General features: G+C 62.9%; 42 protein-coding genes and 1 tRNA gene. 18 read left to right on the top strand and 25 right to left on the bottom strand.

What is annotated here, in order from left to right; translation table 11 throughout:
- Positions 1–1,420 (bottom strand): ABC transporter permease (locus AC4HIX_RS19490; RefSeq protein WP_490400211.1); only part of this gene is annotated, 1,420 nt, incomplete at its 3' end.
- Positions 1,417–2,121 (bottom strand): ABC transporter ATP-binding protein, encoded by a 705-nt coding sequence (locus AC4HIX_RS19485; RefSeq protein WP_490400210.1) that lies wholly within the window; start codon positions 2,119–2,121, stop codon positions 1,417–1,419. The genes AC4HIX_RS19485 and AC4HIX_RS19490, both read right to left, overlap by 4 nt.
- A gap of 48 nt (positions 2,122–2,169) precedes the next feature.
- Here AC4HIX_RS19485 and AC4HIX_RS19480 point away from each other — a divergent pair, with 48 nt between their 5' ends.
- Positions 2,170–2,811 carry an arylesterase gene (locus AC4HIX_RS19480; RefSeq protein WP_490400209.1) on the top strand — a complete coding sequence of 214 codons (642 nt, stop codon included), beginning with the start codon at positions 2,170–2,172 and terminating at the stop codon, positions 2,809–2,811.
- Positions 2,812–2,863: 52 nt separating this feature from the next.
- Here the strand turns inward: AC4HIX_RS19480 and AC4HIX_RS19475 are convergent, their stop codons facing one another.
- Together AC4HIX_RS19475 and AC4HIX_RS19470 are read right to left on the bottom strand one after the other, a co-directional pair.
- The gene (locus AC4HIX_RS19475; RefSeq protein WP_008557431.1) at positions 2,864–3,073 is read right to left on the bottom strand and encodes a cold-shock protein; all 210 of its coding nucleotides are present in this window, start codon (positions 3,071–3,073) and stop codon (positions 2,864–2,866) included.
- A 208-nt stretch (positions 3,074–3,281) separates the two neighbouring features.
- Positions 3,282–3,854 (bottom strand): L,D-transpeptidase, encoded by a 573-nt coding sequence (locus AC4HIX_RS19470; RefSeq protein ID WP_490400208.1) that lies wholly within the window; start codon positions 3,852–3,854, stop codon positions 3,282–3,284.
- Positions 3,855–4,021: 167 nt separating this feature from the next.
- Here AC4HIX_RS19470 and trxC point away from each other — a divergent pair, with 167 nt between their 5' ends.
- A complete protein-coding gene (gene trxC, locus AC4HIX_RS19465) occupies positions 4,022–4,447 on the top strand; it encodes a thioredoxin TrxC (protein WP_490400207.1) in 426 nt (141 codons plus the stop codon).
- Between the two features lie 68 nt (positions 4,448–4,515).
- Here trxC and AC4HIX_RS19460 read toward each other — a convergent pair whose 3' ends face one another.
- The 3 genes from AC4HIX_RS19460 to ettA form a co-directional block, all read right to left on the bottom strand.
- Positions 4,516–4,737, bottom strand: coding sequence for a hypothetical protein (locus tag AC4HIX_RS19460; RefSeq protein ID WP_490400206.1), 222 nt, complete (start codon positions 4,735–4,737; stop codon positions 4,516–4,518).
- Between the two features lie 165 nt (positions 4,738–4,902).
- Positions 4,903–5,124 (bottom strand): hypothetical protein, encoded by a 222-nt coding sequence (locus AC4HIX_RS19455; RefSeq protein WP_475047356.1) that lies wholly within the window; start codon positions 5,122–5,124, stop codon positions 4,903–4,905.
- 390 nt (positions 5,125–5,514) lie between these two features.
- Positions 5,515–7,170: an energy-dependent translational throttle protein EttA gene (gene ettA / locus AC4HIX_RS19450; protein WP_475047354.1), complete on the bottom strand. Its 1,656-nt coding sequence runs from the start codon at positions 7,168–7,170 to the stop codon at positions 5,515–5,517.
- A gap of 338 nt (positions 7,171–7,508) precedes the next feature.
- Here ettA and AC4HIX_RS19445 point away from each other — a divergent pair, with 338 nt between their 5' ends.
- On the top strand, positions 7,509–7,976 hold the full coding sequence (locus tag AC4HIX_RS19445) for an aminoacyl-tRNA deacylase (RefSeq protein WP_490400205.1): 468 nt from the start codon (positions 7,509–7,511) through the stop codon (positions 7,974–7,976).
- Between the two features lie 73 nt (positions 7,977–8,049).
- On the opposite strand, the gene AC4HIX_RS19440 is transcribed toward AC4HIX_RS19445, so the two are convergent.
- Positions 8,050–8,310 carry a TFIIB-type zinc ribbon-containing protein gene (locus AC4HIX_RS19440; RefSeq protein ID WP_475047350.1) on the bottom strand — a complete coding sequence of 87 codons (261 nt, stop codon included), beginning with the start codon at positions 8,308–8,310 and terminating at the stop codon, positions 8,050–8,052.
- Positions 8,311–8,463: 153 nt separating this feature from the next.
- Here AC4HIX_RS19440 and AC4HIX_RS19435 point away from each other — a divergent pair, with 153 nt between their 5' ends.
- Positions 8,464–9,072 carry a hypothetical protein gene (locus AC4HIX_RS19435; protein ID WP_490400204.1) on the top strand — a complete coding sequence of 203 codons (609 nt, stop codon included), beginning with the start codon at positions 8,464–8,466 and terminating at the stop codon, positions 9,070–9,072.
- A gap of 15 nt (positions 9,073–9,087) precedes the next feature.
- Here AC4HIX_RS19435 and AC4HIX_RS19430 read toward each other — a convergent pair whose 3' ends face one another.
- Positions 9,088–9,495: a universal stress protein gene (locus AC4HIX_RS19430; RefSeq protein ID WP_475047348.1), complete on the bottom strand. Its 408-nt coding sequence runs from the start codon at positions 9,493–9,495 to the stop codon at positions 9,088–9,090.
- A 99-nt stretch (positions 9,496–9,594) separates the two neighbouring features.
- Positions 9,595–9,918, bottom strand: coding sequence for an antibiotic biosynthesis monooxygenase family protein (locus tag AC4HIX_RS19425; protein ID WP_174147275.1), 324 nt, complete (start codon positions 9,916–9,918; stop codon positions 9,595–9,597).
- Positions 9,919–10,072: 154 nt separating this feature from the next.
- Here AC4HIX_RS19425 and AC4HIX_RS19420 point away from each other — a divergent pair, with 154 nt between their 5' ends.
- Positions 10,073–10,732, top strand: coding sequence for a hypothetical protein (locus AC4HIX_RS19420; RefSeq protein ID WP_490400203.1), 660 nt, complete (start codon positions 10,073–10,075; stop codon positions 10,730–10,732).
- 27 nt (positions 10,733–10,759) lie between these two features.
- The gene (locus AC4HIX_RS19415) at positions 10,760–11,251 is read left to right on the top strand and encodes a HugZ family pyridoxamine 5'-phosphate oxidase (RefSeq protein ID WP_490400202.1); all 492 of its coding nucleotides are present in this window, start codon (positions 10,760–10,762) and stop codon (positions 11,249–11,251) included.
- On the opposite strand, the gene AC4HIX_RS19410 is transcribed toward AC4HIX_RS19415, so the two are convergent.
- The 3 genes from AC4HIX_RS19410 to AC4HIX_RS19400 form a co-directional block, all read right to left on the bottom strand.
- Positions 11,248–13,533: a glycosyl hydrolase family 28-related protein gene (locus tag AC4HIX_RS19410; RefSeq protein ID WP_490400201.1), complete on the bottom strand. Its 2,286-nt coding sequence runs from the start codon at positions 13,531–13,533 to the stop codon at positions 11,248–11,250. The two genes, AC4HIX_RS19415 and AC4HIX_RS19410, sit on opposite strands and share 4 nt — an antisense overlap.
- A gap of 97 nt (positions 13,534–13,630) precedes the next feature.
- Positions 13,631–14,032 (bottom strand): DUF4864 domain-containing protein, encoded by a 402-nt coding sequence (locus AC4HIX_RS19405; RefSeq protein ID WP_490400200.1) that lies wholly within the window; start codon positions 14,030–14,032, stop codon positions 13,631–13,633.
- Between the two features lie 176 nt (positions 14,033–14,208).
- Positions 14,209–15,852: a lysine--tRNA ligase gene (locus tag AC4HIX_RS19400; protein ID WP_490400199.1), complete on the bottom strand. Its 1,644-nt coding sequence runs from the start codon at positions 15,850–15,852 to the stop codon at positions 14,209–14,211.
- 251 nt (positions 15,853–16,103) lie between these two features.
- On the opposite strand from AC4HIX_RS19400, the gene AC4HIX_RS19395 reads away from it, so the two are divergent.
- Positions 16,104–16,526 carry a tellurite resistance TerB family protein gene (locus AC4HIX_RS19395; protein WP_475047339.1) on the top strand — a complete coding sequence of 141 codons (423 nt, stop codon included), beginning with the start codon at positions 16,104–16,106 and terminating at the stop codon, positions 16,524–16,526.
- 64 nt (positions 16,527–16,590) lie between these two features.
- On the opposite strand, the gene AC4HIX_RS19390 is transcribed toward AC4HIX_RS19395, so the two are convergent.
- Positions 16,591–17,088, bottom strand: coding sequence for a lactoylglutathione lyase family protein (locus tag AC4HIX_RS19390; RefSeq protein WP_490400198.1), 498 nt, complete (start codon positions 17,086–17,088; stop codon positions 16,591–16,593).
- A 101-nt stretch (positions 17,089–17,189) separates the two neighbouring features.
- Between AC4HIX_RS19390 and AC4HIX_RS19385 the strand changes: the two genes are divergently transcribed.
- Positions 17,190–18,080: a LysR family transcriptional regulator gene (locus tag AC4HIX_RS19385; RefSeq protein ID WP_490400197.1), complete on the top strand. Its 891-nt coding sequence runs from the start codon at positions 17,190–17,192 to the stop codon at positions 18,078–18,080.
- Between the two features lie 15 nt (positions 18,081–18,095).
- Here the strand turns inward: AC4HIX_RS19385 and AC4HIX_RS19380 are convergent, their stop codons facing one another.
- Together AC4HIX_RS19380 and dacB are read right to left on the bottom strand one after the other, a co-directional pair.
- Positions 18,096–18,818, bottom strand: a complete 723-nt coding sequence (locus AC4HIX_RS19380; protein ID WP_490400196.1) for a GNAT family N-acetyltransferase — start codon at positions 18,816–18,818, stop codon at positions 18,096–18,098.
- Positions 18,819–18,942: 124 nt separating this feature from the next.
- Positions 18,943–20,427 carry a D-alanyl-D-alanine carboxypeptidase/D-alanyl-D-alanine endopeptidase gene (dacB, locus tag AC4HIX_RS19375; protein ID WP_490400195.1) on the bottom strand — a complete coding sequence of 495 codons (1,485 nt, stop codon included), beginning with the start codon at positions 20,425–20,427 and terminating at the stop codon, positions 18,943–18,945.
- A 132-nt stretch (positions 20,428–20,559) separates the two neighbouring features.
- Between dacB and AC4HIX_RS19370 the strand changes: the two genes are divergently transcribed.
- Positions 20,560–21,366, top strand: coding sequence for a DMT family transporter (locus AC4HIX_RS19370; protein WP_490400194.1), 807 nt, complete (start codon positions 20,560–20,562; stop codon positions 21,364–21,366).
- On the opposite strand, the gene AC4HIX_RS19365 is transcribed toward AC4HIX_RS19370, so the two are convergent.
- Positions 21,346–21,960, bottom strand: coding sequence for a nicotinate-nucleotide adenylyltransferase (locus AC4HIX_RS19365; RefSeq protein WP_490400193.1), 615 nt, complete (start codon positions 21,958–21,960; stop codon positions 21,346–21,348). The two genes, AC4HIX_RS19370 and AC4HIX_RS19365, sit on opposite strands and share 21 nt — an antisense overlap.
- Positions 21,961–22,118: 158 nt before the next feature.
- On the opposite strand from AC4HIX_RS19365, the gene AC4HIX_RS19360 reads away from it, so the two are divergent.
- Complete coding sequence (locus AC4HIX_RS19360) at positions 22,119–23,180, top strand: peptidoglycan-binding domain-containing protein (RefSeq protein ID WP_490400192.1); 1,062 nt, start codon at positions 22,119–22,121, stop codon at positions 23,178–23,180.
- A 195-nt stretch (positions 23,181–23,375) separates the two neighbouring features.
- Here the strand turns inward: AC4HIX_RS19360 and AC4HIX_RS19355 are convergent, their stop codons facing one another.
- Both AC4HIX_RS19355 and uvrB read right to left on the bottom strand, forming a co-directional pair.
- Positions 23,376–24,095: a hypothetical protein gene (locus tag AC4HIX_RS19355; protein ID WP_490400191.1), complete on the bottom strand. Its 720-nt coding sequence runs from the start codon at positions 24,093–24,095 to the stop codon at positions 23,376–23,378.
- A 69-nt stretch (positions 24,096–24,164) separates the two neighbouring features.
- Complete coding sequence (gene uvrB, locus AC4HIX_RS19350) at positions 24,165–26,363, bottom strand: excinuclease ABC subunit UvrB (protein WP_490400190.1); 2,199 nt, start codon at positions 26,361–26,363, stop codon at positions 24,165–24,167.
- A 206-nt stretch (positions 26,364–26,569) separates the two neighbouring features.
- On the opposite strand from uvrB, the gene AC4HIX_RS19345 reads away from it, so the two are divergent.
- Positions 26,570–26,881 carry an ETC complex I subunit gene (locus tag AC4HIX_RS19345; RefSeq protein ID WP_475047325.1) on the top strand — a complete coding sequence of 104 codons (312 nt, stop codon included), beginning with the start codon at positions 26,570–26,572 and terminating at the stop codon, positions 26,879–26,881.
- 255 nt (positions 26,882–27,136) lie between these two features.
- Here AC4HIX_RS19345 and AC4HIX_RS19340 read toward each other — a convergent pair whose 3' ends face one another.
- The gene (locus AC4HIX_RS19340) at positions 27,137–28,531 is read right to left on the bottom strand and encodes an aminotransferase (protein WP_490400189.1); all 1,395 of its coding nucleotides are present in this window, start codon (positions 28,529–28,531) and stop codon (positions 27,137–27,139) included.
- 144 nt (positions 28,532–28,675) lie between these two features.
- On the opposite strand from AC4HIX_RS19340, the gene AC4HIX_RS19335 reads away from it, so the two are divergent.
- Entirely contained in the window at positions 28,676–29,311 is a 636-nt protein-coding gene (locus AC4HIX_RS19335) for a TetR/AcrR family transcriptional regulator (RefSeq protein WP_490400188.1), read from the top strand.
- Between the two features lie 218 nt (positions 29,312–29,529).
- Here the strand turns inward: AC4HIX_RS19335 and AC4HIX_RS19330 are convergent, their stop codons facing one another.
- The 3 genes from AC4HIX_RS19330 to AC4HIX_RS19320 are packed head-to-tail and all read right to left on the bottom strand — an operon-like array spanning position 29,530 to position 32,979.
- Positions 29,530–30,333 carry a 3-hydroxybutyrate dehydrogenase gene (locus AC4HIX_RS19330; protein ID WP_490400187.1) on the bottom strand — a complete coding sequence of 268 codons (804 nt, stop codon included), beginning with the start codon at positions 30,331–30,333 and terminating at the stop codon, positions 29,530–29,532.
- Positions 30,326–31,828 (bottom strand): class I adenylate-forming enzyme family protein, encoded by a 1,503-nt coding sequence (locus tag AC4HIX_RS19325; RefSeq protein ID WP_490400186.1) that lies wholly within the window; start codon positions 31,826–31,828, stop codon positions 30,326–30,328. The genes AC4HIX_RS19330 and AC4HIX_RS19325 overlap by 8 nt, the downstream gene beginning before the upstream one ends.
- Positions 31,825–32,979, bottom strand: a complete 1,155-nt coding sequence (locus AC4HIX_RS19320) for an acetyl-CoA acetyltransferase (protein ID WP_490400185.1) — start codon at positions 32,977–32,979, stop codon at positions 31,825–31,827. The genes AC4HIX_RS19325 and AC4HIX_RS19320 overlap by 4 nt, the downstream gene beginning before the upstream one ends.
- A gap of 76 nt (positions 32,980–33,055) precedes the next feature.
- Between AC4HIX_RS19320 and AC4HIX_RS19315 the strand changes: the two genes are divergently transcribed.
- Together AC4HIX_RS19315 and AC4HIX_RS19310 are read left to right on the top strand one after the other, a co-directional pair.
- Positions 33,056–33,604 (top strand): LuxR C-terminal-related transcriptional regulator, encoded by a 549-nt coding sequence (locus tag AC4HIX_RS19315; RefSeq protein ID WP_490400184.1) that lies wholly within the window; start codon positions 33,056–33,058, stop codon positions 33,602–33,604.
- Between the two features lie 298 nt (positions 33,605–33,902).
- A complete protein-coding gene (locus tag AC4HIX_RS19310) occupies positions 33,903–34,544 on the top strand; it encodes an alpha/beta family hydrolase (RefSeq protein ID WP_490400183.1) in 642 nt (213 codons plus the stop codon).
- A 25-nt stretch (positions 34,545–34,569) separates the two neighbouring features.
- Here AC4HIX_RS19310 and AC4HIX_RS19305 read toward each other — a convergent pair whose 3' ends face one another.
- Positions 34,570–35,505 carry a LysR family transcriptional regulator gene (locus AC4HIX_RS19305; RefSeq protein ID WP_490400182.1) on the bottom strand — a complete coding sequence of 312 codons (936 nt, stop codon included), beginning with the start codon at positions 35,503–35,505 and terminating at the stop codon, positions 34,570–34,572.
- A gap of 83 nt (positions 35,506–35,588) precedes the next feature.
- On the opposite strand from AC4HIX_RS19305, the gene AC4HIX_RS19300 reads away from it, so the two are divergent.
- From AC4HIX_RS19300 to AC4HIX_RS19290, 3 genes are all read left to right on the top strand, one after another.
- Positions 35,589–36,611 carry a PhzF family phenazine biosynthesis protein gene (locus AC4HIX_RS19300; RefSeq protein WP_490400181.1) on the top strand — a complete coding sequence of 341 codons (1,023 nt, stop codon included), beginning with the start codon at positions 35,589–35,591 and terminating at the stop codon, positions 36,609–36,611.
- Positions 36,612–36,799: 188 nt separating this feature from the next.
- The gene (locus AC4HIX_RS19295; RefSeq protein WP_490400180.1) at positions 36,800–37,324 is read left to right on the top strand and encodes a GNAT family N-acetyltransferase; all 525 of its coding nucleotides are present in this window, start codon (positions 36,800–36,802) and stop codon (positions 37,322–37,324) included.
- A 35-nt stretch (positions 37,325–37,359) separates the two neighbouring features.
- Positions 37,360–37,436 (top strand) — tRNA-Arg (locus AC4HIX_RS19290).
- Positions 37,437–37,672: 236 nt separating this feature from the next.
- On the opposite strand, the gene AC4HIX_RS19285 is transcribed toward AC4HIX_RS19290, so the two are convergent.
- Positions 37,673–39,292 (bottom strand): sensor histidine kinase, encoded by a 1,620-nt coding sequence (locus AC4HIX_RS19285; RefSeq protein WP_490400179.1) that lies wholly within the window; start codon positions 39,290–39,292, stop codon positions 37,673–37,675.
- 236 nt (positions 39,293–39,528) lie between these two features.
- Between AC4HIX_RS19285 and AC4HIX_RS19280 the strand changes: the two genes are divergently transcribed.
- The gene (locus tag AC4HIX_RS19280) at positions 39,529–40,950 is read left to right on the top strand and encodes a methyl-accepting chemotaxis protein (RefSeq protein ID WP_490400178.1); all 1,422 of its coding nucleotides are present in this window, start codon (positions 39,529–39,531) and stop codon (positions 40,948–40,950) included.
- Positions 40,951–41,625: the final 675 nt, after the last annotated feature.

Here is a 41,625-nt window from a genome sequence, read left to right as displayed (position 1 = left end):
CGATGGACGACAGCGCCCACCGCAGGGCAGGGCGCCCGCGCGACGCCCCGGTGCCGCGGCGCGCCGCAAAGCCGATCCCCAGCGCGGCGACCAGCAGCACCAGCAGCGCCCCCATCAGTCCGCCTGCGGTCCACAGCGTCAGCTGCGCCGAGCCGCTGAACCACGCCGCCAGCCCTACCAGCGCCGCCAGCGCCAGCGCCGTCGCCAGCAAATATCGCGGCGCGGGCAGCCGGGTGCGGCTGGCAAAGGCATCGCGGAACAGCGAAGCAGCGCGGATCCGCTCGGCCCGGGCCAGCGGCCACAAGGCAAAGATGAAGGCGGTCAGCACACCATAGACGGCGGCCTCTGCCAGGGCAGACGGATAAAGCGAAAACACCGCCGGAAACGGCAGCTGCGCCGCAATCAGCGGCCCCAGCAGCATCGGCCCCACGCCGCCCAGCACCAGCCCGAAGCCGACTCCGATCAGCGTCAGCGCACCGATCTGCAGAAAGTAGGTGAGGAAGATCGTCTGCCGCTCCGCCCCCAGCGTGCGCAGGGTGGCGATGGTCGCGGTCTTGGTGGCCAGATAGGCCCGCACGGCGGCAGAAACACCGACGCCGCCCACTGCTAGCCCGGAGAGGCCCACAAGCACCAGGAACCCGCCCAGCCGCTCGACAAAGGTGGTGATCCCCGGCGCGCCGTTCCTGGCATCGCGCCAGCGCATGCCGGTGGTTTCAAACAGCCCCTCGGCCTCCGCCTGCAGGGCGGCCAGATCGCTGCCCGGCGGCAGTTCCATCCGGTATTTGGTGTCAAACAGCGTGCCCGGCTCCAGCAGGCCGGACCCGGCCAGATCCTCAGTCCGGACCATGGTGCGCGGCCCCAGCTCAAAGCCGGAGGCCGCGGCATCCGGCTCCAGCGCAATCATCGCAGTCAGCGTGAAGTCCTGTGTGCCAAGCCGGAATGTATCCCCCGGCTGCAGGCCCAGACGGTCGGCCAGAACCCGGTCCATCACCGCTCCCGGCAAGCCTTCTGCGCCCGCCAGCGCCGTCTCCAGCGGCATGTCAGGGGTCAGCTCCATCTCCCCTTTCAACGGGTAGAGACCGTCCACAGCCTTCACCTGGGTCAGGCCGCGCTCCTCTCCCACCGTGGCCATGGAGCGGAATTCGGCAATCCCGGAATAGCGGACCGCCGCCCGCTCCACCCAGGCAAGCTCATCCTCATTGGCAAACCGGTAGGTGAAATTCAGCTCCGCATCGCCGCCCAGGATCGTCGCGCCCTCGCGCTCCAACCCGGTTTCGATGGAGGCGCGGATCGAGCCGATGGCGGCGATCACCCCAACCCCCAGCGCCAGGCAGGCCAGGAAAATGCGAAACCCTTTCAGGCCGCCGCGCAGCTCCCGCAGGGCAAAGCGCCAGGCCAGGCGGAGGGCGGAACCGCTCATTCCGCCGCCTCGCGCGCCGCGTCTCCGTCAACGCGGCCGTCGCGCAGCCGGACCACCCGGTCGCAGCGTGCCGCCAGTTCCGGCGCGTGGGTGACCATCACCAGCGTCGCGCCATAGCGGTCCCGCAGGCCGAACAGCAGGTCCATCACTGCTTCGCCATTGGCCTCATCCAGGTTGCCGGTCGGCTCATCCGCCAGCAGGATCGCAGGCCGCGGCGCCAGGGCACGCGCCAGCGCCACCCGCTGCTGCTCGCCGCCGGACATCTGCGCCGGGAAGTGACCGGCCCGGTGGCCCAGGCCGACGGCCTCCAGCTCCGCCTGGGCGCGGTCAAAGGCATCCTTCACCCCCGCCAGCTCCAGCGGCGTTGCCACATTCTCCAGCGCGGTCATGGTCGGGATCAGGTGAAAGCTTTGAAACACCACACCCATGTTATTGCGGCGGAACCGCGCCAGCGCGTCCTCATCCATTGCGGTCAGATCCGCACCCAGGGCCGTCACCCGGCCGCCGGTTGCCTGCTCCAGCCCGCCCATCAGCATCAACAGCGACGACTTGCCGGACCCGGACGGCCCCACCAGTCCCAAAGTCTCCCCCTGCCGCACGTCCAGCGAGATAGCGTGCAAAATCTCTACCGGGCCGGTATTGCTATTCAGGGTCAAACTCGCATCTAAAAGATGAAGAACGGGGCTGTTTTGCTGGGTCATCGGGCCTGCCTGTTGGATCCACCTTTCGGATATGGAGTGTTTGCGGCGATGCGCAAGATACTGGCACTGTTGAGTTTGCTGCTTTTTTCGGGCGCCGCATGGGCCGAACCGCTGCGGATCACCGCGCTTGGCGACAGTCTGGTGCAGGGTTACGGGCTGCCGCAGGGCCAGGGGCTGGTGCCGCAGCTGGAGCGCTGGCTGAACGAAAACGGCGCCGAAGTTGTCCTGCAAAATGCCGGGGTCTCCGGTGACACAACCGCGGGCGGGGCCGAGCGGGCAGAGTGGACGCTGTCGGACAATCCCGACGGGCTGATCGTGCTATTGGGCGGCAACGACCTGTTGCGCGGGCTGGCGCCGGAGGAGGCGCGCGCCAACCTGAGCCGCATTCTGCAAACTGCCAGAGACCAGGACATCGAAATCCTGCTGGTCGGCATGAAGGCCCCGCGCAACTACGGGCCGGACTACAAGCAGGCGTTTGACGCGATCTACCCTGAGCTGGCGGCAGAGTTTGGCGCGGTGCTGCATCCGGACGCCTTCGCGGGCATGGCCGCGGAAGCAGGCGGAGATCCGGCGGCGGCGCAGGGGCTGATGCAGGACGACGGCATCCACCCCAACGCCGAAGGCGTTGCGCTGAATGCGGCAGCCATAGGGCCGGCGGCCCTGCAGCTGATCGAGGCGATCGGCGAGTGAAAACAGCCCTTTCAGTCAGGGCTGCTTCGAAATCTCATTTCAGATCAGAGGATCAGGAAACCAGCGCGATATCCACTGCGGATTCACGGCCATCACGGCCCGCGCGCAGCTCATAGGTCACTTTCTGATTATCCGCCAGGCCGGTCAGCCCGGAACGTTCAACAGCGGAAATATGGACAAAAATGTCCTTGCCGCCGTCTTCGGGTGCAATAAAGCCATAGCCTTTGGTGGTGTTGAACCATTTGACGGTGCCAGTGGCCATCGTCGTGTACTCCTAAGTCGTCTTCAGTTCTCTGCCCGCTTATGCGGCAGCCCGGCAAGTTTTGCGGATGATCATGACCGCGCCGGGTGAGGTACAGTGATGGCATTCGCGTAACATCGCCGTGACAGAATTGGGTGCGAATCCCCTCTGGTGCAAGAAAAATGCTGTGTGATCCGGGGTTTTGCGGCAAAATCCCGCAGAGCGGCGGCTAAAGCACCGTCACAACCGTGCCCAGCGGCACCCGTTCGTACAGGTCGACCACATGTTCGTTCATCATCCGGATACAGCCGTTTGACACCGAATGGCCGATGGTCTGGGGCTGGTTGGTACCGTGGATGCGGAAATAGGTGTCGATGCCGTTCTGGAACAAATACAGCGCCCGCGCGCCCAGCGGATTGTCCGGCCCGCCCGGCTGGATGTATTCGTTGTCGATGAATTTGGCATAGGCCCTGGGATCGCGCTCGATCATCTCGTCGGTGGGGCGCCAGGTCGGCCAGACCTTCTTGCGTTCGATGACCGCTTGGCCGGTGAACTCCAGCCCGGCCTTGCCGACGCCCACGCCATAGCGGATCGCCTTCCGCTTATCAGTCACCAGATACAAGTAGTAGGACCGCGGCAGCACCAGGATCTGGCCCGGGGCGAAATCCTTCTTGATCCGCACTTCCTGCGGCACCGGGTCAAACACCACTGCATCTTTCTTGCGTGCTAGCGCAGGCAGCGGCAGCAAAGAGGCCGCGGCAGCCGCAGTGCCCGTGCTCAGAATCTTCCGGCGTGAAATCATGGCCATACCCCTGAACGTCTGTTGCATCTCTCTTTATCTTCCGGCGCGAACCGCGACCGGTCAACGGGTTTCCGCAGCCCGGGCCGCAAGTGTTGCATGCGGCGCCTTGCACAGGGGCGCAGGGCGTCTATATCCGGATCTGTGCGACTGATTGAGGAGGCGATGGAATGGGAGCCAAGACCCTGACCTGCCTGTCCTGTGCCCAGCTGAACCGGGTGCCGGAGGACAAGCTGGGCCGCGGCCCGAAATGCGCCACTTGCGGCGCGGCGCTGCTGCCGGGCAAGCCAATCGACGTTGATCCTGCCATCCTGCAAAAGGCTGTCCGGAACGATGATTTGCCGCTGGTGGCAGATTTTTGGGCACCTTGGTGCGGGCCCTGCCGCTCCATGGCGCCGGAGTTCGCCAAGGCGGCCAAGGCGCTGGACGGCCGGGCCAGGCTGGTCAAGCTCAATACCCAGGATCATGCGTCCACCGGCGCCCGGTACAGGATCCGAGGCATTCCCACCTTGATCGCCTTCGAGCGCGGCAAGGAGAAAAAGCGCCAGTCGGGCGTGATGCGGCAGAGCCAGATCACTGGCTGGCTGCGCAATTAACCAGCGGGCCGCTTGCTTCCGGCACGGCCCTCTTGCGGAGATAGCAGGCGCACCCCCGCGGTTGCGGGTTATTCGGCGTAAAGCAGGTCTCCAGACTGTGCTGATTGCTGCTGGTCTTCCCGGCGGGCGCTGCTCATGAACAAATAGGCGACCAGGATCATACACAAGAGCGCAGCGGTAAAGGGGTAGAGCAAGACCGCGACCCAGGCAGGCCAGCCTGCAAGCAGCACAGCCGAAAGCATCAAGCCCAAACCGCTGATTGCTCCGAAAACTGAACTTACCCAAGCCATGCCATCGCTCCTATGCTCGCTCAACGCCTACTAAAGGTAGAAACCGGCGAGGCGCGAAACAACTGCGCAAAAGACTGAAGCGGCTGTCATATAAGTAGAATTTTAGCGGCCGGCTACGCCTTTGGTGGTAGTGCTGCGCTCCGCCGCCTGGCCGTTCCCGCCGTTTCAGGCGGTGGCTGTATCCGCCATTCCGGCATCCAACCGGCCCTCAGGACCGTCTGTGGGACCGCGCCAGGCCAGCAAGGCCGTCGTCAAAAGCGCCACAGCCGTTCCGGCCCCCGTATACACCAGCAGGCTGAGCCAAAGCGGCAGGCCGAGTGCCGAATACCCAAGAACCGATGCGAACAGCCCCGCGATCATTCCAAGGAAAATGCCTGCCCAAGCCATAATGCCTCCTGTTCTCCTGCGCGAGCCGGGCCTTGATGGTCCGGTTGCAACCGCTTGCTTGCACACCACCCTGCAGGAGAAAGTGTTCAAAAGGGGTTAACAAAATAAGCTTCCACTGCGCCTGCTCAGAATGAACCGGCTGATCCTGGCCGCCTGACGCGATGGTAGAGAAGAGTTCCGAGAACACGAAACAGAGGATCAAAGCAATTTTAGCGATCTGCCCTTATGGAGCGCGGCGCGCATCGGCCTGGCCTGCGCTTTGTGTGGCAGAATAGATTTCAAGGCGGACGCCGTAACTCGAAAATTCAGCGCTGGTGCCGGCTTCTTCAGCATAAACAGGAAGGGCGGCCGACAAGGCCGCCCTCCCAAGAAACCACCGTTATCGCACGGTTACCGCACAAATTTCTTGTGCTTCAGGCGCTTGGGCTCCAGCGCGTCGGGACCCAGGCGGCGCTTCTTGTCCTCTTCGTAGTCCTCGAAGTTGCCCTCGAACCATTCCACATGCGCGTCGCCTTCAAAGGCCAGGATGTGGGTACAGATCCGGTCGAGGAAGAAACGGTCGTGCGAGATCACCACGGCGCAGCCGGCGAAATCGACCAGCGCGTCTTCCAGCGCCCGCAGGGTTTCCACGTCCAGGTCGTTGGTCGGTTCGTCGAGCAGCAGCACGTTGCCGCCCTCTTTCAGCAGCCGCGCCATGTGCACCCGGTTGCGTTCACCGCCCGACAGCAGCGACAGTTTCTTCTGCTGGTCGCCGCCCTTGAAGTTGAAGGAGGAGCAATAGGCGCGGGAGTTCACTTGCGCGTCGCCCAGCTCGATGATCTCGGCACCGCCGGAAATCGCCTCCCACACGGTGTCATTGTCGTTCAGGTCATCGCGCGACTGGTCGACATAGGACAGCTTCACGGTGTCGCCGTACTCAACAGAGCCCTCATCGGGCTGCTCCTGGCCGGTCAGCATCTTGAACAGTGTCGATTTACCGGCGCCGTTGGGACCGATCACGCCGACGATGCCGCCCGGCGGCAGCGAGAAGTCGAGGCCTTCGATCAGCTGCTTATCGCCATAGTGCTTGGCGAGGCCGTTGACCTCGATCACCTTGGAACCAAGGCGCGGGCCGTTCGGGATGACGATCTGGGCGCGGCCGACCTTTTCGCGTTCGGACTGGCTGGCCATCTCGTTGTAGGCCTGGATACGCGCCTTGGACTTCGCCTGGCGGGCTTTCTGGCCCTGGCGCATCCATTCCAGCTCGCGCTCCAGCGTCTTCTGCTTGGCCTTGTCCTCGCGGGCTTCCTGCTCCAGCCGCTTGGCCTTCTGCTCCAGCCAAGCCGAGTAGTTGCCCTCGTAGGGAATGCCGCGGCCGCGGTCGAGCTCCAGGATCCAGCCCGTAATATCATCCAGGAAGTAACGGTCGTGGGTGACGCAGAGGATGGTGCCCTTGTAATCGATCAGGTGCTGCTGCAGCCAGGCGATGGTTTCGGCATCCAGGTGGTTGGTCGGTTCGTCGAGGAGCAGCATGTCGGGCGCTTCCAGCAGCAGCTTGCACAGCGCCACGCGGCGGCGCTCACCGCCCGACAGGTTGGCGGGCATCGCGTCATCCGGCGGGCAGCGCAGCGCTTCCATCGACACGTCGACCTGGCTGTCCAGGTCCCAGAGGTTCTGGGCGTCGATCTCGTCCTGCAGCTTGGCCATCTCCTCGGCGGTCTCGTCCGAGTAGTTCATCGCCAGCTCGTTGTAGCGGTCCAGGATGTCCTTCTTGGCCTGAACGCCCAGCATGACGTTTTCACGCACGGTGAGGTTTTCGTCCAGCTGCGGCTCCTGCGGCAGATAGCCGACCTTGGCGCCCTCGGCCGCCCAGGCCTCGCCGGTGTAATCCTTGTCCAGGCCGGCCATGATCTTCATCAGGGTGGACTTACCGGCGCCGTTGACGCCGACCACACCGATCTTCACGCCAGGCAGGAAGGAGAGGTGGATGTTTTCAAAGCATTTCTTGCCACCCGGGTAGGTCTTGGAGACACCCTGCATGTGGTAGACGTACTGGTAGGAGGCCATCTGATTGCTCCGTTAAGGGGGAAATTTGCTGGCGGGAGTGATAGCCGAAGGGCGCAGGCGGGGCAATGAGGGATGCAGCGCGCCGGGGAATGTGCCCGGACCGCACAAAGGGCGCCCGCAGCCCGCCCTTGCCCGACTCACCCCTTCGGGCGCAGACTGTAGGGCACCAGAAACACGAGGGCGCCCCGGATTGCCGTTTGCCGCGCCCAGACCTGAAGAAGCCGCCGGAATGCGGACCGCACAGTCCCCGGTGAAACACTGGACCGTTCCGGCCCGATGGCGGCACAGACCTGAGCCAGAGCGGCCCGGGGCCCTTCACAGCACAGGAGGACCCCACGATGATCGCCTCACGCCTGAAACATCATCTCGAGGCACAGGGCCTGCCGTTCGGCACCGTCCGTCACCCCTATACCTCAACTTCGGCAGAATGCGCGGAATCGGCGCATGTGCCGGGGGATCACCTGGCCAAGTCCGTGCTCATCCATATGGAGGAAGGCCCGGTTCTGGCCGTCGTGCCGTCCAACCAGACGGTTGACCTGCACGCGCTGCAAACGATGATGGACCGCCGCCTCGGCCTGGCGCCGGAACATGAGCTGAACCAGGTCTTTGACGACTGCGACCCGGGCGCGGCACCTTGCGTCGGCGCGGCCTATCATGTGCCCACCGTGATCGACGACAGCCTGACCGGACTGGACACGGTCTGGTTCGAGGCCGGCGATCACAAGACGCTGATCGAAATGAAGGGTGACGATTTCGACACCCTGATGAAGGACGCCAAGCACGGCTCCTTCTGCACGGTCCACTGACGCGGGTCAGGAGACCGGGATTCTGAACAACCGGCCAGCTGCCCCGACCCCCGGGGCGGCCCCTGCGGGCGCGTCAGAAATCGAACAGATCTTCCAGGAAGTTCTTCTTGCTCTTCTTCTTGTACGGCTTGCTGTAGCGCGGGTCATACCGGTCGCTGCGGTCCTCATGGCGCGGCGGCTGCGGCGCGGCCTGTGCGGGCTGGGCTGAGCGTTCGATGATCTTGTCCAATTCGCCCCGGTCCAGCCAGACGCCCCGGCACTGGGGGCAATAGTCGATCTCCACCCCGGCGCGGTCGGCCATGACCAATGTGGTTCCGTCAATCGGGCACTGCATCTGCTTCTCCTTGCTCAACTCCTGCACTCCACGTGGGCAGTGCACCTGTGCTGCGCAAGACAAAGCCTGCGCAAAAACGCGGGTTTTGCAGGTTTTCGCCCATTTCAGGCCTGCTGACGCATGGTAAGCTGCCCCCAAATCACGGAGGCAACAATGAGCAGCAAGACCATCCAGGCGGGGCTCCTGACCCTGATCCTTGCGTCGGCTCCGGCCTATGCATGGGCCGGTGAAGGCGGTGGCGGAGGCGGCGGCGCTGATAGCGGCGGCGGCCAGAGCAGCGGGCTGAGCTCGCGTTCCACGCGGGCGGTTGTCACCACCCTGACCCGGGGCTTCGACCGCTGCGGCACGCTGCCGCAAGTCTACAAGTTCGACTGCTACCGCCACACCTACAAGCTGGCGGCGCAGAAGCTGGACAGCAACCAGGCCTATGCAGAAGCCGCCAAGGCGCTGGTGCTGGTGGAGGAAACCCTGACGCAGGCCGTGAAACAGAACCTCGACCCGGCGCAGAAACCTGTGCGCAAGGGGCTGAATTTCTACCGTGCGGTAAAGCCTGCCGCGGTGCCGCAGGTCAAGCGGCAGGCGGAACGGGCGATGCGGCAGGCGGAAACCATCCTGCTGCGCTCGCCCGCGGAGAAGAAGGTGCATTACGCCCGCATCGCCGAAGCGGTGAACTCCAACAAGGTGCTGCTGCGGTCCGCGATGCTGCCAGGTGCCGCGATGCGGCTGGCCTGGCAATTGCTGAAAAAGGCGGTTGCGGCCTGATCTTCAGGCCGCGCCTCAGCGGACCACGTGCACCGCGCAGGCCGCGTGGCGCACGACATGGCCCGAGGTCGATCCCCACAGCATATCCTGCATCGACGGGCGGTGCGAGGCGAGGATGATCAGGTCCGGCTTGTTCTGCTCGGCCCAGTCCAGGATGGTGCGGCCGGAATGGCCCTCGATCAGCACGCCCTCGGCGTTGGGCAGGGTCTGCGCCAGCCCGTCCAGCTCTGCCTGCAGCGCCTGGCGGGTGTCTTCCATGAAATCCGCCGGCACATAAGAGATCGCATAGGCCGGGACCTGTTCGATCACATGCAGCAGCGTCACCTTGGCCCCCGGCGCCGAAAGCAGCCGCGCCACTTTCAGCGGTCCGGTGACATCCCGCTCGGGATCAAAGGAAATCGGCACCAGAACGTTATGATACATGGGTCGCCTCCATAGCTTGAAACCTGCTCCAGATTATCCGCGCCCGCAGTGCTCCGCCTTGACCGGCGTCAAGGCAGCGGCCGGCCTGCAGGGCAGGGGTCACGCGCCAAAGACCTCCGCCACGTCGTACATGACCGGCTCAAAGCTGCGGCACAGCTCATTGATCTTTCGGTTGCGCTCGCGCATCTCCGGGCTGCGCAGCATCGCCATGAAATCCTCGCGGCGGCGCCATTGCGAATAATTGGCGATACGGGTCTGCGCGTCATTCACATGCAAGCCGGCCGAAATGAAGCCGGGCTGCTTGGAAATAAACTCGGAATAGGCATCCTCCAGCGCCTCCAGCAGGTCCTGGCAGGTCCCGGGCGTCATCTCGAAGGTGGTGATAACGGTCTGGATATCAGCGGTTTTTGCTATTTTTGGCATTGGCTCCTCCGTTGACTCTCCCCAGCCTACGCCTGTTCGCGCTGAAAGCGCACGGGTTTTTTGGTGCGTGCACCCATAGAGGGCTTTTGAACCTGTTAACACAACCTTAACCATAAGGCGGAACCGTTTGCACACGCCAACCTGAGGCCACGGGATGAAACCTGCCTTTGCCGCTGCTCTTGCCCTGGCGCTGGCCCAGCCGGCGGCCGGCGGGGCTTGGCTGGAGCAGCCGGGCCAGGGCTTTGCAGCGGCCAGCGCAGCCTACCGGCACACAGGCAGCGCCGCCGCGCATGAGCTTGGCTATTACGGCGCCTATGGGATCAGCCCCGGGCTCACCGTCGGTATCGACCTGAACCAGAACGCGGATGTGTCCGGCCACGCGCTGGTTTTTGCCCGGCTGCCGCTGCACACAGGTGCCCGCTACCGGCTCGCGGTGGAGACAGGGGCGGGCGGCAATCATGTCCGGGGCCTCTGGCTTTTGATGCACAAAACCACCCTGTCGTATGGCCGCAGTCTCACGACCCGCCGCGGCGATGGCTGGCTGGCGGTAGATGCCGCCTATGAGCTGCGCAACAGCGGCCAGGAGGCGATCTGGAAGCTGGACGCCACCATCGGCCTGAACCGCCCCGGCAGGTCCGCACCGATGCTCCAGGCGGAGTTTTCCAAGCCGGAAGGCGGATCGTTTTCCTACACACTCACCCCCTCCCTGCGCTACCCGCTGAGGGATAAGCGGGAGCTGGTCGTGGGGCTGGAATACCGCCAGGCGGGCCAGCGCAGCCTTGGCCTGAAACTGGGCCTGTGGCAGAAGTTCTGAACCCCGCGCCAAACCCTGGAGGAGACCATGTCGAGCCCGATCCGCCCCACCGATGACGACGCCCGCCAGCTCGCGCAGGGCCTGATGGCGCAGGCACGTTTTGCCGCGCTGGGCGTGCTGCTGGAGGAGGGCACCCCGCTGGTCACACGTGTCGCCTTTGCCCTGGACCCGCAGGGCGGTCCGGTCAGCCTGATTTCGGAACTGGCCCAGCACACCCGGGCGCTGCACCGGAACCCGGCCTGCTCGCTGCTGGTGGGGGAGCCGGGGGATAAGGGCGATCCGCTCACCCATCCCCGGCTCAGCCTGATCTGCGAGGCGGAGTTTCTCAGCCGCCAAAGCGCGGAGCATGAGCCGCTGGCCGCGCATTATCTGCGCAGCCAGCCCAAGGCCAAGCTGTACCTGCAATTTGCCGACTTTGCCTTTGTCCGGTTCCAGGTGGCGGCTGCGCATCTGAATGGCGGTTTCGGCAAGGCTTTCCACCTTAGCGCCGCCGATCTGCGGCCGCCGGGCCGGGCCTAGCCGTCCATCCTCAGCAGCACCTGCACCTCGCCCTTGAGCGCTTCCTGCCAGCGCAGGCGGATTTCGTCGTCGTTCGCGCCCAGCTGGGTATCGCAATAGGGTGTGCTGTAGCGGGTGCTGTTGCCGCCGGTCCGCAGCGGCCCTTGCGGCACCACGCTATCGACATAGCGCGCGTAGCCTTGAAACGGCAGCTTGCCATTCGCCCTGACCGCCCAGGAAGACGACGCCGAGGACTGGTTGTGACGTATCCGCAAGGGGTTGGCGGAATGGGTCGTCACGTTGTGGTACATGTTGCCCTCATAGACCACGTTGAAGGCCCGGCTGAAATCCAGATCCGAAAAACTGGTATCGACCCGCTCCGCCCGGTCGATGCTGCCATTGAGCGAGCGGAACTTGTTGCCGGTCACGGACAGCCCGTTCAGGTAGTGGCCGCTGCCGTAGGGTTTGATCACGATATAGCTGAACCAGGGCGCCACATCGCCGGACAGGAACACATTGGCGGTTACCGACAGCGCGCTGAAGGAGAAGCCGGTGGTGAAGTCAGGTGCCGGATCACGCTCGTTAGTCCATTCGATAAAGCAATTGTCGACGTAATTGTCCGACACTGTTGTGGTGCAGTTGTTTGCGGCCAGCACCAGCCCGGCGGAGCGCACCCCGTTGGCCACGCTGTCGCCCTGAAAGAAATGATTGCCGGTCACCGTGTTGTTGGCGCCCGCCAGCAAAGCGAAATGGCGGAACTTGGTGGCGCGGTTGCTGCGCAGCTTGGCGTCGTTGGCATTCACGTTGAGGCCGATGCTGGTTCGGTCCTCCACATCCAGCGGGTCCTCGGCGGACAGGAACTGGCAATTGTCGACCAGAAGCCCCTGGCAGCCGGTGCCGATCGAGGTGATGCCGCGATCCTTGGGGCGCGAGATAAAGCAGCCATCCAGCGAAAAAACGGAGCCCGACGGGGCCAGCCGCAGGGCGCTGCAGCGGGAATTGCACTGGAACTCGATACTTTCCATGCCAAACTTGCTGAGGGCGCTGAAACCGCTGAAATCCACCAGATACTTGAAATCCCGGAAGGTGAAAGTCTGGGTGCCCGCCGCATCGTACAGCGGCGCGGTCAGTGTCAGCTCGCCGGCGCCGGTGTTCTTGGATTTAACATAGATCTCGCGGCCGACCCCGGCCCCCTCCACCAATGAGCCTACTTTGATGTTCGCGATATTGACGACATTGGTCAGCTTCCTAGAATCCGAGGTTCTGTACCTGGCCTGCGAGGTCACCACACCGGTGTCCCAGGCCGCGCTGCTGGCGGCTTCCAGCTGGCCGTTGCGGATGATCCGGCGGGTCGAATAGGAGGACCTGTTCGGCACCGCCGCCTGCATGTCGAGGGGGGCGGTCACGGTGATCTTGCGGCCCTTCAGGTCCAGCGATTCATGATCCACGTTATTGAGCAGGGCCTGAAACGCCTTCTTGAAACCCAGCTCCTCATCGCCAAAGGCAGCGGCATATGAGGGGAAATCGAAATTCTTGGTCAGCAGCAGCATCTGATTGGCGGGCATTGACACGGTGCCTTCAAACACCGCCTCGTTGTTCAGCGACACGGTGCTGGCGAGGTGGAAGTCCCCCGCGGGCACCAGAATGCGGCGCCCGGCAGCGGCGGCATCGGCGGCCTCGAACGCAGCGGTGCAGTCGGTGCTGCCATCACCCACCGCGCCATAGTCGGTCACGTCCACCACGCTCAGCATCTTGCGCAGGAAGGCGCTGGTGATATCGGTGATCTCGATGTCGTCGATCCGCACGACGCCGCCATTGGCGCCGGTCAGGTCCAGCCCGAAATGGCCATAGGCCGCGCTGCGGCCCCAAGGCATATCCACCCCGGGGCGGTCGCCGCTGCCAACGATGCCGGTGACTTCGAGCACCTTGCCGTATTCGGTAAGCGCATATTGCATTCCGGTTTCGGACACGCCGCCGATGTGGCTGCCGCTGCTGGTGGCCGCCCAGCCCGCCACGCGGACCGCAGGCAGCGCGCCGCTGACGGCCTTGATTCGAACCTTGATCTGCAGATAGCAGCCCGGTTCCAGCGGCGTCTGGCCCATGAAGCGCAGCTTCTGGGTGTTCCCGGTCTTCTGCAATTCCAGACAACCGCCGAAGTCCGCATCCGCCGCCACAAAGACCGCGTTGGCGGCGCCGTCATAGGTGTCTGATCCGGGGGTGCCGTTGCCGCTGGACCATACATTCAGTCCCTCCGCAAAGGCGGGGGGCATCAGCTGCAGACCGTCGGTGATTGCCTTGTTCATGGGAGTACCCTTTCCTGCTGCGCATGTCGCGTTCGGGGAAAAGGAAGTACTGAATTGGCGTTAAATTCCGCCCAGCGGGGCGTACGCTGCCCTGGGTTCAGACGCTGTCAGCTGACCCTCTCAGCAAGTGTACGGCGTTGATTTTCCAGCCGCTTTCCAGCTTAACCATTTGGTAATCCAACAGGTGCACGCGGCCTTGCGCGTCGGTGATCATCACCCGCTGCCACAGGCCGCCCGCCACTTCGCGCAGGTCCAGATAGCGGACCTCCGCGGGCCGCCAGACCATCGGATAGCCCTGCTGCACCATCTGGCCGAACCGTTCCGGCGTGCCGAACAGGCGGCGGATCGACGGCGAGGCAAAGGAGAACGCGGTCTCTGTATCGTTGTTCAGGAAGGCTTCAAACTGAGAGCCGATCACGGCTGTGACCGGCTCTCTCTGAGCAAAGGCCGGAAAGGTCAGAAGAAAAACACTTACCCCCGCAAACAGAACACTGCGCATCTGTCCCTCCCGGTCCGTTTCTTAAGTTTAGGACAAAGTGACGCTGCGTCAAAACTTTTTTGCGGATTGGTAATTTTGCTACGCGGTGCGAGGCCGCAGCCCGCTGTGCGCAGCAGAGCTGAAAACGAAAAAGGGCGCGGAAGACCGCGCCCTAACTGAATCCGATGCGTGCAGGCTCAGGCCAGCTCGCCCGCCAGCGCCTTTTCGATCAGCGCGATGGTATCCTCGACACCGTAAAGCGCGATGAAGCCGCCGAAACGCGGGCCTTGCGACGCGCCCAGCAATACCTCGTAAATCGCCGAGAACCAGGCACGCAGCGGTTCGAAGCCGTGGATCTTGCCGATGGCGAAGACCACGGATTGCAGGAACTCCTCATCCGCAAAGTCCGCCTCGGGCAGCGGGTCGTCGTTGCCTGCGATCTCGTTCTTTTTGGCAATCGCTGCCAGCGCCGCATCTGCCGACTTCAGCGCGTCCGCCAGATCCTGCAGCGCCGCGCGCTCCTGATCGGTGGGCAGGCGGAATTCCTTGGCCGGCTTCACAAAGTCGTTGAAGTAGCGCACGGCAAAGCCCGCGGCCTGGTCCATGCCCGGGTGGGTGTCGGGGGTGGCGTTGGGGGCGTATTTGTTGATGAAGCCCCACATGGTGTCCTTGTCCTCGGCGCTGGAGGCGGAGGCGAGGTTCAACAGCATCGAGAACGGCACCACCATGTCCGACTGCGGAACGTCGCCGCCGTGGATGTGCCACACCGGGTTGTTAAGCTGTGCCTTCAGGTCCTGCCCGTGATAGGCGCGCAGCTGCTGGTGGTACTCATCCACCGCCTTGGGGATCACGTCGAAATGCATCCGCTTGGCGGTCTTGGGCTTCTGGTACATGAAGTAGGCCAGCGACTCGGTCGAGGCGTAGGTCAGCCACTCATCAATCGACACGCCGTTGCCGGAGGATTTGGAGATCTTCTGGCCGTTTTCGTCCAGGAACAGCTCATAGGTGAAATGCTCCGGCGCGCGCTGGCCCAGCACCCGGCAGATGCCGTCATAGATCGGCGTGTTGGTGGAGTGGTCCTTGCCGTACATTTCGAAATCGACTTCCAGCGCGGCCCAGCGGGCGCCGAAATCCGGCTTCCACTGCAGCTTCACGTTGCCGCCGGTCACCGGCAGGGTCCATTCCTTGCCGTCCTCGTCGTCGAAGGTGATGGTGTAGTTCTCCGCGTCCACCTTCTTCATCGGCACGTACAGCACGCGGCCGGTTTCCGGGTGGATCGGCAGGAAGATCGAATAGGTCTGGCGGCGCTCCTCGCGCAGGGACTTCAGCATGATCGCCATAATGTCGTCGTACTTGTCGACGGCGCGCTTGAGGATCTCGTCGAACTGGCCGGACTGGTAGAATTCGGTGGCAGAGTAGAACTCATACTCGAACCCGAAGGTGTCCAGGAACCGGCGCAGCATGGCGTTGTTGTGGTGGCCGAAGCTCTCATGCGTGCCGAACGGGTCCGGCACCGAGGTGAGCGGCTTTTGCAGGTGTTCCGCCAGCGCCTCCTGGTTGGGCACGTTGCCCGGCACCTTGCGCATGCCGTCCAGGTCGTCGGAGAAGCAGATCAGCCGGGTCGGGATATCCGAGATGGTCTCGAACGCCTTCTTGATCATAGTGGTGCGGGCGACCTCGCCGAAGGTGCCGATGTGCGGCAGGCCGGAGGGGCCATAGCCGGTTTCAAAGAGGACATAGCCCTTTTCCGGCGCGCCCTTGGCATAACGTTTGAGAACCCGGCGGGCTTCTTCAAACGGCCAGGCTTTGCTCTTCAGAGCTTCTTCGCGCACATCAGACATCATGTTCTCCATCGGCGGCGGTTGCGTCAATTATCGGGGTGCCGCGTGATCTGTCCGGATGCCCCATGCATCCGGCCATTCCCTCTATTGTGCCTGTGCAGCATGAGTCAATAATGCCAGCCCCGCCGGGGCCGGGATTTGCGGCCTTGCGCCGCGCAAAAATCGGCGGCCGGGCTCAGCCTGTTATTGAACCTATCCGCGGGCGTACCTATCCTGTGCGGGTGAATATTGCGCAAATAAGGATTTCGTCCATGAGTGAGCAAACCCCGCATCCGATGACCCCGCAGGACTGCCTTGTGGCCCTGATGGTGGCGGTCTCGGCCTCGGACGAAAACATCCGCACCGCAGAACTGGTCAAGATCCAGTCGGCGGTGAACATGCTGCCGGTCTTTGCCGACTATGACATCGACCGGGTGAGCCGGGTGTCGCGCACCGTGCTGGACCTGTTTGAGCAGGAGGACGGGCTGGAGGCGCTGTTCGGCCTGATCCGCGGCGACTTGCCGGAGCGGCTGTTCGAGACCGGCTATGCGCTGGCCTGCGATGTGGCCGCCGCCGATGGCATCCTGGGCGAGACCGAGCTCGAGTTCCTGGCCGAGGTCCGCTACGAGCTGAACATCGACCGGCTGCACGCCGCCGCGATCGAACGCGGCGCACGCGCCCGCCACATGGTCTGACCGCCGTCCAAGGCTTCAAAAGGAAAGGCATTGCCCGGGGCAGGCGTCCGGACAATGCCATCGCTCAGCTGTAGGCGCCGGCTGAATACGTCAGCTCATAGCTGTGGCTGTAAAGCTCGAAGATGATCCCGAACGGATCCTCCACATAGACCATGCGGTAAGGCTTCTCGCCGGGGAAATACTCCCGCACCGGCATCCGCTGCTTGCCGCCGGCGGCGACGATTTTTTCCAGAAGACCTTCGACGTCCGGGTCCTGTACGGCAAAGTGGAACGTGCCGTGCTTGCGGTACTGGAAGTTGTCCTCCGGGGCCTCGTTGCCGTCAAATTCGAACAGCTCGATGCCGATGCCATCCGCGGTGGATAGATGCGCAATGCGCAGGCTGTTCCACCCGGGGCCGAACACGTCGGTGCACATCTGCCCGATGGCGCTGTCGTCCTCGACAACCTCGCTGGGCTGCATCAGCACGTAGAACCCCATGACGTCCGAATAGAACTTCACGGCGGCTTCCAGGTCCGGCACCGACAGGCCGATGTGGGAGAAAGTTCTGGGTGTGGTGGTCATCTTTGGTCTCCTCATGCTTGGGATGACAGAAAGGTAGACACTCCCCCGTGCTCTGTGAAATTATCATTTTACATGTAAATAATAACAATGTGGCATGATTGATGCTGAACGCCACCTGGCTCGAAACCTTCACAACGCTGGCTGAAACCGGCCATTTCACCCGTGCGGCGCAGCGGCTGAACATGACCCAGCCGGGCGTCTCGCAGCACCTGCGCAAGCTGGAGGCGCAGCTGGGGCAGGCGCTGATCGCACAGGACGGCAAAAGCTTTTCGCTGACCCCGGCGGGGGAGGCGGTGCGGGCGCTGGGGCAGGCGCGGCGGGACGAGGAACGGCGCCTGAGAGAGGCCATCGCCACAGACAGCCCCGATTCCGGAGAAGTGCGGATCGCTTGCTCCGGCAGCTTTGCAACGCTGCTCTATCCCCGTATTCTGGACCTGCTTGAAGCCGCGCCGGACCTTGCGGCGCATTTGGAAGCGGCGCCGCAAGCCACCATCGAGCGCGGTCTTTTGGACGGTGTGTTCGATCTGGGCATTCTGGATCACGACCCGGGCCACCCCCGGCTGGAGGCGGAGCATCTGGGGGAGGAGGAGCTCTGCCTTGTGCTGCCAAGCCGTGATGCGGGCGCAGAGGTGACGTTCGAGGCGCTGGAAACCCGCGGTTTTGTGGCCCACCCCGATGGCTTTGCCCATGCGGATGAGCTGCTGCCGCTGAATTTTCCGCAGGCCTATCAGGGGGCCGACCGGCTGCGCGTGCGGACCTATGTCAACCAGATCGGCCAGATCCTGGACCCGGTCGCTCGCGGCATCGGCTATACGCTGCTGCCGCGCAGCGGGGTCGAGGCCTATGCCCAGCGGGACCTGCTGGCGGTGATCCCGCTGCCCAAGCCGCGGCGCCACGGATTGTGGCTCACCTTTCGCAAGGGGCGCCCGCTGAGCGCGCGGCTGCAGCGCATTCAGCATCTGGCGCAACAGGTGGCGGCGGAGCTGGCGTAGCGGTGCCTGGGCTGGTCAGCCTACGGACGGCCGTGCTCTGAGCTGCGCCAGGCTCCGCAGCTGCCGCCCGTCCGCATCGAAATTCGCGGGATCAAGCCAAGCCTTGTAAGCCGCTTCCAGCTGCGGCCACTCGCTGTCCAGAATCGAGTACCAGGCGGTGTCGCGGTTGCGGCCCTTATAGACGATGGCCTGCCGGAACAGCCCCTCATAGGTGAAGCCGAACCGCTCTGCCGCGCGGCGGGAGGGGGCATTCAGCGCGTCGCATTTCCATTCATAGCGGCGGTAGCCCAGATCGTTGAACACCCGCGCCATCATCAGATACATCGCCTCGGTCGCCGCCCGCGTCCGCTGCAGTGCCGGGGCAAAGGTGATGCCGCCCACCTCGATCACGCCATGAGCAGGCTGGATGCGCATGTAACTGGCGATGCCCTCAGCCTTGCCGCTGGCGCCGTTGATCACCGCAAAATAGGGCTGCGCATCGACGCCGCTGGCGGCCTTTACCCAATCGTGCAGCTCTTCTTGGGCAGCGAAAGGGCCGTAGGGCACATAGGTCCAGATCGCGTCCGTGCGGTCCTGCCGGAACGCCGCGAACAGGTCCGCGGTGTGGCGGTCCGCCAACAGAGGCTCAACCCGGCAGTACTGCCCCTCCATGCCGGTGTGCCCGGGGTGGCGGGCGCCGGTCCAGTCCGGCAGCGGGGCGCCGATGGGCTGGCCGAGGTCGTTGATGAGATCCGTCATAAGGGCATCCTTCGCAAAGCCTTGCCGCAGTGTTCCTGCACCGCCGCCTTGCCCGGATCTGCCATGCCGCTGGTCTGGGCGAAACGTCCAGTAACGGATAATTTTCCCAGGCCAATCCCGGCTGTCAGCTGCCGTAAACCGCGCCCCAACGCTCAATCAGCTGCTGCTGCAGCTGCTTGGCGCGCCGGTTCCAGCCGCGGGCGCCCTTGGGCCGTTCGCGCTGGGCGCGGGGAATGCGGGAGCGCATCTTCAGATCAGCGGTGAAGATGGTGAAAGCCAGTTCGGTCCCGTCAGCCGCGGTCATGAAACCGCCAAGGCCCGAGACAAAGTTCAGCGTGCCGGTCTTGGCAGCGACCTTGATCGGGTGGCCCTTGACCACGCGGCCCTTGGCGTCGCGCAGCCGGAAGGGTTTCAGGAGCGGTTTCAACTGGCCGGAGCGGTAGGCCGCCACCAGCGCGCCGGTGAGGTCCGCCGGGGTCATCCGGGAATCTTCGCCCAGGCCGGAATGGTCCACCAGCCGGGTGCTGGACATGCCGTATTTCTCAGCCGCCCAGCGGTTCATCTCGGCGGCAGAGGCCTTGAGCGAGCCGGGCCGCCCGGCGCGCGCGGCGGTGGCGGCCATGCCGATCATCTCGGCCATCAGGTTGTTGGAGTATTTCAGCGTCGCCTTCAGCATCACGTCCATCGGCGGGCTGTGATGCTGTGCCAGCAGCCGGGCCTGAGGCAGCGACTTGGCAGTCTTTGCCTTGGGCAGTGCGATACCATGGGCCCGCGCCAGGGTGCGGAACACATCGCCCGCATAGGCGCCCGGATTGCGCACCGGCAGCCAGCGGGCGCCGCCCTTGCCCAAGGCCTTGCTGGCCACGGTCCACTGGTCGGTTCCGGCCTTCTCCGCATAGGTGTAAACCGGCACCGCGCGGGAGGCGATTGCCATCCGGGAGGTGGCGACCTCAGGGCGGTATTTCTCGGTGCGGGCGTCCATGGTGACGGCCCAGCCGCTGGAGGCACGCTTCCACTCGAAATGCACCCGGTTGAAGTTCAGCGCAATGCCGGAAACCGCAGGGGAATAGCCCACGTGGTCGGGCTGGTCCGGGTCGATGCTGCGCACCGACGGAAGGGCGCCGTCCCAGACCAGGAACTTGCCGCGCACCTCGCGTACGCCGGCGGATTTCATCGCCTTGACCAGCAGCGCCAGGTGATCGGTGTTCAGCATCGGGTCGCCGCCGCCGGCCAGGATCAGGTCGCCATTGACCACGCCGCCCGCAACGCCGCCGGTGGCCAAAATGCGGGTTTCGAACCGGTGATCCGCGCCCAGCACGTCCAGCGCGTAAAGCGCGGTCAGCGCCTTGGCAACGCTTGCAGGCGGCAGCGCCTCGCCGCTGCCAGACGCCTCCAGCAGCTTGCCGGTTTTCACATCCGCCACCGCGCAGACCGCATCGCCCGGCAGCTTGGCCCGCGACAGCAGTGCCCTGAGCCCGTCGGCCCCAGCCGCCAGAGAGCTGACCTTGCGCGCCACAGGGCGCAGGGAAACCGCAGGCGCATTGGCCAGCGCAGAAGAGCCCGCCAATGCGGCAAGCCCGGAAAGAAGGAATGTCCGGCGTGAAGTCATCGTATTCATTTTTAAGGCGAGGACCTGCTCTTCTTCAATCCCCGTTGCCGGCTGATCCGCCGCAGTGTCCGGGGTTTTGCCTGATGGAAAGTCCTGCTACCGCTGGCAGCCATGTTTCAGGCAGTCATCCTCATGTTTGCGGCCATGTCAATGATCCCGGCGGGTGATCTGTGCGGGAAGCTGCTGACCGGCGGCGGGCTGGCGACGCCTGCCTTTGTCGCCTGGTCGCGGTTTTCGATCGGTGCCGCGCTGATCCTGCCCTTTGTGCCGCGCCGGGCGTTCACGCTGCTGGGCGACTGGCGGCTGTGGCTCAGGGCCGGGCTGCTGACCGGCGGCATCTTCTCGATCCAGCTGGCCCTGATGACGGAACCGCTGGCCAATGTCTTTGCCGCTTTCTTTATCGGGCCGGTGATCAGCTACGTGCTGTCGGTGCTGCTGCTGCGGGAGCAGGCGACGCTGGCGCGCAGCCTGCTGATGGCGCTGGGTTTTCTCGGTGTGCTGATGGTGGTGCGGCCTGGCTTTGGCGGCTCGGTCAACCTGCTGTGGGCGGTGCTGGCGGGCTGTTTCTATGGCGGGTTCCTGACCAGCTCGCGCTGGCTGGCGGGGGTGGGCTCGCCGCTGGAGCTGAGCCTGACGCAGCTTCTGCTGTCGGCCGTGCTGATGCTGCCGCTGGGCCTTGCCAGCCTGCCGGAGTTCTCGCCCTCGACCGCGGCGCTGACAGTGGGGAGTGCGGCGTTCTCGATGATGGGCAATCTCTTGCTGCTGTTTGCCTATGGCCGGGTGCAGGCGGTCAAGCTGGCGCCGATGGTCTATTTCCAGCTGGTGGCGGCTGTGGGGCTGGGCTGGGCGGTGTTCAGCCAGCTGCCGGATGCCTGGACCTGGGCCGGGCTTGCGGTGGTGCTCAGCGCCGGTCTGGCCTCAGCCATGCTCCGCCGCTGACCATTCGCCGCGGGCGCGGATTTCGGTGGAGCTGACATCCACCATCGGCACGTTGACAAAGCACCAGGCGGGGGCCGTGGCCTGCGCCAGCAGGTGGCTTTCGCAGCCCTTCAGCATCGCATGGCGGTAGATCCGTGCGGCAGGCGAAAACCGGGCCGAGATCCGGTCCCCCGGCCGAGCCAGCACCCCCACGGGCACCGTGTCCAGGATCTGCTGCCAGTCCTTCCAGCGGTGGAAATGGGTGAGGTTGTCCGCCCCCATCAGCCAGACAAAGCGCACGCCCGGATGACGGCGGCGCAGGTGGCGCAGGGTCTGGGCGGTGTAGCGGGTGCCGAGATCGGCCTCGATGCCGCTGACATGGATCCGCGGGTGCTGGATCAGCTCGCGGCTGGCGCTGATCCGCCGCTCCAGCGCGGCAGGCTGGCGTGCCTTCAGCGGATTGCCGGGGGAGACCAGCCAGAACAGATGATCCAGCCCGAAGCGTTTCAGCGCGGCATGGGAAATCGCCGCATGGCCCCGGTGCGGCGGGTCAAAGGACCCTCCCAAAAGCCCGACGCTCTGGCCCGGGCGGATATGCGGCAGCTTGCAAACCATGAAACGCTTGATGCGCACAGTTTAAAGGGGATTTCAATCGCTTGTCGGTCCCGCTCGGCCCGGTGCTGAGGGGCTGATTGCCTGAATCCGTCCGGCGTAGTAAAATTTTCTTGCGCGGGCGGTTTGGCCGGCGCGCTGTATTTGATTGCGAGTTTACCATGGTTACCAAGCTTTCCGCCTCAGTCGGGCGCAAGGGCAAGAACCTGCCCGAAGATGTCAAAGCCGTGCAGCAGCTGCTGAATGCCTTTGCGGCCAATGCCGGTTTCAAGAAGCTCAAGGTCGATGGCACCCCGACGCCGGTGCTGGAAAAGACCATCGGGCAGTTCCAGCAGGACGTCTGCGGTTTCAAGCCCGATTTCCGCATCGATCCGGGCAAGAACACGATCAAGAAGCTGAACGCGGGGCCCGCCAAGGCCAAAGCGGAGCAGAAAGCCAAGGAAAAGCAGTACGAGAAGGCCAAGCAGGAGGCCAAGGCCCAGGCGGTGAAGGCCGCCAAGGACGCGGTGATGAAGGAGGCCAAGTCCAAGTCGCTCGACCAGAGCGGCTGGGCCGCGCTGCTGAGCGAGATCGAGGATTATGCCACCTCGCTTTACGACAGCTATTTCGCCAAGGGCGAGAAGAAGGGCGAGGACCCGCAGAAAGCCGCCAAACAGGCGGCGGAGAAGGCTGCTAAGGACGCCAAGAAGAAGGCCGCAGAGAATGTCATCAAGACCATCGACACCGGCGGATTGTGCAAGCCCGGGCGGCTGACCGGCAAGACGCAAGGGGTGCAGAAGAAGATCCTGGATGTGCTGTTCGAGGTCTCGTCCTACTATGGCGAGACCATCCATGTGGTTTCCGGCCTGCGCGACAAGAAGGGGCAGGCCAGCGCCATGTACAACGGCTGGAACAGCCACCTGAAGCGCGGCAAGATCTATTCCTACCTGCGCAGCCACGAGGATTTCCGGGTCGAACTGGACGGGTTTGTTCAGGCTAAGGACAAGAAGGGGTTCATTGCCTGCATGTTCAAGAAGGCCGAGTGGAAATACATCTCGCGCCATTTGTCGGGGCAGGCGGTGGATGTGACCACGCGGACGGACCAGAAGATCATCGACGCGCTGGGCACCTGCCTGCGCTATTTGGCGGAGCGCAACAGCGAAGGCATCAAGTGCCACCATTTCGACAACCGCAAACTGATCTACCCGGTGCCGGACAGCGTGAAGAAGAAGTGGAAGCTGTGAGGGGCTAGGGCGCTGGCGAATGCGGCTGTGTGATTGGCCGGGTTTAGGTGTGAAGTGTAAATGAAAAGGGGTTTCGCTGCGAAACATTGTTTGTTGACAAATGGTTAATTGGTTTTCGGTGGTTTCGTGGAGGCGAGTGTACGGCGTAGCCGCCCATCGCGCCCGATCCGCTAGAGGGTGATGGCAGTATCTAGATTAAGTAGAACTCGTTTTTCTGGACACAGAAGTGACCTGGAGCGCTGGGTTTGTTTGAGAGGTGGCACCTTTACCGGAAAGAGCGCCTGCGAGATCACGGAAGTAATCGATCACGTACGGGAAACCTGCCCATTTGCTGTAGTTAATAAATGTTTCTATTCGTTCAAATTTTTCGCTGCCGTCGATGTGATTGTTAATAAGCCTTGCGTAGTATCCAAGAAATGGCTGAAAGTGGTTTAAGTCGAAGACGCCGGATCTAGTCGCAAAGGCGATTTCTCCGATTGTAATCAGTAGTGCATCAACTTGGTCGCGTACGAAAACGTCTGTAATGTCGTGGTTATCGTGATCTTTGTTGAGGTGCCTCTCGCAGAATGCTTTCTCTGTTACCACCATCCCGTCTCCGAAATCGTAGTTTGAGTAATCAAGCAAGATTAGGGCGTTTTGGATTTTTTTGTCGCTCTTTATTTTTTCTAAGTATCTTTGCGACTCTACATGTCTGTTGAAAATTAACTCTTGGTGCCGGTGACTGTCCTCATCTGAGCGTACTCGCAGTTCGGTGGCTTTCTGTTCAAAGTGCTTTCTGCGATTGAAGAAGAATGTCAAAAGCGCAATTGAGATGGAGATAAGAATAGCCGCCTCTCCTATCATCGAAACCCACTCTTGAAATACGCAATTAACTTCCGCTCCATTTGCTCTGCACAGTGCCACAATAATCTCCATTTAACTAACATCACGATAGTCATCTGAAATTGTAGCACGTATAGAGATTGAAGTATTCCTTCTTTTTTGTCACGAAAACTTCTTCTGCGATTTCCCCCGGTACGCCCGCGTCCCCGCTTTCCCCGCCGTTGACCGCCCCCGCGACTTAACCGCCGCCTCCGACGCCGCCTCCACCGCCGATTGCCGGGCCAGGGGGTCGTCGGAGATGGCGAGGTCCACGGCCTCCAGCCGTTTGATCTCGTCGCGGAGCCGTGCGGCTTCTTCGAATTCCAGGTTCTCCGCCGCCTTGCGCATGTCGTCGCGCAACCCGTTCAGATGCGCCTCCAGGTTGGCGCCGTGCATCGGCTTGCCGACCGTGGCGGTGACGCGGTTCATGTCCACATCGCCCTCGTAAAGGCCGGCCAGAACATCCTCGACGTTTTTCTTGACGGTTTCAGGCGTGATGCCGTGTTCGAGATTGTAGGCGATCTGCTTTTCGCGGCGGCGGTTGGTCTCACCCAGGGCGCGCTCCATCGAGCCGGTGATCTTGTCGGCGTACATGATGACGCGGCCGTCGGCGTTCCGCGCGGCGCGGCCGATGGTCTGGATCAGCGAGGTCTCGGAACGCAGGAAGCCTTCCTTGTCGGCGTCCAGAATAGCGACCAGGCCGCATTCGGGAATGTCGAGACCCTCGCGCAGCAGGTTGATGCCGATCAGCACGTCGAAAGCGCCGAGGCGCAGGTCGCGCAGGATCTCGATCCGCTCCAATGTGTCGATGTCGGAGTGCATGTAGCGGACCTTGATGCCCTGTTCGTGCAGGTATTCGGTCAGATCCTCTGCCATGCGTTTGGTCAGCGTGGTGACCAGGGTGCGGAAGCCGTTCGCGGTGACCTTGCGCACCTCGTCGAGGAGGTCATCGACCTGCATCGAGACGGGGCGGATTTCGACCTCCGGGTCCAAGAGGCCGGTGGGGCGGATCACCTGTTCGGTGAAGACGCCGCCCGCCTGTTCCAGCTCCCACGCCGCGGGGGTGGCGGAGACGAAGACCGACTGCGGGCGCATGGCGTCCCATTCCTCGAACTTGAGCGGGCGGTTGTCCATGCAGGAGGGCAGGCGGAAGCCGTGTTCGGCCAGAGTGAACTTGCGCCGGTGGTCGCCCCGGTACATGCCGCCGATCTGCGGGACGGAGACGTGGGATTCATCGGCGAACACGATGGCGGTGTCGGGAATGAATTCAAAGAGGGTGGGGGGCGGCTCGCCCGGGGCGCGGCCCGTGAGGTAGCGGGAGTAGTTCTCAATCCCGTTGCAGTGGCCCGTGGCCTCCAGCATCTCGAGGTCGAAGTTTGTGCGCTGCTCCAGCCGCTGCGCTTCCAGGAGCTTGCCGTCGCCGACCAGCTGCTCAAGGCGTTGCTTCAGCTCCTGCTTGATGGAGATGATGGCCTGATTGAGGGTCGGTTTCGGCGTCACATAGTGGGAGTTCGCATAGACGCGGATCTGCTCGAAGGTACCGGTTTTCTCGCCGGTCAGCGGGTCGAACTCGGTGATTGCCTCCAGCTCCTCGCCGAAGAAGGAGAGTTTCCAGGCGCGGTCCTCCAGGTGGGCGGGGAAGATTTCCAGCGTGTCGCCGCGGACCCGGAAGGAGCCGCGCTGGAAGGCCTGGTCGTTACGTTTGTACTGCTGGGCGACCAGATCGGCCATGATCTGGCGCTGGTCGTACATCTCGCCGGCCTTCAGGTCCTGGGTCATGGCGGAGTAGGTCTCGACCGAGCCGATGCCATAGATGCAGGACACTGACGCGATGATGATCACGTCGTCGCGTTCGAGCAGGGCGCGGGTGGCGGAGTGGCGCATCCGGTCAATCTGCTCGTTGATCTGGGATTCCTTCTCGATATACGTGTCGGAGCGCGGCACATAGGCCTCCGGCTGGTAGTAGTCGTAGAAGGAGACGAAATATTCGACCGAGTTCTCCGGGAAGAAGCCCTTGAATTCGCCGTACAATTGCGCCGCCAGCGTTTTGTTCGGGGCGAGGATGATCGCCGGGCGCTGGGTTTCCTCGATCACCTTGGCCATGGTGAAGGTCTTGCCGGTGCCGGTGGCGCCCAGCAGCACCTGGTTGCGCTCGCCCTCCAGCACGCCCTCGGACAGTTCCTTGATCGCGGTGGGCTGGTCGCCTGCGGGATCGAAGGTGGTATTCATGACAAACCGCTTGCCGCCCTCCAGCTTGGGCCGCTGCTGCGGCGCCCGCTGAGTCATCATCGGCATGGACTTGTCGGAATGGGCATAGGGCATCGGGCGACTCCGTTGGGGACCGCGCTGATTTTGGTCTGTTTATGTTCTTGTTCAAGGGGGCATCAGGGCTTGTTGCGGTCAAACGCCTGTGGCGGCGGGGCAAAACCGTTGAAATACGGCGCATTTGCCACCTTGCTGCAGCCGCATATCCGGCGCATAAATGCGCAACTTCGAGATTCACAGGTTGAGACACCAGGAGACAGCCCATGCAAGCGCGGATTTACCGGCCAGCACGCAATGCCATGACCTCGGGCATGGCGAAGACGCGGAGATGGGTCCTGGAATTCGCGCCGGCAAGCGCCCGCGAGGTGGATCCGCTGATGGGCTGGACCTCCTCAAGCGACACCCAAAGCCAGGTGCGTCTGCGCTTTGATACCAAGGAGGCGGCGCTGGAATATGCCAAGGATCATGGCATTGAAGCGCTGGTGGTCGAGCCCAAGGAGCGCAAGGCCAACATCCGTCCGGGCGGCTATGGCGACAATTTCGCCACCAACCGCCGCGGGCCCTGGACCCACTGAGGTTTGTAAATCTTCCACGAGTTCCCACCGTTTCGGCAGGGGTTCTCACCAGGATCTGCAAATAGGCGCCTAATGGGCGCCTTTTCCCTATCCGGGTCTTAGCAGGCGGAGCGGTGCTCCGAAGCGAGCTGTTCGGCCTAATCTTTATGGGTCAATTTGACGTTGAGGCACGGGCGCCGGCGGAAAGGTGCTGCCGCAGGTGCCCTTGGCGCGGGGCCGCCACCCGGGGCCGCAAGCGCCGCACGCTCTCTTGTTTCATGCGAGCTTGATCCCCTGCTTGATGAGATCGCTTGTTGTCTTGCGGATGCCGTCCTCCAGAATGTCGAACATCTGGTCGATCTGGCTTTCGGAGATGATCAGCGGCGGTGAGAACACGCACATGTTGATGATCGGGCGCAGGATGAGGCCGTTGTCCTGGCAATGCGCGTCGATCATGGCGCCCACGGACTTGTCGAGTGCGAGCACGTCGCCGGCCGTTGCATCGGCTACGCATTCGACACAGCCAAGCAGCCCCTGACCGCGCGCATCACCGACCAGCGGGAGGCCGGCGAGGGCTGCGAGCCGTGCTTCGAAATGGGGCGTGACCTTTCGCACATGCTCAAGGATGCCCTCGCGTTCGATGATCTCGATATTCTTGAGCGCTGCGGCAGCGCTGACCGGATGGCCGGAGTAGGTGAACCCGTTCGAGAAGGTCGCGTCCTGGGAATTACTGCCGGACACGTCGGCAATCAGCCGGTCCGAGATGATGCAGGCCCCCATCGGCACATAGCCTGAGGTCATGCCCTTGGCGCAGGTGATGATGTCGGGAACGATATCGAACACCTCTTCGGAGGCAAACCAGTGGCCCATGCGGCCGAAACCGGTGACCACTTCGTCAGAGATGTAGAGCACGTCATGCCGGCGGCAGACTTCGAGACAGCGTCTGTGATAACCCGCCGGCGGAATGATCACCCCGCCCGAACACAGGATCGGTTCGGCAATGAAAGCTGCTACCTTGTCAGCACCGATCTGCAGGATCGCGTTTTCCAGGTCCGCAACCTTTTCATCCAGAAACGCCTCGACGCTCTGGCCTTCGGCGCGGACATAGGGGTTCACGTTGGGCAGGAAATGGGTCAGATGCTCTGCCTGGTCCAGCCAGCCCTTGTCGCGTTCCTTGCCGCTCATCGAGGCCGCCAGATAGGTTGAGCCGTGATAGGCCTTTTGGCGCGAGATCACGACTTTTTTGTCTGGCTGTCCCAGGACATTGTTGCGGAACTGGACGAAGCGCAGCGCACTGTCCACGGCTGTAGAACCGCCGGTGGTGAAGAACACATGGTTCAGATCCCCCGGCGTGCGTCCGGCTATTTCATGGGCCAGGCGTGCGGAGGTGGAGTGCGCGTTGTTGAACGGCGAAAAATAAGCCAATTCCCGCGCCTGCTGTGCCATCGCTTCGGCTATCTCGGTGTTGCCGTAACCGATCTGCACGCACCACATGCCGGCCGGTCCGTCGATCAGGCGCTCGCCCGTTTCCGTGGTGACATAGATGCCTTCACCGCCCTCGGTAAACGTCCTGTTGTTCTGGCCGATGTGGGCCATCCCCTCCCACGGATGCACGAAATGCCCGTTGTCCCAATCGCGGACGGTGTCGAAGCCGGTATTCAGCAGCGTCATGATCTCACCTGCATTGTAACACTTATCACAAACTGAACAAACGTACATTCATTGTCAAGAACGGCTTTTGCTTTTAAGTTCGGTCTGTGTGAAGCCATTGGAAACTTGGGGCATTCCCCTGAAGCAAAGAGGGACGCAAAGGACGTGAGCAGCACCGGCCAGCATGGGGAAGGGCTGAACGCCAGGGAGTTCAGCAAGTCCAAGAATCGGCGTCATCTCCTGGAGTCCGCAGCGGAAGCCATTTTCAGACACGGCTTCCGGGGGGCGACCATTGCCGCAATTCAGGACATTTCCGGCCTGTCGCGGGGCATGATAAATCTGCATTTCAAGACCAAGGAGAACCTCCTGCTGGCAGTCGCCGAAGATTTGGCGAACAGCTACTCCGAACGATGGAAGAGGGTGGCCCTGGACCCGGCCCTTCCGGCGGCGGAAAAATTGAAGGGGATCGTCAAGCTGGATGTTTCGCCGGACCTGCTCAACCGGCGCGATGTCGCGGTTTGGTTCGCCTTCCGATCTGAAGTCTATTCGAACCCGGAGTACCGGCAGTACATCGATTCCAGGGATGCAAATCTGCGCAATGTGCTGATTGAGATTTGTCAGACTCTCATCGACGAGGGGTCCTACGCCGGCGCCGATGCAGAGCTTGCAGCCGACGGACTGATCGCTCTCCTTGAGGGAACGTGGACCGACTTTCACTTGCACGCAGATGATTTTGACCGCGGCAAGGCTGAGCGGACCTGTCTGTATGTTGCAAAGAGCTTGTTTCCGGACCACTTTTGACATTGTCCAGATTGATCTGCTGAGAGCGGTTGCCGACCGCAGTTTCAGGTGAGTTTTTGAACTCGTGACCGGCTCCGGGGGGCAAATGGGCGCAGCCGTTCGCCTCCCCGGGCCGTCAAGCTCTCAAAGAGGACGGAAATCCGAGGCACTGACGCGCACCTGAAAGACGCGAAGAAAGGGGCCAAGCGGCATCGCGGCGCCGGTGCTTGCCCCGCTAACTATTGCGCCGTCCAGCCGCCATCGACGGGAATGGATGCCCCCGTGACGTTATGTGCCTCGCGGGCGCAGAGCCAGAGCGCCAGCGCACCGATTTCAGAGGGGTCGGAGGTGCGGCGGGAGGGTTGTTTTTCGGAGAGAAGGTCGGCAATCCCCGCTGCTCTGTCGCCGCCGTGCAGGGCGGCGCGGGCCTGGACTTGGGGCTCGATGATCGCGGTTTCCGTCCAGCCGGGGCAGATGCAGTTGACAGTAATGCCGCCCGTGTCGCGGCTGCCCTGGCTCGCGTATTCCAGCGCTGCGACCCGGGACAGCCCCACCAGCCCGAACTTCGATGCCACATAGGGCGCCTTGTTCACCGAAGCGACCAGCCCGTGAACCGAGGCAATATTGACCACCCGCCCGTATCCGCGTTCGGCCATTTTGGGCATGGCCAGGCGCATCGTGTGAAAGGCCCCCGTCAGGTTGACACCCAGCACAGCATCCCATGTGGCGGTGTCTGCCTCCGCCAGGGAGACGGTTTTCTGGATGCCCGCGTTGTTTGCGAGGATGTCGGTGCCCCCCCATTCTTCCATTCCGGCCATCATGGCTTCGACCGCCGTTGCGTCCAGCATGTCAGCATCGAAAAACCGGGTTTCCGGAGCGCCGGCAGCGGTGACTTCGGCCATAGCGGCCCGGGCTTGCTCCTGATCGGCCAGCCCATGCACGGCCACGCGGGCGCCCGCACCGGCAAAAGCCTTGGCCATTGCCAGCCCGATGCCCTGAACAGAACCTGTTACGAGGGCGGTCTTTCCGGTCAGATCAGTCATGCAGTTGCTCCTGTTGCAGCATGGCGCGCAGATCGGTTTTCAGCACCTTGCCATAATTGTTCTTGGGCAGTTCCGGCACAAAGAAGTATTCCTTTGGCCGCTTGAACCGCGCGATCTGTTCCAGGCAGCGGGCGTCAAGCGCCTCCTGTGCGGCCGTTCCCACGACAAAGGCCACCACTTCTTCGCCCCACTCCCGGTGGGGCCGGCCCACCACGGCCGCTTCGGAGACCTGCGGGTGAGACAGGAGAACGTCCTCCACTTCGCGGGGATAGATGTTGGATCCGCCCGAGATAATCATGTCCTTCGAGCGGTCCATCATCGTGACATAGCCGTCCTGGTCCATTGAACCCATGTCGCCGGTCCAGAGCCAGCCGTCGCGGATTGTCTTGGCGGTGGCCGCGGGGTTGCGCCAGTATCCTTTCATCACCGTCGCCCCGCGAACGGTGATTTCGCCAGTTTCGCCGGGCGGCAGCTCAGCGCCGGATTCATCGGCGATCCGGACCATGACAGCGCTCTGGGCTGTGCCCACGGAGTTCAGCCGCGCGCGCCACCGCGGGTGGCTGCGGCCGGCCACGTCATTGCGCGGCAGTACCGTGATGCCCATGGGGCATTCACCCTGGCCATAGACCTGAATGAAACGCGCGCCCATGGTCTCAACCGCGTCCAGAATATCTGCCTCATACATCGGCCCGCCGGCATAGGTGATCGTGCGCAAACCTTCGCCATCCTGGCCCGTTGCCTTGGCGTGACTTGCCAGGCGGCGCACCATGGTGGGGGCTGCAAACATGGAGATGCTGCCAACCGACCGCCCCAGGGCGAGAATTTCTTGCGGATCGAACCCGCCGCTTTCCGGCACCACATGGCGGGCGCCGCGGATCACGTGCATGAAGTTGTAGATGCCAGCCCCGTGCGACATCGGCGCCGCGTAAAGGATGGCGTCTTGGGGCAGCACATCATCGACATCGGTGAAATAGGCATAGGTCATGGCGGCAATGTTGCCGCACGTCATCATCACGCCTTTGGGCTTGCCGGTGGTGCCTGAGGTGTAAAACAGCCAAACCATATCGTCGGCGCCCAGCATCTCCGGCCGCGCCATCGGCGATGACCGCAGAAGCTTATCCCACTCTGCCCCGTCCGCCGAAACCACCGGTCCGCTCAGGCCGGGCGCGTGCTTGCCATCGCTCAGCGTCAGGGCTGCGCCGGCGTTTTCGATGATCCAGCCGGCCTCCTTCGGGTGCAGCTTGGCGTTAACCGGTACGGCCGCGGCACCGGTGAACCAGATACCGTACAGCGCGATCAGGTACTCAATGCGGTTGCCCATGAAGACCGCGACCCGGTCGCCCTTGGAAACGCCGCGTGCAGCCAGCCCCGTGCCAAGGCGCGCTGCCGCGTCGCGAAAGCCCGCATAGTCCAAAATGGTCCGGTCCCCTATGAGCAGGGCAGGACGTGCACCGGCGCGCAATGCAGCCCGGTGCAGCCACTCGGCGGGGTTCATGAACGGGCCTCCAGAATGGAGCAGTAATTGGCAACGCCGGAACCGCCCATGTTGAAAACACCCGCCAGCTCTGCCCCGGGTTTCTGCAGCGGCCCGGCCTGTCCGGTGACCTGCTGCGCAGCCAAAACATGCATGGAAACACCGGTGGCGCCGACCGGGTGGCCCTTGGCCTTCAACCCGCCCGACAGGTTCACGGGCAGGGCGCCGCCGGCCATGACGGTGCCGTCTGCCACCGCCCGGGCCCCCTGGCCCTGCGGCGCCAGGCCCATCGCCTCGTAGATCATCAGCTCGGCGATGGTGAAACAGTCATGCACTTCCGCCAGGTCGAGGTCATTCACGCCGATGCCGGCCTCTTCAAAAGCCATTTCGAACGCGCGCGCCGCACCTGCGAGGCGGGTCATGTCCCGGCGCGACATGGGCAGGTAATCATTGACCTGGCAGGCGGCGCGGAACCCTGCCGCGCATTCAAAGCCGGCGCGGTCTTCGGCCACCATCACCAGCGCGGCGGCACCGTCCGAAATCAGCGAGCAATCCGTCAGCCGCAGCGGCGGAGCGATCACCGGGTTCTTTTCGCTGGGCGTGTTGCAGAACTCAAAGCTCACGTCCCGGCGCATCTGCGCCAGCGGGTTGGCCTGCGCGTTGGCATGGTTCTTAACGGCGATACGGGCCAGCGTCCCGGACTGGTCGCCGTAGGCCTGGAAATAGCCGCTGGCGATCCGGGCGAAGATCTGCGGAAAGCTGACCCCCGCCTCTTCGGTCTGATAGGAGGCGCCCGCCAGCGCCGCGGTCACCCCTTTGGTGTCAAGCGAGGTCATCTTCTCCGCGCCAATCACCAGGACGGTCCGGGCAGATCCGGCCCGGATGGCATCGCGCGCCGCATAGACCGCCGCCGAGCCCGAAGCGCAGGCGTTTTCCACCCGGGTTGCAGGCGTGAAGCGCAGCCGGTCATCCAGGCCCAGCACAAGCGACGACGCAAAGGCGTCCGGCACCATGCCGCTGTTGAAATGCCCCAGCCAGATTGCATCGATCTCTTCCGGGCCGACACAGGCCATTTCGATCGCCTCCGCGGCGGCGGCCTGGATCAGCTCCTCAAAACTCTGGTCCAGCGCACCGAATGGTGTGTGGCCCCAGCCAACAATTTTTGCGTCCATATCTGCCTCCCTTGACGTGAAGACAGGCTAATTGTGTAACGATGGCGGCGCGATCCGTGTAACTACGTAATTATCCATGAATGCTGACCTTGAATCCCTTGCCTTTAATCATGCCCCGGTCGGGCTGATCTATGCCGAAAACCGCCTGATCCGCCGCTGCAATCCGCGGTTTGCACGCATGTTCGGATACCGGGCGAAGGATCTCGAAGGGCGTTCCCTTTCGGTGCTTTACCCGTCGATGGAGGAATACCGGCGCATCGGGGACCTTGGCCTGCACAAGATGCAGGGCACCGGCCAGTACGAAGATGAGCGCATCATGCGCCGCCGGGACGGTTCGCATTTCTGGTGCCGGGTACGGGGGCAGTCGCTTGATGCGGATACGCCTTTTGCCCGGTCGGTTTGGACGTTCGCCGATATTTCCGAGCACCGCCCGATCACAGAGATGACAGCGCGGGAGCGGCAGGTGGCCAAGATGATGGCCGAAGGGCTTACCAGCAAGGAGATCGCGCGCGGGCTTGGCATCTCACCGCGGACGGTCGAGGTCCATCGCGCCCGGCTATTGGAGAAATTCGGTGCGCGGAACTCATTGGAGTTGATCGCGCGCATCACCGGTGTGCCGATTTAGCGTGCCTTGGTTTGCGTGCCCGCGGAGCACCGGGGGGCGGCCCCAAAGCGACGTGCAAGTGCAGACGCGTTTTGCCGCCGCCACAATTGAGCGATATGGCTCGGTGTCTCGCTGGGAACGGCAGGATCAAAATGCTCTGGCCTGAGCACCTCCGCTGCAAGCGCTTCAGTTTCCAGAGGGCGGAGCGGTCTTGCGGCCCTATTTTGTTTGCGCGCATGGTGGTTCCGGATGCAGCTCTCGCCAGTAACAGCGGCAGCTCATGCCAAATTCTAAGGGGCGGTTCTGAGGGTAAGCTTTCATGTCTGAATTCAGGTTTCTCTTGAATGGCGACGAACCGGGGCGCGCCACCATTCTCCTCGCCCACGGTGCAGGGGCGGCAATGGACACGCCCTTCATGACCACGATGGCAGAGGCCCTTGCCGCCCGCGGGATGCGCGTTGCCCGGTTTGAATTCGCATACATGGCAGTGCGCCGCAGCGGCGGCCCGAAACGGCCGCCGCCGAAGGTTGAGGTGTTGCAGGAAGAGTACCGCGAAGCCATCAAGACGCTTGCCTGCAGCGGCCCGCTGTTTATCGGCGGCAAGTCAATGGGCGGCCGGGTCGCCAGCCTGATTGCCGATGATCTTTGGGCTCAGGAACGCATCCGAGGATTGGTCTGCCTTGGCTATCCGTTCCATCCGCCTGGCAAACCCGAAAAGCTCAGGACCGGGCATCTGGCCGGACTGAGAACGCCAGCGCTGATTTGCCAGGGCACCCGTGACCCGTTCGGCACGCAGGGGGAGGTTGCAGGCTATGACCTTTCCGGTGCGGCGGCGTTTTGCTGGCTGGAAGACGGCGATCATGACCTGAAGCCGCGTAAGAGAGTGACCGGGCTGACGCAGGAGCAGCATTTGCAGTCAGCTGCCGAGGAGATCGCCCGCTGGATCAGGGCGGCGGGCTGAGGCCCGGCTGCTGAGATGAAGGCTCCTACGGTTTGCCGAACAGCGCGGCCTGCTGTTTGCGGATCTCCGAAACCTCTGCCTGAAGCCAGGTCCGCAAGACCTGGTACCCCTCCGTCGCCGCATTGGCCGGCGTGGTGACCAGCCAGTAGCGGGCCCGTGATTTCACCGGCGGGCCGGCAGCCTCCAGAAAGCCGGCCTCCAGATCATGTTCGACCAGCAGGCTGCGCCCCAGCGCAATGCCCATGCCGCTGATTGCGGCCTGGATGGCCAGGTCGGCGCGGGCAAAGGCACTGATGGAGCGCTCAAACCCGATGTCCCAGCCGCGGCCCGAAAAATAGGCGTCCCAGCTGAACCCGGTGCCGTCGGTTTCGCCGAAGCGGTCGACCAGCAGGCGGGCGCCGGGCTGCTGGCAATAGTCCTGAAAGGATTGCGGCCCCAGGTAACCCGGGCGGCAGACCGGCAGCAGCACGGCCTGCAGCAAGGGCTCCGAATGCAGGCCTGGATATGGCCCCATGCCATAGCGGATCGCGGCCTTGGCCTCGCCTGCGTGCAGGTCGGCCAGCCGGTCATCGACGTCCACCAGCAGATCCAGGCCGCTGGCCTGCGCGCGCTGCAGGGCGGGCACGATCCACTTCATCGCCACCGAAGACGATACCGAAAGCCGCAGGCTGCGGCTGGTTTTCAGGTCCTGCAGCCGGGTGAGCGCGGCTTGCCAGACTCCGCCGCTTTGCTGCGCGGCCTCGCAGACGATGCGGCCGGCGTCCGTCGGAGTGATCCGGCGGGTGGTGCGGTCAAACAGCGGCACGCCTAGGGCCTCCTCCAGCGCCTTGATCCGGTGGCTGACCGCGGATTGCTCAATCCCCAGCCGTTCCGCAGCGCGGGTAAAGTTTTGTTCCTCGGCAATGGCCGCCAGCAGGGGGGCGCTCTGCAGAAGTTTAGGGAGAAGGCTGTCGTAATTCATGAATCCTGATCATAGTTATATCAGTATTACAGGCGCAAGAGTTTGGTCATGCTGACAGCAGTTCATGAAAAGGAGTTCGCAGCATGACCCGGAGCACCACATCTGTCACCGCCCGCATCGTTAATGGATTTGTCACCCTTCGCGACACCGGCGACGCGGAATTGCTTGAGGCCGGCCGCGACGGGTTGATCGATGCGGACCTCAAGCGGATCAGCCGCGGCAGCGGCGGGCACGTGCAGGCAGCCGGCGGCAACCCCGCGGGAGTTGTGCTGGATGCCGATGACCTTAGCGAGGCACAGATGCTGGAAATCGCGCAAAAGGTTGGGCTGTCGGAGACCGCGTTCGTTTCGCGTTCCGCCACAGAGGGTTTCAAGCTGGACTTCTTCACCCCGGCCCGGCGCATTGCCCATTGCGGCCACGCGACCATCGCGACCTTCAGCTATCTGGCCGAACTCGGGCGGGTTAAGGAGGGCGAGACCTCCAAAGAAACCGTTGACGGGCCTCGGAAAATCATCGTCCGGGAAGGCGCGGCCTATATGGAGCAGCTGGCGCCGCGCTACGAGACGGCCGCTGATTGGGCGGGCCGCGGTGTCCAACTGCAGGATGTGCTGGCCGCGCTCGGCCTTGCCGAAGACAGCCTGGATCCGCGGTTTGCGCCGGTGCTTGCCAATACCGGCAACAGTTTTGTGCTGGTTGCAGTCAAGGACGCCGCTGCGCTGGCGGCTATCCAGCCCCGGCAGCCGCAGATCGAAGCCATCAGCGAGGCGCTGGACCTGATCGGGTTCTATGTCTTCACAACGGATCCCGCTGCAACCTCTGCCGATGCCACGGCACGCATGTTCGCGCCGCGCTATGGCATAGCTGAGGAGTCGGCAACCGGCATGGCCGCCGGGCCGCTGGCCTGCGCGCTCTATGACCATCTTGGCATCCGCAAGCCCAAGCTTCTGATCGAGCAGGGCCACTACATGGTGCCGGCGTCGCCCAGCGAAATCACCGTCGAGCTGGATCTGGAGGCGGGCCGGATCACTGGCCTGATGGCGGGCGGTTTCGGCGCCGTGATGAAGGAAATGGAGATCTGTTTACCGGAACGGTGCCAGGGCACTTGACGGCGGCGGTCCTGTTTCTGATGTGTTCGTTTCCCCGGACCGTTGCCCTTGGCAACGGTCCTTTTCCGGGCCGCTGAGTGATAAGGAATTATCTTTCCCTGACAGTAAACACAGAGTAGGGATCGTGCCAGGCCGGTGCGTTATGTGCCGGACCGCACCGGTGACCGATGGTAAGATCGTGAGGCAATATGGCGAACGTAGAGCACCGCAGCAGCCCGGGTGGCGCCGGCACCCCTGTTTCCGGATTTGAAATCAGCCCGGCAAGCCCGGCGGAACCGGATGCCGCCGCGATGATCCGGCGGCATCTGTCGCAAATGGCTGCGCAGTCGCCTGAGGAAAGCTGCCATGCCTTGGACGGCAGCGGGCTGGAAGGGCCGGATGTGCGGTTCTTCCTGTTGCGCCAGAGCGGCAAGGCTATTGCCATGGGGGCGCTTAAAACCTTGGACGATGGCGCGCGCGAGCTGAAGTCCATGCATACGCTGGCAGAGGCCCGCGGCAGCGGGGCAGGGCGGGCGATGCTGGATTTCCTGCTGGCGCTGGCCCGGCGCGATAACGCCTCTGGCATTTATCTGGAAACCGGGTCGACGGATGATTTCCTGCCGTCGCGCCGTCTGTATGAATCCCTGGGGTTTGTGCAATGCGGGCCATTTGCGGACTACGGCGAGGACCCTTGGTCGGTCTTTATGCACCTGGACCTGCGCGCCGCGGCTTGACCCCCGGCCGGAGCCTGTCATAACTGGCGCCACGCGGTCCCTTAGCTCAACTGGATAGAGCAGCTGACTTCTAATCAGCAGGTTGAGGGTTCGAGTCCTTCAGGGATCGCCAATTCTCGTTATTTCTCTTCTGAGCCTAGCGCTTTGTCTGCGCAGGCACTGCGCCGGCGCAAGGTCCGTTTCCGGGCGATCAGGTTCCTGACTTCGTCGGCAGCCCGGCTGTCCCCAGGGGCGATCCAGCAATCTGGAAGGTCTGCTTGAGCGGTACGGGAGACGTCTGTGGCGGCTTTGGCCCAGAGGACCCTCACGTTTCCTCCAGGGCGGAGTCCGCTGCGGCGGATTTCCAGTTTATCCGCCTTTCTGCTGAAGCTCCTGCTGCTTTGGCCAGGTGAAGCGGAATGCGCAGCCTTCTCCGGGGGCGGAACGGACGGAGATCGTGCCGCCTGCGCGCTCCAGATGCTTCTTGACGATTGACAAGCCGATGCCGCTGCCCTCGACCTCGTCGCGCGATTTCAGGGTCTGGAACATTTTGAATACCTGATCGTGGTACTCGGGAGCGATGCCGGGACCGTCATCGGCGACTGAAAACAGGTAGTTTTCGCCTGCGTCCTCTACGTTTACCCAGACCGTGCCGGTGGCGCGGTCATTATGCTTGATCGCGTTGGAAACCAGATTGGTGAAAATCTGCTTGAGCGGCATGTTCGGCAGCTGGATACCGTCAATGCCGGGTGCGATACTGATGGTGAACCCCTCCGGCTTTTCGACCAGCATCAGGACCTCACGCATCAGCTCGCCGCCAGGCATGGTCTGCTGATACCTGCTGTCTTGCTGGCGGCCTGCCCGGGAGTATTCGAGAAGATCATCGAGCAGCCGGTCCATCCGTGATACCCGGGCGCGGAGCAATTCCAGGTTTTCCCGGCTGTCATCATCCAATCCGTCCGCCAGATCTTCCTCCAGCCACTGGGAGGCGTTCCCGATCACGCGCAGAGGCGCGCGCAAATCGTGGGAGGCGACATAGGCGAAATCGTCCAGGTCCCGGTTCGAGCGGGCCAGTTCGCTCATGATCTCTTCACGTTCCGCCTCGGCGTGTTTGCGGTCGGAAATATCGCGGACAATGCCGCTGAACAGATGATGGCCGCCCACCCTGACCTCGCTCACCGACAGTTCAAGGGGAAACGTGCCGCCGTCCTTGTGCTGCCCCTGAAATTCCCGTCGTGTGCCGATATTCCTGTTTTGACCGGTCCGCAGGTGGGCGGCGAGGTAGCCATCGTGCCTGGAGCGATAGGGTTCAGGCATCAGGAACTTAACATTGCGGCCAACCGCTTCGCTGGCGGAATAACCGAAAATCTTTTCGCAGGCACGGTTGTAGCTTTGAATAATACCCTTGCAGTCAATTGTGATCATGCCTTCGGCGGTGTTGTCCTGTATTGCAGTCAGCTCCTTCTGTTTCTGCTCCAAAAACAGCTGGTTGGTCTTCAGCTCGTGCACAACGGAGGCGATAATCCAGATCGCAAACAGCGTTAGCGCCCTGTTCATCAGGACAACGCTTTCGTCTATGCCGATCCGCTGGAACAGGAAGTAACCGGTCACCGTCAGCACAGTTGCAATCTTGGCGTAAGTGAAGGCAGCCTCCGGTTTGGCTGCCCATACGGCAAGTATGATGAAAGAGGCATAGATAAGTCCGGCAGCGACGCCCAGGGGTGTCAGGTAATCAAACAGAAATCCCCCGGCCGCCAGCCCGGCTGCAATCCGTTTCTCGTGAAAGCGCAGCCAGGCTTCGGAGAAGCGGGACTGACGGGAGGCTGCTTGCTTGGCAATTGTCATGTCTGTCGCTTTCAGTTGTCGCCGCCCGCGCGGTTTATCACCGATCCGCGGGTTTATGCTGTACCTGGCGCGGAGTGCAGCCAGACTGCCGCGTGAATAGCTCACGGCGCACAAAACATCTTGTGGCGTCATCTCTACTATCATCACAACCTTTGGTTGTTAACTCGTAAAGATGGGCGGTGCGTGTGACTACGCGGCGCCATTGTGCACAGGGCTATGCAGATCCAGGTGTCCCGCCGGTGTGTCAGGACAGGGCCGGGCAGGGTGAAGTCATCGTAAAACCCGCGCCCGAACGTGCGGGCCGGTGTTAAGAGATTTCTTTTGGAATCGGTCTACTCCCTTCGGGAGCACAGAGAATCAGGAATGCGCGGAGAAGACTTTTGTTTTTCAAATTCAAGGCAGCACGGCCCGCAGAACAGGACAGCGGCGCCAGGATCATTGCAGACGCTGTTGATGCCACCCAAGCCGTTGCTCAGTTCAACCCGGATGGTGACCTTCTGACAGCAAACGGCAATTTTCTTGCCGCCATGGGCTACAGGATGGAAGAGATCGCGGGGCAGCAGCACTCGATGTTCGTAGCGCCGGAGATTGCTGCCGGAGCGGAATACAAAAGCTTCTGGAAAAAACTGGCCTCTGGCGAGGTGTTCACTGGGCAGTTTCCGCGGATAGCAAAGGATGGCTCCACCGTTTGGTTCCAAGCCAGCTACGCACCGGTTGCCGAAGCCGGGGGCGCTGTTGAGCGTGTGGTTCTCGTTGCCTCGGATGTGACGGAGCGGCGTCTTGGCCTGCAGGAAATCGCCCGCGGTCTTGAGGCGATGAGCCAGGGGGACCTGACGGTGCGGGTCAAATTGTCGGATCAGGCCGATATCGCGGCGCTGGGCGAGGCGTTCAACCAGTCAGCAGGGCAGCTGGAAACCGCCATGGGAGCGGTGAAACAGGTGTCTGAGGCCGTGGAGCGCACCGCCGGTGAGATGACAAAATCGGCCGGTGAATTGTCCCAGCGCACCGAGAGCCAGGCAGCAACCCTGGAGCAGACTGCGGCTGCCATTGAGGAGCTGACCGGCACAGTGCACTCCTCCGCAGAAGGCGCAGAGAAGGTGGAGGTCATCGTCAGCGACGCCAAGACCGCAGCTGAGCGCAGCGGCCGGGTGGTCACGGACGCGGTGGCGGCAATGTCGCAGATTGAGGCGTCGTCGGAGGAAATCGCCAAGATCATCGGAATGATCGACGATATCGCCTTTCAGACCAACCTGCTGGCGCTCAATGCCGGGGTTGAGGCGGCGAGAGCAGGCGAGGCGGGCCGCGGGTTTGCGGTTGTCGCGTCGGAGGTGCGGGCACTGGCGCAGCGCTCTGCGGGGGCGGCCGGAGAAATCAAGCAGCTGATCGGCCAGAGCAAGCAGCAAGTGGCCACCGGGGTGGACCTGGTCGGAAGAACCGGCGAGGAACTGCAGCAAATCATCGAGAGCGTGGGCACCATCTCGTCCCATATCAGCGGCATTGCAGCAGGGGCCAAGGAGCAGGCGACATCGCTGAGTGAAATTAACCTGGGTGTTTCGCAGCTGGATCAGGTGACCCAGCAAAATGCAGCGATGGTGGAGGAAGCCTCTGCTGCAAGCCGCCTGTTGTCCTCCGACGCCAGCCAGCTGACACGGGAGGTCTCCAAGTTCCGCGGCGGCGCCAGCCTTGCCGTTGCGCCCGCCCCGGAGGTGTATGCTGGAGGGCATCAGAAGCTGGCCGCGCCTGCGGGGCCGACCGCAGCGGTAGAGATGCTGCCGGCCGCGCAGGGCTGGGACGACTTCTGAGTTTTTGGGCAAAAGCCGGCTGGCGCCGGTGATATATGGGCAACGCTCCGCGGCGGCTGCTTGCCAGGCCTTCGCGGGGCCGTTCCGGACGGTCCTGTGCTATTAAGCGCCTTCGGAGCGGAGAGTTGAAATGGCCCGCCGCTCCGTACACCGTCAGACGCGATATCATCGGCCTCGATCACCCGGCGTCTGGCTTTCGGTTGCGGTGCGCCGCGCCAGAGATGCATTCCAGGTCCGTGCGTATCATGCGGTGGCGTGCTTGCCGTATTGCGGCAGCAGGCAATGAAATAGGCGGCGGTTTCTGGCGCACTTGAGACCCGTGCAGGTTCCTTTGCGGAATCGGTCGGCTGCCGGGCCATTTGCGGGATTGGGCTCCGACTCGCGTGACTTCCCAGAATTGTGCCCTGAATACATGTGCCCCCAATATATAGTGGTGCTGCGGGACACAGGGTCACATCGCTCTATTTAGGCTTCGCGGCAGCGCTGGGGAGACGCTGCGATTTTTTGCCGGAATGCACAAATCGAACAGGCGCAAGTAATTGATTTTTATTCATCTTTCGGGCCGTTGCGTGAAAAGTCACCAAAACTGCAAAAAAGGGGTTGCGACTCTTCGGCGCTCACCATAGAACACCCCTCACCGGCGGCGCTGAGGCGCTGACGGTCACCACCGAGGGT

Source organism: Leisingera sp. (genome assembly GCF_982940295.1).
This window is presented reverse-complemented; position numbering and strand designations above follow the sequence as displayed.

Coding starts and splice junctions, on each gene's coding strand:
- AC4HIX_RS19460 (WP_490400206.1), bottom strand. CDS start 4,737: ATGGCTTGGGTAAGTTCAGTTTTCGGAGCAATCAGCGGTTTGGGCTTG.
- AC4HIX_RS19425 (WP_174147275.1), bottom strand. CDS start 9,918: ATGCCAAAAATAGCAAAAACCGCTGATATCCAGACCGTTATCACCACC.
- AC4HIX_RS19445 (WP_490400205.1), top strand. CDS start 7,509: ATGATCGCCTCACGCCTGAAACATCATCTCGAGGCACAGGGCCTGCCG.
- AC4HIX_RS19360 (WP_490400192.1), top strand. CDS start 22,119: ATGGTTACCAAGCTTTCCGCCTCAGTCGGGCGCAAGGGCAAGAACCTG.
- AC4HIX_RS19410 (WP_490400201.1), bottom strand. CDS start 13,533: ATGAACAAGGCAATCACCGACGGTCTGCAGCTGATGCCCCCCGCCTTT.
- AC4HIX_RS19295 (WP_490400180.1), top strand. CDS start 36,800: ATGGCGAACGTAGAGCACCGCAGCAGCCCGGGTGGCGCCGGCACCCCT.
- uvrB (WP_490400190.1), bottom strand. CDS start 26,363: ATGCCCTATGCCCATTCCGACAAGTCCATGCCGATGATGACTCAGCGG.
- AC4HIX_RS19370 (WP_490400194.1), top strand. CDS start 20,560: ATGTTTGCGGCCATGTCAATGATCCCGGCGGGTGATCTGTGCGGGAAG.
- AC4HIX_RS19470 (WP_490400208.1), bottom strand. CDS start 3,854: ATGATTTCACGCCGGAAGATTCTGAGCACGGGCACTGCGGCTGCCGCG.
- AC4HIX_RS19285 (WP_490400179.1), bottom strand. CDS start 39,292: ATGATAGTAGAGATGACGCCACAAGATGTTTTGTGCGCCGTGAGCTAT.
- trxC (WP_490400207.1), top strand. CDS start 4,022: ATGGGAGCCAAGACCCTGACCTGCCTGTCCTGTGCCCAGCTGAACCGG.
- AC4HIX_RS19380 (WP_490400196.1), bottom strand. CDS start 18,818: ATGACGGATCTCATCAACGACCTCGGCCAGCCCATCGGCGCCCCGCTG.
- dacB (WP_490400195.1), bottom strand. CDS start 20,427: ATGACTTCACGCCGGACATTCCTTCTTTCCGGGCTTGCCGCATTGGCG.
- AC4HIX_RS19320 (WP_490400185.1), bottom strand. CDS start 32,979: ATGGACGCAAAAATTGTTGGCTGGGGCCACACACCATTCGGTGCGCTG.
- AC4HIX_RS19345 (WP_475047325.1), top strand. CDS start 26,570: ATGCAAGCGCGGATTTACCGGCCAGCACGCAATGCCATGACCTCGGGC.
- AC4HIX_RS19485 (WP_490400210.1), bottom strand. CDS start 2,121: ATGACCCAGCAAAACAGCCCCGTTCTTCATCTTTTAGATGCGAGTTTG.
- AC4HIX_RS19300 (WP_490400181.1), top strand. CDS start 35,589: ATGACCCGGAGCACCACATCTGTCACCGCCCGCATCGTTAATGGATTT.
- AC4HIX_RS19435 (WP_490400204.1), top strand. CDS start 8,464: ATGAGCAGCAAGACCATCCAGGCGGGGCTCCTGACCCTGATCCTTGCG.
- AC4HIX_RS19340 (WP_490400189.1), bottom strand. CDS start 28,531: ATGACGCTGCTGAATACCGGCTTCGACACCGTCCGCGATTGGGACAAC.
- AC4HIX_RS19440 (WP_475047350.1), bottom strand. CDS start 8,310: ATGCAGTGCCCGATTGACGGAACCACATTGGTCATGGCCGACCGCGCC.
- AC4HIX_RS19385 (WP_490400197.1), top strand. CDS start 17,190: ATGCTGAACGCCACCTGGCTCGAAACCTTCACAACGCTGGCTGAAACC.
- AC4HIX_RS19325 (WP_490400186.1), bottom strand. CDS start 31,828: ATGAACCCCGCCGAGTGGCTGCACCGGGCTGCATTGCGCGCCGGTGCA.
- AC4HIX_RS19395 (WP_475047339.1), top strand. CDS start 16,104: ATGAGTGAGCAAACCCCGCATCCGATGACCCCGCAGGACTGCCTTGTG.
- AC4HIX_RS19420 (WP_490400203.1), top strand. CDS start 10,073: ATGAAACCTGCCTTTGCCGCTGCTCTTGCCCTGGCGCTGGCCCAGCCG.
- AC4HIX_RS19430 (WP_475047348.1), bottom strand. CDS start 9,495: ATGTATCATAACGTTCTGGTGCCGATTTCCTTTGATCCCGAGCGGGAT.
- AC4HIX_RS19315 (WP_490400184.1), top strand. CDS start 33,056: ATGAATGCTGACCTTGAATCCCTTGCCTTTAATCATGCCCCGGTCGGG.
- AC4HIX_RS19455 (WP_475047356.1), bottom strand. CDS start 5,124: ATGGCTTGGGCAGGCATTTTCCTTGGAATGATCGCGGGGCTGTTCGCA.
- AC4HIX_RS19415 (WP_490400202.1), top strand. CDS start 10,760: ATGTCGAGCCCGATCCGCCCCACCGATGACGACGCCCGCCAGCTCGCG.
- AC4HIX_RS19365 (WP_490400193.1), bottom strand. CDS start 21,960: ATGGTTTGCAAGCTGCCGCATATCCGCCCGGGCCAGAGCGTCGGGCTT.
- AC4HIX_RS19480 (WP_490400209.1), top strand. CDS start 2,170: ATGCGCAAGATACTGGCACTGTTGAGTTTGCTGCTTTTTTCGGGCGCC.
- AC4HIX_RS19310 (WP_490400183.1), top strand. CDS start 33,903: ATGTCTGAATTCAGGTTTCTCTTGAATGGCGACGAACCGGGGCGCGCC.
- ettA (WP_475047354.1), bottom strand. CDS start 7,170: ATGGCCTCCTACCAGTACGTCTACCACATGCAGGGTGTCTCCAAGACC.
- AC4HIX_RS19390 (WP_490400198.1), bottom strand. CDS start 17,088: ATGACCACCACACCCAGAACTTTCTCCCACATCGGCCTGTCGGTGCCG.
- AC4HIX_RS19330 (WP_490400187.1), bottom strand. CDS start 30,333: ATGACTGATCTGACCGGAAAGACCGCCCTCGTAACAGGTTCTGTTCAG.
- AC4HIX_RS19475 (WP_008557431.1), bottom strand. CDS start 3,073: ATGGCCACTGGCACCGTCAAATGGTTCAACACCACCAAAGGCTATGGC.
- AC4HIX_RS19405 (WP_490400200.1), bottom strand. CDS start 14,032: ATGCGCAGTGTTCTGTTTGCGGGGGTAAGTGTTTTTCTTCTGACCTTT.
- AC4HIX_RS19305 (WP_490400182.1), bottom strand. CDS start 35,505: ATGAATTACGACAGCCTTCTCCCTAAACTTCTGCAGAGCGCCCCCCTG.
- AC4HIX_RS19355 (WP_490400191.1), bottom strand. CDS start 24,095: ATGGAGATTATTGTGGCACTGTGCAGAGCAAATGGAGCGGAAGTTAAT.
- AC4HIX_RS19400 (WP_490400199.1), bottom strand. CDS start 15,852: ATGTCTGATGTGCGCGAAGAAGCTCTGAAGAGCAAAGCCTGGCCGTTT.